The 41959-nt window shown below is 39.8% G+C and carries 39 protein-coding genes; 18 read left to right on the top strand and 21 right to left on the bottom strand.

The features are described 5' to 3' along the window. Positions 1-156 precede the first annotated feature (156 nt). The gene (locus tag ACH0BF_RS22520; protein ID WP_406910337.1) at positions 157-861 is read left to right on the top strand and encodes a DUF421 domain-containing protein; all 705 of its coding nucleotides are present in this window, start codon (positions 157-159) and stop codon (positions 859-861) included. Between the two features lie 154 nt (positions 862-1015). Here ACH0BF_RS22520 and ACH0BF_RS22515 read toward each other — a convergent pair whose 3' ends face one another. Beyond that, positions 1016-1297 (bottom strand): hypothetical protein, encoded by a 282-nt coding sequence (locus ACH0BF_RS22515; protein WP_340853039.1) that lies wholly within the window; start codon positions 1295-1297, stop codon positions 1016-1018. 159 nt (positions 1298-1456) lie between these two features. On the opposite strand from ACH0BF_RS22515, the gene ACH0BF_RS22510 reads away from it, so the two are divergent. Both ACH0BF_RS22510 and ACH0BF_RS22505 read left to right on the top strand, forming a co-directional pair. After that, the gene (locus ACH0BF_RS22510; RefSeq protein WP_340853038.1) at positions 1457-1687 is read left to right on the top strand and encodes a hypothetical protein; all 231 of its coding nucleotides are present in this window, start codon (positions 1457-1459) and stop codon (positions 1685-1687) included. Next, a complete protein-coding gene (locus tag ACH0BF_RS22505; protein WP_340853037.1) occupies positions 1645-2223 on the top strand; it encodes an STAS domain-containing protein in 579 nt (192 codons plus the stop codon). Before ACH0BF_RS22510 ends, ACH0BF_RS22505 begins: the two co-directional genes overlap by 43 nt. Positions 2224-2487: 264 nt before the next feature. Here the strand turns inward: ACH0BF_RS22505 and ACH0BF_RS22500 are convergent, their stop codons facing one another. Then, a complete protein-coding gene (locus ACH0BF_RS22500) occupies positions 2488-2631 on the bottom strand; it encodes a hypothetical protein (RefSeq protein ID WP_406910336.1) in 144 nt (47 codons plus the stop codon). A gap of 565 nt (positions 2632-3196) precedes the next feature. On the opposite strand from ACH0BF_RS22500, the gene ACH0BF_RS22495 reads away from it, so the two are divergent. The 3 genes from ACH0BF_RS22495 (at position 3197) to ACH0BF_RS22485 (ending at position 6031) form a co-directional block, all read left to right on the top strand. Continuing rightward, entirely contained in the window at positions 3197-3748 is a 552-nt protein-coding gene (locus ACH0BF_RS22495; protein WP_340853036.1) for a hypothetical protein, read from the top strand. A 144-nt stretch (positions 3749-3892) separates the two neighbouring features. Continuing rightward, positions 3893-5269, top strand: coding sequence for a DUF2642 domain-containing protein (locus tag ACH0BF_RS22490; RefSeq protein WP_406910335.1), 1377 nt, complete (start codon positions 3893-3895; stop codon positions 5267-5269). A gap of 90 nt (positions 5270-5359) precedes the next feature. Then, complete coding sequence (locus tag ACH0BF_RS22485; protein WP_406910334.1) at positions 5360-6031, top strand: DUF2642 domain-containing protein; 672 nt, start codon at positions 5360-5362, stop codon at positions 6029-6031. A 132-nt stretch (positions 6032-6163) separates the two neighbouring features. Here ACH0BF_RS22485 and ACH0BF_RS22480 read toward each other — a convergent pair whose 3' ends face one another. The 5 genes from ACH0BF_RS22480 to ACH0BF_RS22460 all read right to left on the bottom strand — a co-directional run bounded on the left by ACH0BF_RS22480 (position 6164) and on the right by ACH0BF_RS22460 (position 9929). Next, positions 6164-7519, bottom strand: coding sequence for an arsenic transporter (locus ACH0BF_RS22480; RefSeq protein ID WP_340853032.1), 1356 nt, complete (start codon positions 7517-7519; stop codon positions 6164-6166). A gap of 252 nt (positions 7520-7771) precedes the next feature. Further along, positions 7772-8050 carry a hypothetical protein gene (locus ACH0BF_RS22475; protein WP_340853031.1) on the bottom strand — a complete coding sequence of 93 codons (279 nt, stop codon included), beginning with the start codon at positions 8048-8050 and terminating at the stop codon, positions 7772-7774. 259 nt (positions 8051-8309) lie between these two features. Next, positions 8310-8618, bottom strand: a complete 309-nt coding sequence (locus ACH0BF_RS22470) for a hypothetical protein (protein ID WP_340853030.1) — start codon at positions 8616-8618, stop codon at positions 8310-8312. A gap of 12 nt (positions 8619-8630) precedes the next feature. Beyond that, on the bottom strand, positions 8631-9185 hold the full coding sequence (locus ACH0BF_RS22465; protein ID WP_340853029.1) for a hypothetical protein: 555 nt from the start codon (positions 9183-9185) through the stop codon (positions 8631-8633). A 72-nt stretch (positions 9186-9257) separates the two neighbouring features. After that, complete coding sequence (locus tag ACH0BF_RS22460) at positions 9258-9929, bottom strand: BMQ_0737 family morphogenetic spore coat protein (RefSeq protein ID WP_120033592.1); 672 nt, start codon at positions 9927-9929, stop codon at positions 9258-9260. Between the two features lie 209 nt (positions 9930-10138). Here ACH0BF_RS22460 and ACH0BF_RS22455 point away from each other — a divergent pair, with 209 nt between their 5' ends. From ACH0BF_RS22455 to ACH0BF_RS22445, 3 genes are all read left to right on the top strand, one after another. After that, positions 10139-13174 (top strand): coiled-coil domain-containing protein, encoded by a 3036-nt coding sequence (locus tag ACH0BF_RS22455; protein ID WP_340853027.1) that lies wholly within the window; start codon positions 10139-10141, stop codon positions 13172-13174. After that, positions 13171-13578: a M67 family metallopeptidase gene (locus ACH0BF_RS22450; protein WP_340853026.1), complete on the top strand. Its 408-nt coding sequence runs from the start codon at positions 13171-13173 to the stop codon at positions 13576-13578. Before ACH0BF_RS22455 ends, ACH0BF_RS22450 begins: the two co-directional genes overlap by 4 nt. Positions 13579-13757: 179 nt before the next feature. Next, positions 13758-14555 (top strand): hypothetical protein, encoded by a 798-nt coding sequence (locus ACH0BF_RS22445; protein ID WP_340853024.1) that lies wholly within the window; start codon positions 13758-13760, stop codon positions 14553-14555. 179 nt (positions 14556-14734) lie between these two features. Here ACH0BF_RS22445 and ACH0BF_RS22440 read toward each other — a convergent pair whose 3' ends face one another. Both ACH0BF_RS22440 and ACH0BF_RS22435 read right to left on the bottom strand, forming a co-directional pair. Further along, on the bottom strand, positions 14735-14884 hold the full coding sequence (locus tag ACH0BF_RS22440) for a hypothetical protein (RefSeq protein ID WP_182916990.1): 150 nt from the start codon (positions 14882-14884) through the stop codon (positions 14735-14737). Between the two features lie 72 nt (positions 14885-14956). Beyond that, the gene (locus tag ACH0BF_RS22435) at positions 14957-15523 is read right to left on the bottom strand and encodes a GNAT family N-acetyltransferase (protein ID WP_406910333.1); all 567 of its coding nucleotides are present in this window, start codon (positions 15521-15523) and stop codon (positions 14957-14959) included. 377 nt (positions 15524-15900) lie between these two features. Here ACH0BF_RS22435 and ACH0BF_RS22430 point away from each other — a divergent pair, with 377 nt between their 5' ends. From ACH0BF_RS22430 to ACH0BF_RS22420, 3 genes are read left to right on the top strand one after another with little or no spacing between them, the layout of a single operon-like run. Continuing rightward, complete coding sequence (locus ACH0BF_RS22430) at positions 15901-16467, top strand: IMEF encapsulin system ferritin-like cargo protein (protein WP_340853021.1); 567 nt, start codon at positions 15901-15903, stop codon at positions 16465-16467. A gap of 27 nt (positions 16468-16494) precedes the next feature. Next, positions 16495-17343, top strand: a complete 849-nt coding sequence (locus ACH0BF_RS22425; protein ID WP_340853019.1) for a family 1 encapsulin nanocompartment shell protein — start codon at positions 16495-16497, stop codon at positions 17341-17343. Between the two features lie 14 nt (positions 17344-17357). Continuing rightward, entirely contained in the window at positions 17358-17717 is a 360-nt protein-coding gene (locus tag ACH0BF_RS22420) for a 2Fe-2S iron-sulfur cluster-binding protein (protein ID WP_340853016.1), read from the top strand. Positions 17718-17758: 41 nt separating this feature from the next. On the opposite strand, the gene ACH0BF_RS22415 is transcribed toward ACH0BF_RS22420, so the two are convergent. The 6 genes from ACH0BF_RS22415 to ACH0BF_RS22390 all read right to left on the bottom strand — a co-directional run bounded on the left by ACH0BF_RS22415 (position 17759) and on the right by ACH0BF_RS22390 (position 23032). Beyond that, positions 17759-18238 (bottom strand): hypothetical protein, encoded by a 480-nt coding sequence (locus tag ACH0BF_RS22415; RefSeq protein ID WP_120033608.1) that lies wholly within the window; start codon positions 18236-18238, stop codon positions 17759-17761. 164 nt (positions 18239-18402) lie between these two features. Then, positions 18403-19491, bottom strand: coding sequence for an acetyl-CoA C-acyltransferase (locus ACH0BF_RS22410; RefSeq protein ID WP_340853012.1), 1089 nt, complete (start codon positions 19489-19491; stop codon positions 18403-18405). A gap of 4 nt (positions 19492-19495) precedes the next feature. Beyond that, complete coding sequence (locus ACH0BF_RS22405; RefSeq protein ID WP_406910332.1) at positions 19496-20959, bottom strand: AMP-binding protein; 1464 nt, start codon at positions 20957-20959, stop codon at positions 19496-19498. A 32-nt stretch (positions 20960-20991) separates the two neighbouring features. Further along, positions 20992-21546 carry a biotin transporter BioY gene (locus ACH0BF_RS22400; protein WP_340853009.1) on the bottom strand — a complete coding sequence of 185 codons (555 nt, stop codon included), beginning with the start codon at positions 21544-21546 and terminating at the stop codon, positions 20992-20994. An 83-nt stretch (positions 21547-21629) separates the two neighbouring features. Further along, positions 21630-21773: a hypothetical protein gene (locus ACH0BF_RS22395; protein ID WP_182916991.1), complete on the bottom strand. Its 144-nt coding sequence runs from the start codon at positions 21771-21773 to the stop codon at positions 21630-21632. A gap of 47 nt (positions 21774-21820) precedes the next feature. Then, positions 21821-23032, bottom strand: coding sequence for an ATP-grasp domain-containing protein (locus ACH0BF_RS22390; protein ID WP_120033615.1), 1212 nt, complete (start codon positions 23030-23032; stop codon positions 21821-21823). Positions 23033-23188: 156 nt separating this feature from the next. On the opposite strand from ACH0BF_RS22390, the gene ACH0BF_RS22385 reads away from it, so the two are divergent. Then, the gene (locus tag ACH0BF_RS22385) at positions 23189-24214 is read left to right on the top strand and encodes a YheC/YheD family endospore coat-associated protein (protein ID WP_120033617.1); all 1026 of its coding nucleotides are present in this window, start codon (positions 23189-23191) and stop codon (positions 24212-24214) included. A gap of 78 nt (positions 24215-24292) precedes the next feature. Here ACH0BF_RS22385 and ACH0BF_RS22380 read toward each other — a convergent pair whose 3' ends face one another. Further along, a complete protein-coding gene (locus ACH0BF_RS22380) occupies positions 24293-24733 on the bottom strand; it encodes a CotY/CotZ family spore coat protein (RefSeq protein WP_340853003.1) in 441 nt (146 codons plus the stop codon). 30 nt (positions 24734-24763) lie between these two features. Further along, positions 24764-25981, bottom strand: coding sequence for an ATP-grasp domain-containing protein (locus ACH0BF_RS22375; RefSeq protein WP_340853001.1), 1218 nt, complete (start codon positions 25979-25981; stop codon positions 24764-24766). Positions 25982-26238: 257 nt separating this feature from the next. On the opposite strand from ACH0BF_RS22375, the gene ACH0BF_RS22370 reads away from it, so the two are divergent. The 3 genes from ACH0BF_RS22370 (at position 26239) to ACH0BF_RS22360 (ending at position 29976) form a co-directional block, all read left to right on the top strand. Beyond that, on the top strand, positions 26239-27621 hold the full coding sequence (locus ACH0BF_RS22370) for a Mur ligase family protein (protein ID WP_406910331.1): 1383 nt from the start codon (positions 26239-26241) through the stop codon (positions 27619-27621). Between the two features lie 229 nt (positions 27622-27850). Next, complete coding sequence (locus tag ACH0BF_RS22365; protein WP_182916993.1) at positions 27851-28711, top strand: TetR/AcrR family transcriptional regulator; 861 nt, start codon at positions 27851-27853, stop codon at positions 28709-28711. A 47-nt stretch (positions 28712-28758) separates the two neighbouring features. Continuing rightward, a complete protein-coding gene (locus ACH0BF_RS22360) occupies positions 28759-29976 on the top strand; it encodes an MFS transporter (protein ID WP_120033627.1) in 1218 nt (405 codons plus the stop codon). Positions 29977-30015: 39 nt separating this feature from the next. Here the strand turns inward: ACH0BF_RS22360 and ACH0BF_RS22355 are convergent, their stop codons facing one another. The 4 genes from ACH0BF_RS22355 to ACH0BF_RS22340 all read right to left on the bottom strand — a co-directional run bounded on the left by ACH0BF_RS22355 (position 30016) and on the right by ACH0BF_RS22340 (position 38781). Continuing rightward, positions 30016-32091, bottom strand: coding sequence for a PAS domain S-box protein (locus tag ACH0BF_RS22355; RefSeq protein ID WP_340852996.1), 2076 nt, complete (start codon positions 32089-32091; stop codon positions 30016-30018). Beyond that, the gene (locus ACH0BF_RS22350; protein WP_340852994.1) at positions 32063-32926 is read right to left on the bottom strand and encodes a CheR family methyltransferase; all 864 of its coding nucleotides are present in this window, start codon (positions 32924-32926) and stop codon (positions 32063-32065) included. The genes ACH0BF_RS22355 and ACH0BF_RS22350 overlap by 29 nt, the downstream gene beginning before the upstream one ends. A gap of 14 nt (positions 32927-32940) precedes the next feature. Next, positions 32941-35673, bottom strand: a complete 2733-nt coding sequence (locus ACH0BF_RS22345; RefSeq protein ID WP_340852992.1) for a response regulator — start codon at positions 35671-35673, stop codon at positions 32941-32943. Between the two features lie 276 nt (positions 35674-35949). After that, a complete protein-coding gene (locus ACH0BF_RS22340) occupies positions 35950-38781 on the bottom strand; it encodes an AfsR/SARP family transcriptional regulator (RefSeq protein WP_340852989.1) in 2832 nt (943 codons plus the stop codon). Positions 38782-38941: 160 nt separating this feature from the next. Here ACH0BF_RS22340 and ACH0BF_RS22335 point away from each other — a divergent pair, with 160 nt between their 5' ends. Both ACH0BF_RS22335 and ACH0BF_RS22330 read left to right on the top strand, forming a co-directional pair. After that, positions 38942-40327: an aminotransferase family protein gene (locus tag ACH0BF_RS22335; RefSeq protein ID WP_340852987.1), complete on the top strand. Its 1386-nt coding sequence runs from the start codon at positions 38942-38944 to the stop codon at positions 40325-40327. Between the two features lie 141 nt (positions 40328-40468). After that, a complete protein-coding gene (locus ACH0BF_RS22330; protein WP_340852986.1) occupies positions 40469-41851 on the top strand; it encodes an APC family permease in 1383 nt (460 codons plus the stop codon). The last annotated feature ends 108 nt before the right edge of the window (positions 41852-41959 follow it).

Below are 41959 nucleotides of genomic sequence, written 5' to 3'. Positions count from 1 at the left end.
AGCCCCCATTCACAAGCAAAATAAAAAGGACTGTAGACAAACTCTAGAATTTCATTGAGTTTGTCTACAGTCTGAAGTGATCCAAAATTATTTTGGGTCACTTCTTTCATATGACAAGCAAATGAATCTTCTTTTTACGAAGGATGTGAGTATATAATGGACTTCTTTCATTCCCAGGAATCCTTAACATCTGTTCAATGGATACTACGGGCAGTGGTTGCTTTTTTCTTTTTATTACTTGTTGCTAAACTGATGGGGCGACACTCCATTGCCCAATTAAGAATGCTTGATTTTATTATGGCTTTATTGCTCGGCAACATTATTGCCCACCCTCTTTCTGATGAACATTTAGGGATGAAAGGTTCAATGATTACGATTAGCGTTTTAGTCATTCTGTATACAGTCGGTGTCTTCTTAACTTTAAAATGGCATAAGCTAAGAAATTGGCTTGATCCGGCTCCTTTTGCTCTTATTAATAATGGGAAGATTATTTATAATAATTTATCTAAATCAAAAATATCCTTGGATTTTTTACTATCCCAGTTACGAAAGGAAAAGATTACCGATATACAAAAGGTAGCACTTGCCTTATGGGAGCCAGATGGCAATATTTCTGTATTTTTAGATCCAAAGTACCAACCGGTCACCCGATCAGACATGCAGTTGCATCCATTACCTTTTTCTTTTCCTCATGCCGTTGTTAAAGATGGGAAAATTGATCACTCGGAGCTGAAAAAAATAGGGAAAGATTCGACCTGGCTTGAGACGAAGCTAAAAAAAGACCAGTGTGTAGCAGTCAATGAGGTGCTATTAGCCACAATTGATCAAAACGAGCAGTTAAAGGTCCTGCTGTATAAGTAGCCATTCTAAGCATAGAAGTTTGTTCACTTCCTTTATGTAAGAAGCCCCGTCCCCTCTAACAGCCAATTGGCATCTATAAGCCGAGGGACCATTATATAAAACCTTGTTGTATGGAGAAAAGCTGCCTAAGTAATATGGCAGCTTCTTCTAAAATTTATTGATCCCATCCTCCTGAATAGTACGGGTATGGCTGTGGATAATACGGATAATAACTCATCGGTCTTGGACGTGGACGAGGTCTTGGATATGGATAATATGGGTATTGATACGCATAAGGATACGGTTGTGGATAATATGGATACGGCTGATACGATGGGTATGGCGGATACGGCTGCATATGATATGATTGCTGTCTTTCTTCCTCCAGTTCCATATCGGTCAATTCCTCTTGTTCAATAAACGGTTCATCTTCAAAATTGTAGTTTTGGAAATGCACAATCATGTCCCCCTTTATTTGCTTCTGCCCTTTACCTTATGCTGCCCATCCGTGAGATGTGTCCGTCCTTTTTAAAAATAGGGTCATCTGCTCATACACTCTTGAAATAAATGGGATATGCTATAATAAGGCAACAACTTGCAGGAAAGGTGGATACTTATGAATGCAATTGGTCAAATACCGATAAATATTTCCCTTCTTCACGCTTTGGATAGTTTGGGAGAAAACCTCATCATCGCTGACACCGATTACACAATATGCTGGATGAATAAGAAAGCAGCTAGTCTGCTATCCACCATAGCGCCTTTGTATGGTTTATCAGATGCGGAAAAGATGATCGGAAAAAAATGGATGTATTTCACACCCGTCCAGAAACTCAACGGGAAATGATGGAAAAGATGACAGAAAGCCATAGAGCCCGTATTACCATTCGCGACCGCTATGTTGCGGACATTATCATTACTGCTATTAAAAATGATACTGACGAAATAACCGGATATGTGGTTATCCTTATGGATGTAACAACGAAGGCGGAAGAAGAAGAAAGAAACGAAAAGCTGATCCAAGCACTATCTGTTCCCATTTTAAAAATATGGGAAAAAACCATTGCTCTCCCTCTTATCGGGGAAATTGATGCTGTCCGGGCAGACTGGCTTCTCAATTCTGTCCTAAAGGAATGCGCCGCTCACGATATCCAATTTGCTTTAATTGATTTAAGTGGTTTGTATAGTCACGGAGAGGAAATCAGGGAACACATACAAAAATTAAACGATTGTCTAAACTTAATTGGAACGCAGTGTATTATCGTTGGCATTACCCCTGAGTTAGCTATGTCCATTGGTGAGCTGCATATCCATATCCCCATTTTCAATACAGCACACGCTGGTTTGAACTATGTATTAACCCGGCAGCAATCGGGCATCTAGACTGCCGGGAAACCCTCGGCAACCTTCTTCCTCCCTACCAGGAACCGTTTTAAATGCTTATTGCCGCTTGCCGTCCGGGTCGTACATATGAGCATAGAGACCATACACTCATGAATGCTATGTATTTATAAAAAGTTAGATTTTGGGGATCATGAGCACACTGAACAAAATGAATAATAAGATAATACAGAATGCTCTAATTAATCCCCATAAAAGTCTGACTAGCTTAAGAGAAGATTATATAGCTGTTACACTCATTCATAATTATTTTTTCGGATAAGCTTTTATTACTTTCTTTCCTTTTTGATTTTTAGATGTGGCATTTTTGGGTGAATAATTATTCCAACCGCAGCCACAGCCTGATTTTTTAGCCTTTCGGGCATATCCATGAAAGTTTCCATATGACATAATCCTCACCTCTTTCAATAGAAGGTATCTTATATATATGTTTCTTTGTGTAAGCCGGATTGGATGAATACCAATGAAATTTAAATAAATTTGCTCTATACTTTCGCTTTCATCGTTTACGTATCTCTCGATTCATTATCTTGTTATATTTTCCCCACCCTCTACTATCCACTCAGCATTTATATTTCATTGTACTTTCCTCCTTGCAGTTACACAGGTTTTCATCTTTTTCAAAATCACAACAGATCCTGCACACTTTTAAACGGTCCTTTCAGCAACTTTTTACCTGCTTAAATACTAATGTTCAATTATTAGAAAGCATCGGACCGGAGTCTGCCATCTTTATCGCTTTAGAAATTTAAATACCAAGCTAAACGAAGAGAGAAACGGGTCATCTCAAACGAACGAAAAAGCAATGATTGTTTATTTTTGTCGTAAGATATTTTGTGCATGTTCTTTTAGTTTCTAAGAAGAACTGCTGTAAAAGGTAAATGCTGCCGCACCTTCTATTCTTGCAAAACATATATATAAAGAGAACTTTTCAAATAGGAGGAGAAGAGCAGAAATGAACAGAGAAATATTAAGTTCTTTAGTGGGGAAAGCTGTGAAAGTAAACCGCGGCGGCCATGATTCCAGAATTGGCATGCTGATGGCAGTAGAAGAAGATTACTTTGTATTACTTACAAAAGAAGACGGCGTTCTTTATTATAAAGGCCATCATGTGAAGAGTTTGACGGACAACACTAGAAAAGGCATAGATGTAGATTTTGTTATTCCTGAAGATTTTTCTTATATACAAGGCAAAAATTTTAAAGATATATTGCAAGGCTTAAAATATCACTGGGTAACGATTAACCGTGGAGGACATGAGAAATATCAAGGGGTATTGGATGATATTAATGACGATTACATCACTGTCGTCTTTCATGAAGAAGTTATTCGTGTAGCTATGTTTCATATCCGCAATATTAGTTATGATCTAAGAATAGAAGAACCGGGCAAAGAAAATAAAGAAAAAGAAAAAGAGAAAGAAAATAAAGAGAAAAACAAAAACGAAGATAAAAATAAAAATGAAGATCAAAATAAGGATAAACAATCACAGGAGCAAAGCGAGTAGTCCTCCTTAATGATTTTCAAGCTTAACTGCAAAGGAACCACTTTTGAATAAGTGTAGGTGGACATGGATTTTTTACAAGCTTCCATTCATTCAAAGTGGTCCTTGCTATTGAAAAAAGTTAATAACCTGCGAGGAGGGTTAGAAATGTCGAGCCCTTATTTTTCCGATACACTTAAATCACTTATAGGCTATTCTATAGGGATTTTTTCTAGTGACGGGACGTTAGTTAAAGGAAGCTTGGTGAATGTAAAAAAAGATTACCTTGTGCTACAAAACAAAAAAGGAGAATATTTTTATTACCATCTTGATCAGATTAAATCTATTTCAAAAAACACAAAACACTTGGATAAAAAACCGATACAGGACGATTATTTAAACGCGGAAAAGCTACAAGAAATTTTAGAGCATTGTAAGTATAAATGGATCACCATTAACTGCCATAACGATCAACTTATCAGAGGATACTTAAGTAAAGTCTTTGAAGATCACATCATTTTGATTAGCTCTGAAGAAAAGATTATTATGCAAACTTCTTACATTTCCAATATTTTTCCGGGCTTCTACGAAGATTCCGATTCAACCGCCGCTAATGATTTAAATGAGAAGGAAGCAGCCTCCCCAAACCAAACCGAGTATGTAAATAATATTCAGCAGGCATTTCACGAAGAGAAACCATATGAAAATCAACTGACGAATTCCGAGACACATTCTAGTCCTTCCCTGCCTAATGAAAGTGGAACACAGCCACAATTCTATGAAGAAAAAACAATTGAAAATCAACTGACGAATCCCGAGACACATTCTAGTCCTTCCCTGCCTAATGAAAGTGGAACACAGCCACAATTCCATGAAGAAAAAACAATTGAAAATCAACTGGCGGATTCCGAGACACATTCTAATCTCTCGTTGCCTAGCGAGAGTGACACACAACTACAACTTCACGAAGATGCGGAGTTTCTATTAATAAGCCGACAAGATATACAACAAGCAAAAAATAAAGAAAGACCTGTTGAAAAACAGATGACTTACAATGAAAATAATTCTTTAGAAAAAACACAACAAAATGATCATCCAATCGTTGAAAAGACAGCCGAACCGATAGACTACAATCTTTTTGATCAGAAACGCCAATCACGTCCATCCACTGGCAGCGGATCTTTATCTGCCTCTCATGAATACGAAGAGAAAAATGAGCCGACTGAAAATAATAAAATACTTAATAACGATTCAACGATGTCTTCTCATTCAAAGAAACGTTTCTTCAGAAAAAAAGGAAGCAAGAAAAAGTTAAAAATAAATAGAAGAGAAATGAAATCATCACCTACAGAAGAACAACAAATAGGCAAGCAAACAACATTATTGCCTGCTGGAAAGGAGAGTCGCGTTCATATAAAGCCTATCCTAACCCCCGAAGAAAGAGACAAGGTACTCGAATCTCAATATTACTCACTCATGAAGCAGGCTGAAAAAAATTATATGAATTTGAAAAAGAAACGGTTAGCACGAGAAAACCTAAGATAAAATGAAAATTTTCCTGGAAAAGAGATTTATTGGCTGACTCTTTATACCTTTAGGAATGTATAGCTTTTAAGCACTTGAGGAGGGCTTTGTATGGAGAAATTCATCAAACACTATGTTGGAGAGCCAATTACTTTGGAGCTTCTTGGGAAAACGGAATTGTCAGGCACGCTTGTTGATTGGGGCGCTGATGTGCTTGTTCTCTTTAAACAAGATGAGTTTTTTTATATTCCTTTTTTTCACATTCGTGAAATAGAGCTCTTGTCAAACAAAGAAGCAAGTACATTGGCACAGCCTGATGCAATACCAACACTTGCAGTTACTGAAATGCTGTCATTAGAAAAAATCTTATTGGCAGCAAAAGGGACGTTTGTTGAAATAGATGTAACAGCGGCTCAGCCGCTTCATGGCCATATTACCAATACACTGGATGACTATATCGTATTTTCCTCTCCCATTTATCAAACCATGCTCATTCCATTTCAACACATCAAACGACTTACTCCTTATCCAGCGGCCTCTCGTCCTTACGGGTTTAACAGCTCCATATCTCCGCTGGCTTCTACTGCTAAACCTTTTGCCACAACCTTTGATAACCAGCTAGAAGATATGATAGGTACATTTGCTACTTGCAATATTGGAGACAAAAAAAGCATCAGCGGCAAACTCCTTCATAAGGAAGATCACTTTATCAGTTTGCTAACAGTAAAAGAAAAACAGATTCACGTAAATATCCATCATATTAAAACAATAACCTGCACATAAGGGATTTCGCTGCTTTCGATTAAAGGTGGAAAGAGATTGAGCTTTCTGCTTTTTTCTCTTGGTCTTAGAAACGATGAATCACACCCCTTTAAAGCCGATTGTCATATAAACAAACTAAAGAATGAAGGGCTACTAAAAGAAGACTATATGCACCCAGTAAAATAATAAAAACAAGGTGACGATCGTTGTTAACGGGATAACGATTAGTGAGACACTCAGATAATCCTTCCATTGAATTTTAATTTTATTTTCTTTTAAGAGATGCATCCAAATAAGAGAAGCGAGAGTTCCGATAGGCAATAATAATGATCCTATGTCACTTCCAATTATGTTAGCGAGATAAATGGTTTTTAAAGTAATTGGGTCGAGCCCCATTTCTGTTAAAGTAATGGTTCCGATCATCAAAGCAGGATGGTTATTAAAGAGGTTAGATAAAATGGATACGATCCCTCCCATAATGAAAGTCGAATAAAACAGGCCTTCATTGACAATAGGCTCACAGATTTTCACAAGCATCGCTGTTAAACCAGCGTTGTGCAATCCATATATAATTACATACATCGAGAAAGCAAATATCAGAATATGCCATGGAGTTTTCTTCAAGATATCGAACGGTGTCGTACGCAAGTGATACCATCTCCACAACAACAGGATGACTGAACCGAGTACGGCAACTATTTCAATCGGAATGGAAAAATAAGAGGCGGCGAATAAGAGACAGCGAATGATAAAGACAAACAACAACAATTTCATCATAAATTTTGTACGTTTATGTTTGGTTTCAAATGAAAGAGTGGTTTTTAAAGGGTGAAAATTTTTTTCAAAAAAGACTTCTTCTATATCATACAAAGAATCCGGTAATTTTTTTGGGAGCTTTTTCCTGAGCAATATAAACATCAGCCAAGACATAAACAATAATCCTAAAGTAGCTGGAACAAACATCATAGCTGTATGCATATAAAGTGACATATCTACAATTTTCAAAGCTATTAAATTCACAATATTGCTTACGCCGATCGGTGCACTTGAAGCTGTGGCAATAAGCGCTCCGCTCAATAGATAAGGAATCTGCTGATGAGGTTTTAAACGAAGATTTTTTAAGAGCAATATTAAAATTGGAGTGGTAATCAAAATACTTCCATCGTTGTTAAATAAAAGGGTCATTAAAAAACATAGAAGCTGAATATACCAGTATAACCGATAACCTGAGCCTTTAGCTAAACTTGCAAGTTTTGCAGCTGCCCAGTGAAAGAAGCCGAAGCTTTCTAATATTACAGCCATAACAATTGTAGCAATAATGGCGATAGAGGCGCCGCCAATCTTGTGAATGATGTCTGTGACATCTCCCCGGGACACCGTCCCCGTCAGTAAAATGATCACCGCACCAATGGAAGCTGGCCATGCTTCATTCATCCCTCCAGGCCTCCAAAATATAACTAACATCGTTATGAAAAAGACAAACACCGGAATTGCTATTTCCAAACTCATCATTAATTCTTCCTTTTCATTAAAATAAATTCGCCTACAAAGCCCCTCCTTTTTCTCTTACTTTTATCTATATTCCGTTCTATAAAATACGAGCTAGGCAGTGAACCAGCTTTTTAAATTATGTGTTTGTCTCTATGTTATAAATGCACAAAGTCATTGCTAAATAAAATGGCAAAAAAGCAGCTGGGGGAATTCCCCCGCTGCTTACTATTGATTCATCATCCTAAATGAATGTACTTCGTTAAACAATTATTACTTGCACTTGTTGATAAGGCGGTCCACCTCATTTTCAAGCCGGTCAATTTGTCTTTGCTGGCGAGCATTTTCTCTTTCTAACTGCTCAATTTCTCTTTGTAAACGCTCTACCTGCCTCTGGAGGTCCCTAATAGCATCTTCTAAATCCTCCAGTCTGTTTCTTCCTCGGTCTCGGTCTCGACCTCGGTCTTGATCTCCTTTTCTGTCATGCTGCCGATCGTGTTTTTGTTCCTTTTCTTCTTGATTCTTATTTTCTTTGTCATGATCTTTTGGCACATTCCTCTCCCCTTTCTTTATTAAGCTATGAGAGAGAGGAGAAAAACATTAAACAATTATCCTAGTACTAAAAATCCGTTTTCTGTTAGAGTATGGTAGGTCGAAAGTCTACTATAGATGATGACAAGAAGGAATAAACTCTTGCTTCAAGTATTACCTATTTCTATTCAAAGATATAAAAAATTATTATTCTACTTTTCATCGCAGAATAAAATGCAGTGCATTGCTGTAACTAGCTATGTTAAATGGTTGGCTTTTGTCAATTAATTAAATTATTATTTAAAGTGTCCAGTATTTCCTCGTAAATTTTTTTATTGTGCTTCCTTATGTTTTCCACTTGTTTGATTAATTTTTCCACCTCAGTGTCTGCTACACTATAGCTATCATTGTCTTTTGAAAGAATCATATATAAGATAACAAATAGCAAACTACTGTTATCTACATTTACAATTGTATCAGCTTTATTGTCTGTTGAATCCTCTTCTCTTTTTTTCAGATGCTCTTCCAACTTTTTTGTCACAAGCTTCTCAATCAACTCGTTTATATCCTTATTTTTAGATGAAATCATTTGGTATCTCCTTCAGCAATTAATATTAATAGTATTTAAAGATGACACACCAGATGTTTGCTCTGCACAATAAACGAAGCCTTCTATTAAGATATTATTGGGTTTTAAAAGAGAAAAGCCGATTTGAAAGTTTTTAAAAGCAAGCACTTCTCCAGGAAGAATTTTGTCTGTATAGATCGGTTTTAACCAATAGCTTGTTTCTCCGTCCTCTTCCTCCTCCCTTTCTATCCGTTCCCAACCAAACTTCTGATGCTTCTCCATCTGCTTAGCACGCGTAAATTTCCCTGAAAAATCGATTGCCTGGTCACTTTTCACCTTAATTAAAACAATAGGAGACGTGATCACATGACGACTGTTATTTTTCACTGAAAAACTGCCTATCATTATTTGGTTATCCTTGAGATCTTTATTCAGAAGAAAAGAATGAGTAAAAAAGCAACTTACCTTATCCGGCAGTTTGCTTTTCTCCGAAGTTATACTTGTATTTATTTCTTCCAAAAATCCCTTCGCTTCTGACTCCAGTTGGCTGATCGACTGAGCCAGCTCTGCTAGCAATTTATTTGTCATTGATATCACCCGCTTAAAGTATTAAAGAGAGGAATTGTATCCTCTCTTTAATACTATGCGGCAGCATTCATTCTATTCGCCTGCAAGACCTGGAAATAAAACCGGGCATTGAGGCGGAATAACCGGCGCAGGGCATTGTTCAACGAGGATATCGCGCGGTTCACAGAAGTCTGCTTCTATCTCTAAAGTCACATCCGCAACTGTTTGAATGCTTTGGCAAAGGCTTAATGCAATATCGATGCTATCAAATTCAGTGCCTGTGCAGTTGACTCTCACGTTGCACTCTACATCTGTGAGACGGACAACGAGCCGTGTTCCTTCAGGTGCACATAAGAAGATGGATTCTGGTACATCAATTGAAATAGGATCAGAGAGTCCTACAAAAGGAGATGTCCCTGCCACACCGCTAATCTCCACTCTTATGCATAACGGCTTTACAAATGTTACTCTTTGCAGTGTAACAAGTGCCCCATCGATTACGAAAGTTCTGTCTTCTCTTTCACCAATTTCCTCCACTGGGACCTCTGCATTTACCGGAAGAGGATCGCCATTCTCATCCACTAAAAAGCATCTTGTAGTCAAGTTAGTCACCGTAGGATCACATGGATTAAATCCTGGCGGCAAACCAAGAGCTCCGGCAGCTACAGTTTGATTTACTGTATTCTGAAGTATGACCCAATCGTATACTTTTTCTGCGTTAATACATAAAAGCTCTTGAGCCCCCTGTAAATTTTGGCTTTGCATTTCATCTACTCCTTTTTATGGATTTTCTAACACAATAATAAGATATGTAAAAAGTCTAACTATGCTACAGGTTAATCTTATCGTTTACTTTCAATGAGGCTCTTGCCTATAAAAACAGGCTGTTGTTACAGCTATTGCTATACAGGCACAAGTACATCCGCCCTTTCATAAGATAACCTATATTTATGCTTGCAGGAGGTGGACGCTGTATGTCTGATAATGTATATGAAGATTATATCCAGCACTTACATCATCAAATTAATACGTATAAAAAAATGATTCAAAGCTACAAAGAGAATGATTTAGAGCAGGAATACATTGATTTAATGGATAAATACCAAAAGTTAGAGGAGAAAAACGTCGAGAAGGAAGAACTGCTGGCACAAGAGACAGAAAGAAGCGAACAGCTTTCTCTTCAATTAAGCAGCGCATATAATGAAGCAAGTTTGTTAAATGAGCAGATTCAAAAATGGCAGACCGATTTCGCTCAAAAAGAGGAACAATATAGGGACATGTGCAAAGAGAAAGAACGGCTCGCGGTCGAGCTGCAGCATATACGCGAAGAATATGTTCCTTATGAAAAACTGACAGACACCCTAAACTCTCTTGATCAGACAAAGCAAGAGAAAGAAGCCCTGTTAGCTGAAAATAAGCGGATGACTCATCAGCTAGCTGAACAAGACAAGGAAACCAAAACATACAAAGAGCAGATGGAGAGGCTTTCTTTCAAGCTGAAGGCACAAGAAGAAAAAGAAGAACTATATGATGAAATGCGTAAAGAGAAAGAGAATCTGGAATTAGAACTAGAATATATGCGTGAGAAATACATCCCCTACGAAGAGCTGGAGGGTATTTCAAACGCTCTTGATAAAGCCAATCAAGAAAAAGAAGAACTGTTAATTGAGAATCAACGGATCACCAATCAGCTGGCTAAACAAAGTATAGAGGCAAAAACGTATAAAGAGCAGTTGGAGATGATTTCTTCCCAGCTGAAAACGCAGGAAGCGAGAGAAAAGAAGTTACTAGCAGAGGAAAGACAGCAAAATGAACAGCTTTCCCTTCAATTACACAATACATCTCATAAAGCCAATTTATTAAGCGAACAAATTCAAAAATGGCAGAGCGATTTTACCGAGAAGGAAAAACTATATGAAGAAATTCTAAATGAAAAAGAACAGCTGGAGATAGAATTACAGCATATACGGGAAAATTATATTCCTTATGAAAAATTAGAAAAAACTTTAAACACCCTTAACAAGGTAAAACAGGAAAAAATGAATTTGCTGACAGATAACGAGCAGATGGCCAGCCAGCTATCTAAGCAAAACAGGAAAGCTGAAGCTTTGAAAAATGAACTGGAGGATCTTTCTTCTAAATTAACTAAAGAAAAAGCTCAGCATGCTTTCTTGCGAGAAGAGCACGCAGAAATCAAGCGGATGAAAGACGAGATAGAAAAAACAAAAGAAAAATTAGAAAAAGAACGTTCCGAACTTAAAGAATCCTTTCTCAAACTCGAAAAGGAGTATGAAGAAGCCCTCGGCAATCCTGAAGCCAAAGAAAAACAGGAGCTGATAAACAGCGAGAATACAGATAAAAAGGAGAATGATCAGTCAGACCCTTCCCTGCTGACAAAACAGAAATCGAAGGGACACATCGATCTCGGAGGCAATCCGTACGCTTTTCTCTTTGAAACTTATCTTAAAGATTATTTATTCTTCAACAAACACTTATTAGAAAATACCCTCATGCAGGAGCAAATTTTGAGAGAAGCGGCTATGCATGAGAAAGATTCACAAAAAAAGGAGGAACCAATAGTACACATGAATGAAGTAAATCAAAATATAGAGATGCTTAAACAAAGCGGGAACATTGAGCAGCCAGCGATTTCATCCTATGCACAGCAAACAAGCGAAAAACCCGCCCAGGCCCAGGATGTTACCCAAGAAAGTTTCATCCAAGTTTTATTGGAACAAAAAGAATTAATATTGAATTTACAAGAACAAATAAAAGAGTTGAAAACGAGTATACCAGAAAAACAAAAAGGTGGTTTCCTGGAGGAAGATCATTCTAACAATTCGTCATCTAAATCCGTCACCTTCCGAGATTTACAAGGAGCCTCCGTTATGCAACCTGTCATAGGAAATAAAGCAAATAAATACCGCGGCGAGGTGGAACAATTTCAAAGAAATCTAATGAATGTTAACAAACTAGGGCTAGATTCTAAAAAGAGTGGAAGCACTCATGAAAATCAATTATACAACAAGGAAACCAACCATTGGAGCGGCAAGGGACCTTATGTTATTAACCTCCCTCCTATTCAAGCAAACTCATCCGCTCCTTTGCCAAAAGTCAAAAGCAGCGAGAAATCTGAAAGTGATTCTGATGACATCAGCACGCCTGCGCCATCAAATGAAAGAACACCTACTAATAACAAGCGAACCATCCAAAAACCAAATCCTTCCCCAGTTCCTACAGCCGACACACCTGACTTCGCTACCGTTAAAAGCGAACCATTAGGCCCATCTAAAAGTAGTTCTCATTTAGAGCTTCAGGCTGACTTTTCCGCCGGAAAAGAGATAACAGCTAAGAAAAAGCTTGAGAGCTCTGAACAAAACAAGAAAGAAACACAGCCCTTAGATGCCAAATATAATGAAGCCAGCTCAGCTGCTTTAGAGCATTTAGATTCAGAGCGGCCTTCCAGAACCTATCGAATCGTTTCAACCTATGAAAGAAAGGCCTCTACACTGGATAAGGAACCCTCTTTGGATCCGATCGCTGGGAAGGCAACAGAAAACCAAGAGATAAGCAAGCAAACAAGCAAATCGCAACAGGCAGAAAACAATGAAGCAACCAAACAAATAATCAAGCTGAAACAGGAAGAAGACTCTAAAGCGAATAAACCAACGATCAAAGCGGAACAAATGGAAGCCACTAAAGTGAGTAAACCAACGGCCAAAGCAGAACAAACAGACGCCACTAAAGCGAGTAAATCAACGGCCAAAGCAGAGCAAACAGACGCCAGCAAAGCGAATAAACAGATGCTCAAAGCGGAGCAAACAGAGGCCAGCAAAGCAAATAAACAGATGCTCAAAGCGGAGCAAATGGAAGCCAGTAAAACGAATAAGCAAATAATGAAAGCGGAACAGGCAGAGGCCGGTCCGTCAACTGTGAGACACAAACAGGAAGACCCGAGTAAGACAAGAAGAAAATCTCTATTTCAACTTGTATGGGATAAAATCACATGAAAACCGATGCATTACACATCCCTCTCTCTGTCTATAACGAGATGGTGCAGCATGGGCTTGAAGAACTCCCTTATGAAGCGTGTGGAATTCTATCCGGCCGGGAAAAACAGGTCAGCACCTTATGGAAGCTTCAAAATGAAAAAAGAGCGAGGAACAGCTATTTTGTTAGTGCCCAAACGGTATCTGCTGTATTAGATGAAATAAATGGCAATGGTGAAAAGCCCATTGCCATTTACCATACCCATCCCACTGCAAAAGCTGTGCCTTCTCAAATAGATATTGACTGCCACCCTCATTCAAGCATCTATATGATTATTATTTCTTACCAGAAGAAGATTCCTGTCGCCCGCTGCTTTTTCATCTTAGAAAAAAGTTTCCAGGAACTCTTATTGAAAATTGAGTAAGAAAAAACGGTTCACCTATCTTTTATGAAGATGTGCAATTGTCCAAACCATTATTTCCCTCTTCTCATAGGATATCATGTAAGCAGATTCACAATACACCTTCCACGGTCTTAAATGCTTTATTGATCTCATCTGAATTTGCCTACAAAAATAAAATTATAGGAAAGGATTGTATTCGTATGGCATTTGGTAACCAATGGGGCTCTTCTGGTAAACGTTGTAAGCCTGTTGTTAAACAAGACGATTGGAGGGGATGTGATCGTAAGCACGATGACTGGAATGACTCAGGTTCTTCCTGCGATTCCTGTGGACATAAGCATTCGCATTGCAACTGTCATTTCAAGTCGATTAATAAACCCGTCCACTTAAACAGCGACTGTGTATTGGTTAACTCAGTGGTGTGCACGAAGACTGTACAAAAAGTAGCTGAAGTCGTACTTCCTATTACTGTGTTTGCTGGTTTAGGTGCTCTTGAAGATCTTGTTGCTGTAGATGTTGTGCCTAATTTAGCTGGCGTGACAATGAACGCGAGCGTCATTAGAGACAAAGTTGTTAACATTGGGGTTATCCCTGCAACTATTACGGTAACGATTGCAGGAGTTGCTCTTCCTGTTACTCTTACAACTTCTCTCCCATTCCAAGAGCATACAGATTGTCCTGGTGCTTGTCCTGGAGATACATTGACAGAAACTCCACTTGAAGTAGAAGGCATCTTCGTTCAACCAGGCGTACCAGTCGTTGGAATTACTGGTGTAACTCTTGTAGAAGGTATTTTATTCAAGATCATTCTGCGTACAACACTCACTGTTACTCGCCCGCTTATCGCAAAATCAAACAATCTTAACTTTGACTGCTTGCAAGATGTAAATCCGCATCGCTGTGAAACAACAACTACTCCTACAACAATTCAATTTCCAACCCCTCCTGGCGGAGGTCTTCTAGGCGGTGGCGGTGGCGGCGGATTGCCAACACCATAAAATCCAATTACTCTTTCTTTAGCATCTAGGGAAGACTATTCACTCTGCTCAAATCAAACACAAAATAAAAACAGCCGTTTAGTTTATCTAACGGCTGTTTTTTTCTTTATTCACAAGTTTCAAAACCATTTTATCCTTTAAAGGAAATTGAACCGTCAAAAAGAAGAATATTTTTTCTGTTATTTATTTTCCTGTCCCTCTTCCTCGTCATAAGCAATCAATACAATATTCTCTCCAATTTCCTGCCTTAATTCCTTTTCCAGCGACTGCACTTTTTGCAAATGGTTTTCGTTCAGGTCCGCAACAGGAAAACGTTCGTATACACTCATTTTCACGGGCTCCTTTCGTTTATGCTGCTCTTTATTTTGCCCGCCTGCCTGAGCATTATGCAGTCCCGCTGCTCATTTGATTTTTGAATAAATACACGTGTTCCTCAGTTCTTTCCCGTCGACCGATACATCGTCATGACGCAAAGTGCCTTCTAAATGAAAGCCAAGCTTTTCAGGGATCGCCCGGCTCTTGCTATTTTTTTCATCGCAGCGAATCTCCACCCGGCGTGCCTGTAACACGTCAAGGGCAAAATCCGTGAGCGCGTCAACCGCTTCCGCGATATAGCCGTTACCGCTTTGGCGTGTATCAATCCAATAACCGATTTCAAATTTTGGCACGCTCCAGTTCATGCGATGCAAGCCTGTTGAGCCGATAAATTCTCCCGTTTCTTTATTAAAAATGTGAAAGCGCAAATCCTTACGTGTTAAAAATTCAGCATGAGCCTCTCTTACATTAGCCTCCGTTTCATCTAAGCTTTGTTTGTGCCTAGCAAACGGCAGCCAGGCTTGCAGCTCCTCCCTCGAAGCGTTTATTGCTTCATGCACCACTTTTCCATCTCCCGGCTTTGGCATTCTAATGAAGAGCCGTTTGGAATAAAGCTCACTTGGAAAATCCAGCAAAATCGGTTTCACTTGCATCCCCCCATAATATCCCATCCCTCACAGCACTCTGCTTGAAACGGCATCTATTTCAAAATTATTACATTAATCTGTCTTCTTATCAACAAATAAAAGAAAAACAACTCCACGCATAGAAACTCATTCCATAAAATTAGTTACTTTTGGGGAATAATATGGAGAAACAGTCGAATACTGGTGGTTTTCGCTATTCTCTTTGTCTGAAAATACGCTATAATGAACACAGAATTGAGTTTCACAAGAACGGCTACTTTTATTGGATCATAGGGCAAGCGATATATGAAACGGCCAGCTCTTTCAAGCAGCTAGAAGCTCCGTAGTAAACCAAAAATAACCTGTCTATTCTGTAAATTATTCTATAACCGGAGGTGCCAATCGTGAAGGAAGAATTAGCCTCGTTTTACCAAATTTTCACGACGACGAAAGAAGCCATCGAGCGCTTTATGGATATGCTTGATCCAGTCATTGAACATGCTAAGGATGACCATGAACGTTTGTATTATCACCATATTTACGAAGAGGAAGAGCAGCGGCTGTCCCGGCTTGATGTACTGATTCCACTCATCAGCAGATTTCAGACTGAACAAAATGGCAATGCTTTTTCTCCTAGTAACAACACATTTAATCGCTTGCTGCAGGAATTAAATCTTGAAAAATTCGGCTTACACAATTTTATTGAGCACGTCGATCTTGCCCTCTTTGCCTTCACAGATGAAGAACGACAGACCTTATTAAAGCAGCTCAGAGTGGATGCTTACGAAGGGTATCAATACGTGAAAGAAAAATTAGCCGAAATTAACAAGCGGTTTGACCATGATTATGAAGACCCGCATGCTCACCATGACGAGAAGCATGATCACTTAGCTGCTGTTCCTGATGCTTCGACTCAAAAACCACAAGCCAAAAAACGAAAAGGTTTTACTGTTGGCAGCTTAATCCAATAGGCCCCGCTAAAAAGAGGAGGAAAAAACATGAATAAATCGCAACTATACCCGGATTCTCCGTTAACAGATCAAGACTTTGCCCAGCTCGATCAAACGGTCATCGAAGCTGCACGCAGACAGCTTGTCGGCCGCCGCTTTATTGAACTGTATGGACCGCTGGGAAGAGGCATTCAAAGCGTCTTTAATGATATTTTTGTTGAGAATCATGAAGCAAAAATGGACTTCCAGGGCTCTTTCGATACGGATATTGAGTCTAGCAAGCGCGTCAACTATACGATTCCGATGCTATATAAAGATTTTGTCTTGTACTGGCGTGATTTAGAACAAGCAAAAGTTTTAGACATTCCGATTGACTTTTCAGCTGCTGCTAATGCTGCCCGCGATGTTGCTATCTTAGAAGACCAAATGATTTTTCATGGTTCCAAAGAATTTGATATCCCCGGCTTAATGAATGTAAAAGGCCGGCTGACACATTTAATGGGGAACTGGTATGAGTCCGGGAGTGCCTTCCAAGATATCGTCGACGCTCGAAATAAGCTTTTGGAAATGAATCATAATGGTCCGTACGCACTCGTGTTATCACCTGAATTATATTCTCTTTTGCACCGTGTACATAAAGACACGAATGTGCTGGAGATTGAACATGTTCGCGAACTGATTACGGACGGTGTATTCCAATCCCCTGTGTTAAAAGGCAAAACAGGCGTTCTTGTTAATACAGGCCGCAACAATTTGGATTTGGCTGTATCCGAAGACTTTGAAACGGCTTATTTAGGAGAAGAAGGAATGAATCATCCATTCCGCGTATATGAAACCGTCGTACTGCGCATTAAACGGCCGGCTGCAATTTGCACATTAGTCGATCCGAAAGAATAAAGGGCTGCGTAACGATGAATAACCGGAAATTTACTGTCGGCTCCCTTATTCCAAATCAGCAGACTGCCGAACCGGCCGCGGTCGCATGGCAAACGCAGCAGCCTCCGGAAAAACAATTAAAAACCAGCATTCGTCTGCTGCAAAATGGACAAACCTTTCAGGTGAAGCGTTTCAAAGGCAATTTGTTAGAAGCAGCATTGAAGCAAAATCAGGCTCTTCAATTTAAATGCCGAAAAGGTACGTGCGGCGTCTGCACAGTGAAAGTGATAGAAGGGGCCTCCTTGCTGTCACTGCCAAATGAACAGGAACAAAAGAAGCTAAAGCAGTCTTTAACAGAAGGATATCGGTTAGCCTGCCAAGCAGTCATCTATTAAAAAAGCTGTCCCGCGCCTATGGCCGGGACAGCTTCTTGTTATTAAGCATGTAGTCTGTCATTTAAATGGACAAGTTTGTCTTCCACAGAAAATGGCAAGCAGACATCGTGTTTTTTCAGTTCTTTGACGCTAATATCGCGAACAAGCTGCAATGCTTCTTTTTTAAATGTATGCGTGACAAATCCCTCGTTAATTTCACATAGCTTGCGTAAATATTGTACCGTATCCTGCAGCAGCATTTGCTTTACGTAGCTATTTTCCATCTGACAAATCAGCTTATGCTGCAACCCTTTGATCACCGCTATTTGATCAACATGCGTCATAATGTTCATGCCATCTTCATCGATAAAACAGAGGGAAACGTACTGCCCTTTTGAAAGATCAACATTCGTGAATACTGGATGAACGTACACTTCTCCCGACACCAACTGAATCATACTCGCTTCTGCCACTCCGCCAATTTTACGCTTGTTCGAAATCACTGTATGAATGTCTTTTAGTCCATGCAGCATGTTCATCATTTGTTTATTCGCTCCGTTCTTCAAAATGATACTTTCATTTTAAAGAAAATGATAATCATTGTCAATTAGTTTTTCGTCGGGTCAATTGGTGCGCTCTTTTATCCGCCACTATATTTTATTAGCCCATTCTGAATGTTATTCTCCAGATTCTTCTATTGACTAGCCTAACACTCCACTTTTTCAAACAAAACAGCGGTTCCCACACCGCCGCCGCTCCCTAAAGCGGCGAGTGCATAACGCGCTTCAGGTCTTCTTTGCATTTCATAAAACAGCCGCGTGACTAAAATAGCGCCGGAAGCTGCATACGGGTGTCCTAGAGCAAGAGCTCCTCCTCGGACATTCAATTTGTCGGCAGGGATATCGAGTTCTCGAGCACAGGCTGCTATTTTAACAGCAAAGGCCTCATTAATTTCAACTAAATCGATATCATCCATCCTTAAATGATTACGAGCAAGCAATTGCCGAATAGCTGGTACGGGCGCGATGCCAGGGTGATGAGGATGAACAGCGGCTACCTCGCTGTCAACAAACCGCAGCACCGGCCGGAATTGCCGGACAAGTGCCTCTTGCTCTTCCATAATGAGCACCACGCTGGCTCCATCGTGGATGCCACAGCTATTTACAGCCGTCACTGTGCCGTCTTCTCTTTGAAAGACTGCCTTTGCTCTTTTGGCAAGCTTCGCAATATCCCGCTTTTTGCAAAATTCCTCATCAGCTTTCAAGGAACTAGCTGGGATTATCTCCTCTGTGTAAATCCCCTGTTCAAAAGCTGTCCAGCTTCGCTCATAGCTAATTTTTGTCCATTCATCTTGTTCTTCTCGAGAAATAACATAATCCTGAGCTACATATTCAGCAGCTACTCCCATGTCAGGATCGCCTATATGGTCAGGTGCAAAACGGGCACGGGATGGAAACGGAGTGGTGCTTGTACTTTCTGTTCCACCGGCTAAATAGATCTTTCCTGCTCCACCTTGGATGAAATAGGCGGCCATCCGGATAGCTTCAAGCCCGGCACTGCATTGACGGTCAATCGTCAGGCCCGGCACAGAAAGCGGCAGACCAGCCTGCAGACCAGCCAAACGGGCAATATTTCCACCCGGCCCCACGATGTTTCCTAAAATCACATCGTTTACCTCAGCTTCTATTCCTCTTCCAAGATATTGAAGCAGAGGTGCGGCCAGTTCATGAGGCTGCCATGATTGAAATATTCCATTCTTTTTTCCAACCGGTGTGCGTTTAGCATTTACGATCACTGCTTTATAAATGGGAAGACACTCCTTTTTCCAATTCTTCCTTTAACTTTGCCCGGGCAATTTTTCCGCCTGCTGTCATTGGTATATCCTCCATAAAAAACCATTTCCGCGGGATCTTATAAGAAGCTAACTGTTCCTTGCAAAGTCTTTTTAATGGCTGCTTAGTCGCACGGCCTTTAATCACGGCAGCAACGACTTCTCCCCAATAAGGATCCTTCAGCCCGACAACAGCTGCTAGTTCAACTTCCGGATGCAAAGATAACACCGCTTCAATCTCCTCGGGAAACACATTAATGCCTCCATAGAGTATCATGTTTTTCTCCCGTCCTTTTATGTAAAGAAACCCTTCCTCATCACAGTAGCCCATATCATCGACGGTGCTCCAGCCTTGTGAGTCCTGCAATCGCTGCACTCCGGTTGTAGTTACATACCCGTCGCAAACCAGCTCGCTTTTCACGTATATCTTCCCGGTTTCATAAGAAGCAGCTACTTCCCCGCTTTCTTTGCGAATTTGAATAGCCACGCTATAACAGGGCTTGCCAACCGAATCAGGCCTCTCGCTATTTTCCTCATTGGATAAGACGGTCACAAAGCTTAACTCGCCAGCCCCGTAAAATTCGAACATCTTCAGTTGCGGAAACATCCTCCGTATTTTGCTTTTAGAATCTTTTTCCCATTTAGCACCAGACGAAATAAAAGTCAGCGGCTGCCTCACAATCTGGTCCTGTCTTAACAGGGCCTCGATCATTGTAGGTACAAGATAAACAGCCGTAATCCGATAATTTTGAATGACCTGCAAGGTAGCAGACGGCGAAAACTTTTCTAATAAATAAACGGTGCCGCCTAGAAATAACGTACTGATCGCTCCGTAAAGAAAATGGGAATGGATCAGGGCACCTGGCACGAGCGTGTATTCATTTTCTTTCAATCCAAAATCGTGCCTGTTGCATTTAAAACTGGCAAGCCAGGATTGCTGCGAACGAACAAACGCTTTTGGTGCTCCTGTAGAACCGGAAGTAAACCCCATATAAAAAGGAGTATGACCAGCTATCTCTCTCTGAGATCGTTCCTGTATTTGTTCAATTTCATTTGAAATGCTCTCCCAACTGAAAATGGCGGTATCAATAAAATCAATCTTTTTAGATAAACTCTCTGTTGTCACAATCAAAGACGGAGAACAAACACGAAGCCGCTTGTCCAGTTCATCTCTGCTCCATTTCGGATCTAACGGGACAGCTGTCCATCCTGCTGCCGCCGATCCGGCAAATAATTGTAAAAACGGCAGTCCGTTACTCATAAAAATGCCCACCGTCTTGTTTTCCTGCTCTTTTGAATGGAGCCAGCCGGCTGTTTGAAGAACGAGCTGATGCCATTCCCTCCAGCTCACCTCCCGATCCGGTGTTTTCACCGCCAGTTGATCAGGATGGCGATGAACATGCTCGGAATAAATAGAAGTAATAGATGCCATAATGATTCTTCCTTTCTAAATCAAAAAGCGGCTTATCCTGCTTTAGCAAACTGTTTGGCAACTGCTGTCGACTTTCTTAGCTTATAGACTAAATAAGAAGCGGCTGTAGCTTTGATTAAATCTCCCGGGATATAAACGAGACTAATTTTAATCGTGTGAATAAGCGACAAATCCATAACGAAAGCTTGAACAGGTATACCAAATAAATAAAGGGTAAACACACCGATAGTTAAATTGATGAGCAAAATCTTTCGTAACGTCCATGCTTGAAAGCGAGAAAGTAAAAAACCAAGCAAAGCTGCTACAATTGGATAGCTGAATAAGTAACCGGCGCTTGGCCCGATGAATACTCCAATGCCCCCGCGTCCACCGGATAAAAGCGGCAAGCCGGCAGCTACAAGCAATAGGAAAGTAACCTGACTCATAAACCCAAGTCGAGCGCCTAATACTCCCCCAGCGAGAATAACGCCTAATGTTTGCAATACGATTGGTACGGGAGTAAACGATAGCATAATGGGCGGAACCATTCCAAGTACCGCCATTACGGCTACAAATAAGGCTACATAGGTTATTTCTCGGGTCTTCATGTAAATTCCTCCTTATTCTCCTTATCTAGTAAACTAAAAACACTGTCAGTTTATTAGATAGAAAAATAAAAGTCAACCTAAAATTAATAAGGTTTACATATATATTTTTTACGGGCGATAGCTGACAAATCTCCTTTCAAGCTCTCCATCATCCAGCCGCTGCTCACAGAAAGGGATATAAATGTCAGCAAAAAAGCCGTGCCATTCGTTTGATTTTCAAACGGCACAGCTGATTTCTCTCTCTATAAAATAAAATGACCGGTGCGAGATCGATTTATTTAAGATGGAACCTTATTTCCTTGGCAGCCTCCTCGGCTATTCTTATGGCTTCCTCTTTTGTATCTGAAGAGGTGATCACATACCCATAACGGTCTCCCATTGATAAAGGAGGCTGCAGCATCTTCCCTTTTTTAGGCTTGATAAACACTTCTTCTACCCCCGGAACTCGCAAGCAACGCTTCTTTCCCGTTACTTTTAACAATTCTCCTTTAGAATCAACAGTTAGATAATGAGTATAAACAAATTGGGCATGTTTTCTCTCCAAATCCGGTTCCTGTCCTACAAATAATTTAATCGTTTCTTCAACCAGGTTAATCCCGTAAGCTACCTCAATCATCCGGTTCATGGCCCCGCCTGATATTCGAGGGTTAATCTCAATTAATTTCCATTCGTTTTTGACTAACCTCATTTCTAGATGACAGGCCCCATTCTTCATCCCAAGACTGTCCAAAACGGAGCTTACTGTTCTAAACACATGATTGTAAAATGACTCTTCCATGTCAGCTAACACGCAGTAGCCAGTAACAATAAACCGTTTAAAATAAGTAATCTCTTGTTCAATCACAGCCACAATATGCAATTTTCCATCATGCACTAGAGCTTCAATTAAATATTGAGGACCCTCTAAATATTCTTCTACTAAAATTTCCTCGTTGCCTTTTTTTATTAATTTTTTAATAGACTCTCTTAATTGTTTCTTATTCCTTGCCAATAAAACGTCTTTTGACCCTGTGGATGTAGGTGATTTCACAATAAGGGGGAACGGTTTCTGTTGTTCATTGAGAAAATCGCTTAAGTATTGATCGGTTGTATACCGCGCAAAATACGGGGATACGGGATGGTCTTTAAGAAGTTCCCGGGTTAGGACTTTATCTTCCATCATTCGAATTGGTTCAGAAGAAACAACGCTCGTGCAAAACTCTTCTGTCAAAGCCGCTGCCACCTGAACAAAAGGGTCGATAAAGCTTAAAATAGCTACTATTTGTTTTCCTTGATTTTGTATTTCTTTAATGTTCTCTACTAATTGATCGTGATCGTCCAACTTTGTTAAGATCATCCGATGAACATCTGGAAATTCAAGCCTTTGCTGCAAAAACTGTTCCCTGTCCGTTAATAATACATTAAAAAATCCCAATCTCTCTGCAGCTTTAATGGCTTCTCTGCTTGATCCGGACTTATTGCTTCCAATAAAAATAAGAGTTCTCATTTGTTATATTCCTCTTCCCGCTATCATAGGTTTTCATTAAGGCTTCATTTTTGTGCTTATATAAACAGGATATAAAAAATAGGAAAATTGGTTCTGCATCACTGACAAAATAGGCAATTTTTTGGTGAGTTGATAGGAGGGGGGATGAAATGAAAAATGGTCTTAGTCGGAATGCTTCATCATCGGAAAGATCCTGAAAAGGTCAGGAGAGCCTATGCTTATGCCGTTGTGGCTAAAGCGGAAGGCATTGATTTTTTTTACTTTACTCCCGGAAAAGTAGATGTAGAGAGAAAGAGAATACAAGGAAAAGTCTATAAGAATGGCCATTGGGTTGATAAGGAATTTCCTTATCCGGATGTAGTGATTAATTCGAGCTCTCCTATGAACGATAAGGCTGCGAGGGTAGTTGATGAGTTATCTTACACTATTCCATTTACAAGCCTCTCCATTGGAAATAAATGGTCTGTGCATAAGCGACTTGAGCGAGGAAAAGACTTTGCCTCTTTTCTTATTCCTACTTATCATTTAACGACTGATATTAGATGGATGGACATGATTGAGCAATATTCAAAGATCATTATTAAACCAGTGTCTGGCCATCAGGGCAACGGAATTATCTTTATTGAGGTTCATGGAAAAGACCGTTATAGAGTGAATAACCAAGGTCATATTGTCATGAATACTAAAGAAGAACTGATGAAGCTTGTCCACTCGAAAATACAGGAGCAAGTCTATATCATCCAGCCATTTATTTCTTGCCAAATAAAGACCGGCCATGTATACGATTTCAGATTGCATGTACAAAAGAATGGAGAAGGAAAATGGGTGATTACCTCCATCTATCCACGGATAGGCAAATTGGGAACCATTACGTCAAATATGGGCAGTGGCGGCTATACCGCTTTTTTAGATGATTTTCTAAAGGCCGAGTTTAATGATTCCTGGTATGATATTAAGCGGGAGCTGGAATGGTTCGCCGTAAATTTCCCTGTCCACTTCGATTCTTTATATGACCACAGTTCTTTTGATGAATTAGGGATTGATGTCGGCATTGATGAAAAAAGAAAATTGTGGCTGTTTGAAGTGAATTGGCGTCCCGGTCCCCCAGTCATTTTTAATTTAGAATTGGATGTAGCCCGAAACGCTATCCATTATGCCGCTTATTTAGCAAAGAATGTGTAGTAGAATAAGAACACCGCCATACGGATAACCAAAATGGCGGTGTTTCTCTTGATTTATAGATAATCTTTCGGAGAGCGTCTATTTGCATTTTGACTCGATGTCTGGTAAAGGACGCTCTATTAATTGAGAAGGCAGGAATTGAATCGCACAGAAACAGGTCAAGTCCACAGTTAAGCAAAAATTAGTCTCCAGTAACGAAAATACTTCTGAAAATGACGCCACTCTGCATCCATCGATACCTATCGGTTCCAAAACAGATAAAGTTGCACAAGCGCCGTCGGCATGTAAAGTCTTTAAGGTAAAGAAGGAAGAAAGCAGCCAATCGCCCTCTCCCTCCTCCATGCCCTTTCCTACAAACAGGTTTCCCCGGTTCATATATAATAAAAAAGGAAGGCTACTTTTTTCTTTATCCAAGGTAAAGAAAGAGCTCTCATCTTCAAGCCACTCTTCCTCTTTTAATAAGGTGGCCATTAATTCATATATACAACTTTTTGAGACAGAAGAATTGTAGTTACTCAACGTTTTTCCTCCTTTCCATAATGTTTGCCATTATATAGGTTTAAGATGAAAGTGAATATGGCTGGCAGCCTTTAACGCAATTTCCTTTGCCTCGCTCTCCGTCCTGCCCTTCGCTAACACATAACCGTACCGATGCCCCATCGACAAAGGAGGGGTTAATGTTTGGCCATTTTTAGGTTTTATATAAATTTCAATGACACCTGGTTCTTTCCTAGCCTCATTTCTTCCGGTTACTTTTAAAAGTGTGCCGACTAGATGAACCGTCATGTAATGGGCATATACATGATTTTTATGCTTCCGCACTAATAAGGGCTCATTCCCTAAATAAATTTTCAATATTTGTTCCACGTAGCTAAACCCGTATGCTTCTTCCACGAGCTTATTCATTATTCCTCCGGAAATACGTGGATTGATCTCAATTAGCTTCCACTCCCCCTCTACCCACCTCAATTCTAAATGACAATTTCCATTTTCTACATCCAACTCACTAATAATTTCCCGTGAGGTTTCAATCAAGCGGTTATACATTTCTTTATTACGATTCAAGACCACGCTATATCCTGTCACAATAAATCTTTTTCTCCTTGTAATCTCCTGTTCGACTACAGCCGCAATGTGAATAGTGCCCTCAAAAACAATCGCTTCAACAATGAACTGCGGTCCTTCAAGATACTCCTCAATAAGAATCTCTTCCCCCGGATACCTCTTACGCAAATATTTGATGCGATTTCTCAGCTCATACTCATTTTCAATAAAAAAAACATCCTTTGATCCAGCGGAGTTAGGCATCTTGACCACAAGAGGGTATCTTCCTTTAAGAAGGCAAGTAACTGGATGAATCGATTCATTTTCTTGAACAATTAAATAATAGGGGGAATACTTTTTTTCTTTTAAACAGGCTCTCATTCGTGCTTTGTTTTCCATTATTTTTATGCTTTCTACAGATAAATTTGTGTGACAGAGATGATTTGAAAGCTCTGCTGCAATGTGAACATAAGGATCAATAAAGCTTATAATGCCAACCACCTGATAGGTAGATCGAATGTTCATTATCGCTTCTTCAATGCTTTCCTTCTGTTTTAAGTTCACAGCATGCATTTCATCCACTTCCGTAAATTCCTTGTTTTTCTCAAGAATGCTCGCCCGATTCGTTAACAGATGGGTAAAAAACCCCATCTCTTTTGCTGCTTTGATCCCCTCGCGGCTCGATCCTGACTGATTCGTATCTAAAAAAATAATCGCTTTCATTTTTCCAACGTGCCTCCATGTAAAGTCCGAATAAATACGTATATTGTACACTTGTCTATGATGCATCTTATTCAATTTACTTTTAAAATGAATAGTCATAAATACTATAAATAGAGATTATTGCTCATCGATAATTAAAAAGGAATATTTTTCATATACAGATAGACAAAGTTACGCACAGATGTCCAAGCAATCAGCTCGAATAGTCATACTATATAATGTACGATCACTAAAAATTAAAGAAAGGAGTAACCCGTTTGAAACCTCTAGCCTTAGAGGCGATATTAACTTCAATGGGAATCAAGCCGGACAAGGCCCATCAAGGCGTGTCTATCTCCAACGTTACCCATAACAAGTTTTATCCAGGAAACCACACGTTATATTTTCGGAGAAGCGGAAGGATATTTCTGGATGGGGAAAAGTTTAAGAAGTTTACAAGTTTTTATATAGTAACCGATTCATCTTTCTCCAACATGGACAAATTAAGACCCGAACAAATTATAATGGTGGACGATGTAATGAAGGCCTTCTTTACATTCACTTCTTACTACCGTCATTTATTTGATATTCCTGTTGTGGCTATCACCGGCACTTGTGGAAAAACAACAACGAAAGAAATGCTTAAACATATTTTACAAAAAGACTACAAGGTCCAAGCAACCGTTTCCAATAAAAACGCCGGCTGTTACAACCTTCCTTATTTGATGGGTATCGATGAAGAAACGGATGCCGCTATTATAGAAGCAGCCGTCGCCGAACCCGGTCATATGATGGAAACCTGTAAATATTTCTTTCCAACAATAGGTGTCATGACCATGATTGATGTTGATCATACAGATCACTTCCGCTCATTTAGAGAGTATGTAAGAGAAAAAGAAAAATTGATAAGGGGGCTCAATAATAAAGGAACGCTTATTATTAATGCCGATGATCCTCACATTCTATCCATGGATTTCTCTAAATATCGAGGCAAATTAATAACTTTTGGAAAAGATAAAAAGGCTGATTGGCGGATAAAAGACATGTATTCTCATAAAAACAAGACCTATTTCAAGGTCAATTATAGGGGGAAATCGTATACGGGATCCGTTCCTGGATTAGGAGAACATAACGTTTACAATGCTGTCGCTTCTATTGCAACAGCCAGAGAAATGGGAATGAAGGTTACCTCCGCTATAAAAAGATTAGCATCCTTTGAGCATTTGAGTTCTCATTTTGAGATTATTGAAGGTCGAAACAAAACCGTTCTTATCGATGATACATGGAAATCGAATCCCGCTTCCTTAAAAAGTGGTTTACTATCTTTAGTAGATATGGCTCATTCTTCACAAAGAACCATTGCTGTTTTAGGAAGAATGGCTGAACTTGGAATCTACGCGGATGAAGAATATAAAAAAATCGGTCAGCTACTGAAAGAGATAGGAATAGATGTGCTCATTACAAAAGGTTTTTTTGCAAAAGATATTGCCAAGTCAGCCATTCGCGCAGGAATGAAAAAAGACAATATTTATCACTTTTCTGAGGAAGAAGAAATGAAAAGCTTTTTGGACACCTTCTTACAACCTAATGACATTGTATATTTTAAAACTGACGATACAGACCATGTGTTTGACCGGATCATTCGACATTTAAAACGTTGAGAAGTATGAATAGACAACAGCTAAAAAAGGATGCCAGCAAACTAAGATTTGCTGGCATCCTTTCTTTGTAACAAGTTCCTTTCATGAGGCAGCGTGAAAGGAAAAGGGCTCTCTCCTAAAAAAGCTTCGCTAATCGAAATTTTTTCGTGTAAATAAAATGAAGATGTGTTAAAATTGATCAATCATGACCAAATGGTCAAATTGGAAACCGAATGGTTGGGAAAAAAAGATGAACGAAAAGAAACGGAAAATACTCATTACTGCCATGAAGCTTTTCTCTCAAAAAAGCTTTCATCAAACATCGATGCAGCAAGTAGCTGATATATGCGGGATATCCAAGGGCAGCCTGTATACTTATTTCAAATCAAAAGAAGAGCTCCTATTAGACATTTTTTCTTATTATTACCAACTTCTAAGCGATCAGCTTGCCGCCTCTTCGAAAGATGGTGACACGCCGCGGGAAGTTTTCATTCATGAAATTGCAATTCGCATTCAACATTATTGGAAGTTCCAGGAGTTTTTCCTTATGCAAATGAATGAGTTAAGTGGATTGGAAGATAAGTCGCTGAATCAATATGTTCGCCAGGAAAACGCCAAAATTTTGCGCAGAACAGAAAAAGGAATCGTTTCTGTATTCGGTGAGGAGATCGTTCCGTATGCAGCTGATTTAACAGCTACCTTAAAAGGAATGTTCACTTCATATATGCGTGGGGTGATGGAAGAGGGGAACGCTTGTGACTTCCATAAGCTCGCTCATTTTTTATTTTTTCAGCTTGAAGCAGCAGCTCAAGCACTGATCGAAAAACGGCCGGAGCCATTTTTCGTAACCCCTCTCTTACAGGAGCTCACAGACAGACAGAAGGAAGAAACGGTACATCCGCTCTATATCTTACGAAAATTAAAAGAAACGGCTGCAGCTCAAGAAGAAGCAATCATTGCAGAATCTATAGAAATAATGGAAAAGGAATTGAGAGAATTAAAGCCAAGACCAGCGCTTTTGACAGGGATGATTCGTAACTTGAAAGAAAATGAAGAACTGGCCCCATTGGCCGGGGAACTTGAGAGAATGATTCGTTTATATCCATCGTAACACCGATTTAGTAAGTAAAGAGAGTAAAAAGAAAGCAGGTTGATCCTATGTCACAAAAAAATGTACAACAATTCCCGCTCCTCATTTTAATGGCCAACATGTTCATTGTTATGACAGGCATTGGGCTTGTGATTCCAATTATGCCCACTATCATACATGATTTTGGAGCCGGGGGGAAAACCTTTGGCCTGTTAATTGCTACGTTTGCCTTTGCACAGTTTATCTTCTCTCCGATCGCAGGAGATTTGTCTGACCGGCTCGGTCGCAAAAAAGCGATTGTGTTCGGTCTTATTCTTTTTTCTTTTTCTCAATTTTTGTTCGCTTTTTCCCAGCAGCTAATATTGCTTTACGCTTCGCGTATCTTTGGGGGCATCGGAGCGGCTTTTATGATTCCTTCTATGATGGCTTTTGTTGCTGATATTACGACAGTAGAAACACGGGCAAAAGGAATGGGACGGCTCGGAGCCTCCATGTCACTTGGCTTTGTTGTCGGGCCCGGGATCGGTGGCTTTCTTTCCACACTAGGCTTGCGGGCTCCGTTTTTTATCGCAGGGGCTGCCGCCGCTTTAGCTGTTATTCTCTCTATCTTATTTTTAAAAGAGCCTGAACGTGCGGCGATGCCAATGACATCTAAAAAACGTGATCCTTTATTTAAACAGCTCGCTCTTTCTGCAAAAAAGCCCTACTTTATTCTTTTAATGATGATGTTTACCCTATCATTCGGTCTTGCCAATTATCAAGCAACGATTAGCTTATACACAAATGTCAAATTCGGTTTTAGCCCTTCCGATATTTCTATGCTTATGGTCGTTGGCGGCTTGATTGGTGTCATTGTGCAAGCCTTTGTCTTAGATAGAGTGCTGCGAGTATTTGGAGAAGTCCGTATTATGAACATCATGCTTGTAGTCGCAGCTGCTTCTATGATTGGCTTGTTGTTTGCTACTGGATTCGCTTCTGTTCTTACAGTATCTGCCTTCTTCTTTACTGCCGCTTCCTTGCTTCGCCCAGCTATCAATACAACGGTTTCAAAAATGGCAGGAAGTGAACAAGGCTTTGCGGCCGGAATGAATAACGCCTATATGAGTATCGGCAATATGGTGGGTCCCGCGCTTGCCGGCGCTTTATTTGATATCAATATGGCTCTTCCTTATATATTTGGAGCAGTGATCATTATAATCACGCTTATCATTTGTATGAAATGGGCACAGAGCTTAAAGAGAAAACGCCGTTTACGGACATCTTACCAGCCCCCTTCCGCTCAATAGCAGGCCACCAAAGCGAGGCAATCCCAAAGTGTCTATCACTTATGGAGTTGCCTCGCTTTGGTTTCCTCCGGTGATGGCAAACCGGATAAAAAAAGTGGTTCCTTGCTCACTCGTTTTTAGATCAATAACCGCATGATGCCGTTCAGCTACACTATAGCAAATAGCGAGCCCTAGTCCTGTACCTGTATCTTTCGTTGTAAAGAAAGGAGTGCCAATCGTTTCAAGAAACTCCGGCTTGATGCCGCCGCCTTCGTCCTTTACCTCTAAAACGACCGTATTCTTTTCTGTATATGTTTTCAGCGTAAGTTTCCCTCCAGGGTCCATCGCCTCTAGTCCGTTTAAAGACAAATTTAAAATTAATTGACTAATTTCCTTTTCATCCAAATAAAGTTCGGGACAGTCGCTTAGCTGAAGAGAAACGAACTTGTCGTTCATTAATGCTTCTGCTTGTATTAATGGGTGTAATCCTTCAATCACCGGATTAAGAGGCTGTAGCTTCTTGTCGCTCACCTTATTCTTGGCTAAATTAAGAAACTCAGTGATGATTGAATTAGCCCTATCTAATTCTCCGAGCATTAAATCAACATACTTCACCATTAAATGCTCTGGATCACTCTTTGACAGCTCTAAAAATCCTCTGACGGTTGTCATTGGGTTTCTAATTTCGTGAGCAATGCCAGCGGCCATTTCCCCCACTAAATATAGGCGGTCCAACCGCGCTACCTCGCTTTCCAACCGCACGCGCTCCGTAATATCGGTAATAGCACTTAACACACATTGTTCTCCCTGGATCTCAAGGATCTCTGTCGACAACAGCCCATGCCTGATCATCCCTGCTTTTGTTTGATATTGAATTTCTGCATTGCGAACACATTCACCATTTTTCAAGTCATCTCTTCCTGTGAGATTTAAAACAGGAACGGTTTGATTAAGTATTTCTTCATATGAATAACCAGTATGGTTCAACCAGCTCGCATTTACATCAATATACTTTCCGTCCCTTAACGTACGAAGCTCGATTAAACAAGGACTTGATTGAAAAATTTTATAAAAATGTTCTTTGGATAGTCGCAAAGCTTCGGCCATTTTTTTACGTTCTTCGATTTCTTTTCGCAGTTGTTCATTTGCCTGTGATAATTCCTGTGTTCTTTCCTTCACTAGCTTTTCTAAAAGGGCATATTGCCGTTTTCGTTCTTTTTCCATCTTCTTTCTTTCTGCAATATTACGAATGGAGCAGACAAAAAGATATTCATCTCCTATCTGAGCCTCGCCAATTTGGATTTCGACTGGTATGTCTTTCCCCTCTTTATTTTTGACAACAGCCTCAAGCAGCTGGCCAGTCATTTCTCTGACATAATCCATCAGCTGAGGAGAAAAGCCGGGCAAAAGATTAACCATATGCTTTCCAGGAAGATCATCCATTGAATAGCCAAACATGCGTGTAATAGCCGGGTTAACCGATAAAATACACCCTTGTTCATCAAACGTAATAATCGTATCAAGCAATGTTTCACCAATGACTCTCGCCAATTCTTCATTTTTGCGCAAATCAAATGTCGTGCGTTTTAATTTTTCATTTACTTTTTTCAGCTCATTTTGACGCCGCAATTCACTTTCGTGTTTCAGTTTTTTATGATTTTGATAGATTTTAACAAACTGTTCGACCTTTAGCTTTAAAGTTTCTGGATGAAATGGCTTGAATATATAATCTACTGCACCGAGTCCGTATCCTTGAAGTACATTTTCCATCGTTTGATTGATCGCCGTAATAAAAATAATGGGAATATACTTAGATCGTTCTCTTGCTTTAATAAGATTAGCCGTTTCAAATCCATTTAATCCCGGCATTTGCACATCGAGCAAAATAACAGCAAAGTCCTGTTTGAGTACATACTTTAAAGCTTCTTCACCTGAATTTGCACATACAAGATGGTAGTCCGGCGAAGCGAGGACAGCTTTTAGCACGAGTAAATTTTCAGGATGATCATCAACCATGAGAATATTCACCTTTTGTTGGTGGGCTTCTTCTTCAATTGTCCACTCTTTTTCCTCACTGCTTGCCGGCATTACCTGGGTAGATAAAGAACTATTGGATCTTTCTGTATATTTTTTCAAACGGATCCACTTCCTCATAAAAATTTGTAATGCTCGTAAATTTAATTCCTTCTTTACTGCCAAGTCCGAGAATGCCTGATTGGACTAAACTTTCATGAAAAAGATTATAAACACGATTTTGAAGCAATTTATTAAAATAGATCATGACATTGCGGCAAATAATAATATGAAATTCATTAAATGAACGATCGGCCGCCAAATTGTGCTCGGCAAAAATAATGTTTTTTGCTAAAAATGGATGAAAAGCTGCTTTTTTTTGTTTAGCCGTATAGTACTCTGAAAAAGCACTCGTTCCTCCCGCTGCTAAATAATTTTTTGTATATAATTGCATTTTCTGCAACGGAAATTCTCCATTTTGAGCATAGGTTAGTACAGTTCTGTTCATATCCGTCGCATAAATTCTTGTTTTCTCATATAGGCCTTCTTCATACAAAAGAATAGCCATAGAATATACTTCCTCTCCGGTTGAACAGCCTGCATGCCAAATCTTGATTGAAGAGCAACTTCTTAAAAACGGAATGACTTTTGTTCGAAACGATAAAAAAAAGCTTGGATCACGAAACATTTCCGTGACATTAATTGAAAAGTCTTCACATAACTTCTCCATCACCGAAGAGTCATGCAATACTCTTTCCTGCAACCCCGAAATACTTGTTACTTTTTCTGTTCGCATCCTATTCCAGATTCTGCGTTTTAAAAAGGGAAGCGCATAGTTTCTAAAATCGAATCCATAATAGCGGTAAATCCCTTCAAGCAATAAATCTACCTCTATACTTTCCAGTTCTTTATGCGGCAGACTATCGTTTTGCTCTTCTTGTTCTATTGCTTTGTTCACCCGTATTCCCCCGCCTATCTGTATAACCATACTTGAATAATAGAAAAGAGCTGTTCTAGATCGATTGGCTTGCTGATGTAATCTGAGGCCCCTGCATCAATACATTGCTTTCGATCATCTTTCATCGCTTTTGCTGTAAGAGCGATGATCGGCAGATGCTTAAACTCTGGTATTCTTCTTATCGACTGGATTGCCTCAAAACCATTCATTTCAGGCATCATAATGTCCATAAAGATTAAATCAACATCTGGATTTTCTTGTAAAATCCCAATCCCTTCTCTACCGTTTTCTGCAAACATTACTTCCACTTGATAGTTTTCGAGAGCTGCTGTTAACGCAAAGATATTTCTCATGTCATCATCTACGATAAGTATCTTTTTGCCTTTGAGCAGCACCTGTCTTTCAAGATCTTCTTTTCTCTCCCCTTCACTCACGGGCACTGAAAAAGCAGGCTCAGAGGGAAATACACTTTCTTCCTTCTCACTCTTCCCAGCCGCCGCCTCCATTGCATAAATAGAGGTCTCTAAATGTTTTGCTTCCTGATAATTGGGTAAATATAATGTAAATACGCTTCCCTTATGTTCTATGCTTTCTACCTCAATAAAGCCGCCTAACAAATGGGCAATTTCTCTACTGATGGAAAGACCTAAGCCCGTTCCTCCATATTTGCGGCTAATTGTGCCATCCGCTTGTTTAAATGCCTCAAAAATAAACTCTAAATTTTCCTCTGAGATTCCAATGCCAGTATCCTTAACCACAAAACATATCTCCATATTAGAATGGTTATCCTTCATGCTTTGAATCGTTAGGGACACAGTTCCTTGCTTAGTGAATTTGAAGGCATTCGATAGCAGATTTTTTAAAATCTGTTGTAACCGCTGCTTATCCGTACGAATAACCTCGGGAAGACCAGCAGCGAGTTCAACATAAAATTGAATATTCTTCTTGCGGGCCACAGGTGTAAATTGCGCATTTACAAAATCTTTAATGTCGCTTAGCTTTACATTTTCGAAAATAATTTCCATTTTTCCTGCTTCAACTTTTGCTATGTCCAATATGTCATTAATTAAATTCAACAGGTCCTTTCCTGAAGAAAAAATAGTCTTTGCATACTCTATTTGTTCAGCTGTCAGATTATTTTCGGCGTTATCAGCTAGCATCTGAGCTAAAATAAGCAGGCTGTTTAGAGGTGTGCGAAGCTCGTGGGACATATTGGCAAGAAACTCTGATTTATATTGAGAGCTAATAGTCAACTGCTGGGCTTTTTCCTCTAGTTTTTTTCTTATTTTTTCTAGCTCCCTCGTTTTTTGTTCAGATTGTTCATATTGCTCTTCAAGCTGTTCATTCACCGTCCGCAGCTCTTCCTGTTGCAGCTGAAGTTCTTCTGATTGGCTTTGCAATTCCTCGTTTAATGCTTGAAATTCTTCAAGCAGCTTTTCTACTTTCGTATGATTTAACGTTCTGTTGATGTTCATGCCCACATTTCCGATCACTTCCTGGAGAAACAGCTGTTCAAGCCGGCTGAATGTGTTGAAAGAAGCAAGTTCAATGACAGCCAATACTTCACCCTTAAATTCAGCCGGCATAGCTATCACATGAGCCGGGGCTGCCGAACCAAGGCCCGATTTAATTTTTATATAATTTTCAGGTACCTGATCAAGGGAGATTGTGCGATTTTCTGCGGCACACTGCCCAATAATACCTTCGCCCAAGTAAAAGCTTTCTCCTTCTATTACGGAATGAGGATCTGCATAAGCAGCAATCTTCCGTAATTTTTCTAGGCCTCCCTCATACTCCTTTATGTAAAAAACACCATAATTAGCTCCCGAAATGGCGGCAACCTTATTGATGAACCATTGAGCTAATGTTTCCAAATTATCTATTCCAGGATACATATGGGCAACTTCGGCAATTTTTGTGCTTAACCAGCTTCTTTCCTCTGCTTCGTTTTTTAATTGTTTTTCCTGCCGAGCATGAATTTCAAGAGATTGGGCCATTTCGTTAAAGGCAAGAGCAATTTCCCCGATTTCATCTTTTGTCGTTACTTCTATACGCGGAAGTTGATCTGAACGATTAAAAGCTACTTCAGTCATAACAGAAGTCACCTTTTGCAGACTTCCCGTTATGCTTCGTAAAATCCAAGTCATGATAGTTAAGCCGACAAGGAAAACAGCCACCACATAGATGAAAATGATTTGGTTTGTCCGTTTGTACGTTTCAACAGACTTTTTCAGTTCTGCATCGATTGTTTTCTTCTGAATGTTTTGCAGTTTTTCAGCAATGTTACTCATCTCTTCTCTAATTTTTCGGCTATCATACCAAAATATTTTTAGAAGCTCTTTATCCTCTCCAATGTTTGTGGACGCGTCTGTTTTTTTCTCTAAAGCACTATATTGTTTGCCCAGTCTGTTTAAGTCTTGGATTAAGTGTTGGGACTGTTCTCGTTTATCCAATTTTTCGAGAGAAGTAATCGCTGCATGCACATTCACCATCGCTTGATCTCTGTTTTTTTCTAGTTCTTTTACTAATTCTTCCGGTGGATTGGATATAAGCCCTCTTGACTCCCTGCTGAACACATTTAATTCATCTTGAATCGTATTAGCCAAATCAAGCATCTCATAATTTTTAACAGCGACATTTGTATTTAGGCTAAGTTGATTCATCATAAACATAAGAATAAAATACGAAAGGATGAATAGCCCAAAAAGAAAACCAAATCCGATATAGAGCTTTGTTTTAAGTTTCATTGCTTTCCCTTTCCCCTATCAGCCATTTAGCCTACATATCGCAATAAAGAAAAAACAGACGATTCCTAAGGCTATTTTAGCAGGAGTGATTAATTATATGATAAGTCCATCAGTTACAATTTTCAAACAGACTTTCCAATTATCAACTGTTATTTTGTTATAAGCAAACAAAAAATAAAAATAATAACAGGTAGATTTTGTCGATAAGCAACAAAACAAGTTCTTTCATTTCCATGCTTTAAAATGACCCATTATTCATCGGATTGCCTTACACGCCTAAAAAACCGGAACTCGGTTAAATGTCGAAAATAATCGATGCATACGACCTCGTATATCGATTCCCATTTCTTCCTCTACATGAATGACTAGCTGGCGAGCAAGACGATTTGCTTCCGTGGTCATATTCTGTCTTAAGAGCAATTTTATATAGTCAAAATAGACCTCTTCCTGATAAGGATCTTTTTTAATGAGCTTTTCAAAATAGGTAAAACACTTCTCGTATTCTTCTTGCTGTTCATAATACTGAGCAAGCGTGCGGCATATTTTCATAAATAGAGACCGCATATTCTCTCGTTCCGCTTCTACATAATGCTCATACGGATACTCTTCAAGATAGTCTCCTCTATACAATGCTTCTGCTGCAAGCAATTTCTTTATATTCACTGGAGAATTCGCTTCCCTTCCTGCAGAAGCTAATTGACAAAAACGTTCAATATCCAAATCTATTTCTGTCGTATGGAATAGATAATGATTATCCGAACGACTAATAAATCGGGAATGGCCTCCTTTTTTTAGCGGGGGCTCAAGCGCCTTTCTTAAAGTTGATACAGTTACATGCAATTGGTTTTGAACAGACTCTAATGATCCATTCGGAAAAAGAGCATCAAGCAGAATATCTTTTTCTATTTTCTTATTTCGGTTGGTAACAAGGAATTGAAGCAAACGGAGGCTGGATTTTCTCTTAATGATAACCGGCTGTCCTTTATAAAAGATTTTCAGTGGACCAAGTGTTTGAATTTCAAGCGGAACCTTCTGTTTCTCTTTAATGATTACTCCCTCAACTGCTTTTATCCCAGCTTCTTCCCAATAAAAGTTATGCTCTTTGCATAGTTGTACAAACTCTGTGATCTTTTGTTTTTCTCGCACCCTGTCATTCTTTTGACGATACAATTCAATCTGTGATTTGATGACTGTACAACGATAATAGGCGAACAATTCAAATGCACGAGAAGCCTCCATCAAACAATTCTCAGCCTGTTGCCATTGCTTCCCCTCTATGTAGCTAAGACCCAACTCTCTATTTGACCAGCCAATATCAAAATTAATATTGTATTCTTCGGAAATGTCCACTGCTTTCTTTCCCCATTTAATCGCCCCATTGAGGTCTCCTCTCATGCGAAGCATCCGCCCCATCGTTGTATAAATAAAAAATAATGAAGAGCGATCGTACTTCTTAGCAATTGTTAACGCTTGCTGAATGTGGAGGTCTGCTTCATCCAATTTTCCCTCATCCAGGCAAATAGTAGCGATCGTATCGAGCGCATGAAGCTGGGTATGTTTATGACCATATTTTTCTGAAATAAAAAGGGATCTTCTCACATTTTGCAATGCCTCTTTATACTCTCCAAAATATCGTTGAATTTCAGCGAGCAGATTTAAATTCAAAGCTGTCATTGGCCTATCTTGAAAACGCTCGGATTCCTGCAAGGATTCTAAAAACAGCTGTTTCGCTTTCATCAGGTCACCGTGCATAAGAAAAATAGTCGCCAGCCGATGCTGAAGACTGCATAACCATAATTTATTGTTTTTCTCTTTTAAGAGCGCCATGTTCTTTTCAAATTGAGCAATCAGTTGTTGAATGATGGACAGTGGTACACAGCGAATGAGAAACAGCGTATTGTTGGCAATGTTTTTCTCTAGTGTCATTTCCTCCAGCCAGCCGTCAAGAAAAACCATTGATTCAATCGGATTATAGCGATGGCTAATTAATTCCATCAGCCGGGCAGCCGCTGGATAATCCTTGCCGATTACCGAATAAACGAAAGCATAAACAAATTGGTATCTTGATTCATAAATAGCTGCCAGCTTCAGCTGCTGTTCCTGAAGGGTGATGGAAGAAGCACGTTCTTTATATTTTTGATAGAGAAATTCGCGAAACAGCCCATGATATCTAGTCGTTCCCTCGCTCTCACTGGCAATGAATAGATGCTCACGCTGCAATTGCTGCAAAATATGCTTAGAATCTTTTCTCCCTAACAGCTCATCAATTATTTCTGGGTTGAGTTCAGGCAACAAGCTCGTCTCACATAAGAATTCTTTTATTTCTTCAGACTGAGCTTCAAACACCTCTGAGGAAAGGTAGTCATAAATGTCTTGAACGTGCGGAAATTGTGTCCAGAATTGGGCTCGTTCTTTGGCAGCCATTTTACTGATAATACCTAATATGAGCTGATAGCTTGCAATCCAACCTTCTGTTTTCTTGTATATCAATTCTAATTCATGGGGCTCTAACTTTAATTGATGGGCCGAATGAAAGAATTCCTCCGTTTCAGCAAGAGTAAACGCAATATCATCGGTTGTTAACTCTTTATATTTGCCTTCAGTTTTCAACCTGGAGATAGACAAATTAGGACGAACTCGACTAATGATAATAAATCGAATAAAGGGAGAACAGTGCGCTAACAACTCTTTCATAACCGCCTTAATTTCCGGACTCTGATTGACCGATTGGTAATCATCAAGAACAATGCATAGCGGCTCTTTCTGGGCGGTTAAAAGTAAAAGCAACTCTTCAAACTCGGCTTCTGTACTTTCGGGAGAAGTGTTGGCTGTCGGTCTCTTTTTATGCAGCTTTTCCATAATTCCTGCCTTTAAATAGCTTATAAATACATGCTTATAACGGTCAGAGACTGTAAGGTTATACCAGACAGCAGGAATCTTTTTTTCATGGATGTAACTAGCTACAAGTGTGGTCTTCCCATACCCACTATCTCCAATAATTGAAATCAGAGATGCTGGTTTCAGGCACTCCAGCTCGGAGAATAAGCGGCCGCGCTGAACAACCGGAGAGTATACAGGCATTCTTAATTTTGTCTCTATCCATTTCATTCTACTATCTCTCCTTTAAGACAGAATTGTAACCGTTTTAATTTTTATCATTGTAAGAAAGAGGAGTTTATTTGTAAGAACGCAGTAAGAAAGATATTTTAATATTCAGTCTATAGTATTTTTTTTATATTTACAATCTACTTTACAGGAGGAAATGAAGATGTCAATTCAAACAGAAAAAGCCAAAACAATTGCTGAAAATTTAGTTGAATGGGATAAAAAACATTACTTCCATCCAACCACTCCACTGAAAGATCAACAAGCGAATGGACCTGCGCACATTTTTACAAAAGGCCATGGCATTCATGTAACCGATGTTCACGGCAATCAATTTATTGATGGGGTTTCATCATTATGGAACGTAAACATTGGCTATGGGCGCAAGGAACTTGCTGATGCAGCCAGTGAGCAAATGATGACTCTCGCCTATGGATCATCATTCTTCAATAATTCTCATGATGTCGTTATCCGTTTGTCTAAAAAACTAGCAAGTTTGGCACCTGGAAACTTGAATGTCAGCTTTTTTACCTCAGGCGGTTCGGAATCAAATGAAAGCGCCATCAAAATTGTCCGACATTATTGGAAGATGAAAGGACAGCCGGAGCGCAAGAAAATTATCGCACTAGAAAGAAGTTATCACGGGGTCACGATGGGAGCAACAAGTGCAACGGGTGTGCCAGAATTTAAAAATATGATTACCGCCATCGCGCCGGACTTTCTGCATGCACTGCCTTATCAAACGGAATGCGAACGCGGTGATAAATCAGCCCCAGGCTATGAACGCAGTATTAGAGGATTGATTGAAAAAGAAGGACCTGAAACAATTGCAGGAGTTATCCTTGAACCTGTCCAAGGTGTCGGCGGTATACAAATCCCGCCTGAAGGCTATTTGAAAGCTGTGCGCCGGCTATGTGACGAGTATGGTATTTTAATGATGACAGATGAAGTCATTACAGGCTTTGGCAGAACCGGTAAAATGTTTGGCGTCGAACACTGGGATGTCGTCCCTGATTTAATGTCGGTTGCTAAAGGAATTACAAGCGGCTATATCCAGCTCGGGGCTGTGATGATGACCGAACAGCTGCGAGATGAATTAGCTGAACTGTCTGATAACGTTTTCTTCCATGGTTTTACTTACAGCGGCCACCCGACTGCCTGTGCTGTCGCTTTAAAAAATATTGAGATTATTGAAAATGAAGGCCTTGTTGACAATGCTAAACAAATGGAAAAAGAATTGCTTAACGGATTACATTATCTGCAGGACACTCATAAAATTGCAGCTAAGCCCCGAGCTCTTGGCTTAATGGGAGGAATTGAGCTTCTTGCTGATCCAGACAGCGACACAGCGTTTGATCCGTCTGTATTTGCAGCGCCAGCGGTGGTAGAAGAGTGTGCCAAACGAAATCTCATCTTGCGCCCGCTCATTTTCGGAGGATTGAACGTAGTAGCCATTGCTCCGCCTCTCATCGTGAACAAGCAAGACATTGAGACGATCATTCATACGCTGTCTGATTCAATCAAAGCATTTGAACAAAAAGTTTTATAAGCTATTTAACTAGTAAAATAGCTGATCAAGACATTATCGCAATAAAAAAGCTCGTTTATCTTTCCAATTGGTCAGTAAATGTCTCGTTTAGATTAGTCAACGAGCGTTACTGGCCAATATTTTCCAGAGAGGAGAAGCATAATGAATGAATATAATTATTCAGCAACTGAAACGAATGGAATCCAAGACGAGGCATCAGCCCATTCATTAAAAAAAGTTTTAAAAACGCGTGATTTAGTTATTTTTGGCATGGTATTCATGGCACCTGTTTCAGCCCAGACACTCTTTGGAGAACTGACCCAGCTATCCAAAGGACATGCGGTACTCTCCTATGTAGTAGGATTAGTGGCTATGATTTTCACCGCTTTTTGTTATGGAAAAATGGCTGGCGCTTTTCCAAAGGCTGGTTCCACTTACAGTTATACTTCCCAAGCCATTCATCCGCAACTAGGCTTTATGGCTGGATGGGCGATTTTACTCGATTACTTACTAATTCCGATGCTGCTTTATAAATTAAGTGCTGTCTTTCTGATGGAGCTCATTCCCTCTGTCCCCTTGTGGATAGTTCTATTGATTTTCGTCGTTCCAGTCACATTAAGTAACTACTTTGGCGCCCGCGTTACCTCGCGTGTGAATATGTATATGATGCTGCTCATGTTCTTCAGCCTCGCATTATTTATCGGCTTTGCTGTCAAAAGCCTCATTTCTTCAGGCGGAATCAGCAGTCTTTTTTCTTTACAGGGGATCTATAATCGGGATACTTTCTCAATGAATTCACTGGTTACAGGCGCCTCAATTGCTGTCCTTTCCTATTTGGGATTTGACGCCGTAACAACTATGTCTGAAGATTCTAAAGTTACAGGAAAGATGGTCGGCCGCGCCGCTATTCTTTCTTTGTTAATCAGTTCCTTCTTTTATATATGTCAAGTATATTTTGCTACACTTGCAGCGCCAGACTTCACTTCATTTGCCTCTCAGGAAACAGCTTTTTTTGAAATTGCTACCGCTGTCGGCGGCAGCCCCCTTGCCACCATTTGTACGTTGATTATTGCCGTGTCGGGAATATCAACTGCTTTGGCCGGACAGGCATCCGCTTCTCGAATCTTATTCAGTATGGGTAGTGACAAAATGCTGCCGGATTTTTTTGCCCGGCTGCATCCGAAATATCAAACGCCCGTCAACAGTATTGCCTCATTAGCAATAGTCGGCTATATTGGTGCTGTTTTCATTCCTTTATCCGTTCTTTTCCAGCTGATTGTCATAGGAGCCCTCTTTGGTTTTGTTTGTGTTAACCTTTCAGTCGTCAAAGAGTTCTACTTTCGTCGGAAAGAAAGGCAGGGATGGCAATTCATCACCAATTTGCTATTTCCGCTGCTCGGTCTCTCTGTCTGCGTTTACATTTTCTTTGGTATTAGCCCGATTGGAAAAACGATTGGTTTCATCTGGTTGTCCGCTGGTTTTTGCCTGTTAATGTACACCTTGAAATTTCTAAAAAGAGAGATTTCTATCTTTGAAAACCTGTAAATATAAAAAGCTATCTCTGAAAAGAGATAGCTCAGTTTGTCGACAAAAGGGGTTCGGAATAGTCTTATTCCGAACCCCTTTTGATTTTTCGGTAGTTTTAAAGCCATT

Origin of the sequence: Pseudobacillus sp. 179-B 2D1 NHS, assembly GCF_045370945.1 — a bacterium.
Classification (GTDB): domain Bacteria; phylum Bacillota; class Bacilli; order Bacillales; family Domibacillaceae; genus Pseudobacillus.
The sequence above is the reverse complement of the archived record's forward strand: the minus strand, read 5'-3'. Positions and strand labels throughout refer to the sequence as shown.

Excerpts from the sequence above, each read along its gene's own strand:
- ACH0BF_RS22520 (WP_406910337.1), top strand. The coding sequence starts at position 157 with ATGGACTTCTTTCATTCCCAGGAATCCTTAACATCTGTTCAATGGATA.
- ACH0BF_RS22510 (WP_340853038.1), top strand. The coding sequence starts at position 1,457 with ATGAATGCAATTGGTCAAATACCGATAAATATTTCCCTTCTTCACGCT.
- ACH0BF_RS22505 (WP_340853037.1), top strand. The coding sequence starts at position 1,645 with ATGGATGTATTTCACACCCGTCCAGAAACTCAACGGGAAATGATGGAA.
- ACH0BF_RS22500 (WP_406910336.1), bottom strand. The coding sequence starts at position 2,631 with ATGTCATATGGAAACTTTCATGGATATGCCCGAAAGGCTAAAAAATCA.
- ACH0BF_RS22495 (WP_340853036.1), top strand. The coding sequence starts at position 3,197 with ATGAACAGAGAAATATTAAGTTCTTTAGTGGGGAAAGCTGTGAAAGTA.
- ACH0BF_RS22490 (WP_406910335.1), top strand. The coding sequence starts at position 3,893 with ATGTCGAGCCCTTATTTTTCCGATACACTTAAATCACTTATAGGCTAT.
- ACH0BF_RS22485 (WP_406910334.1), top strand. The coding sequence starts at position 5,360 with ATGGAGAAATTCATCAAACACTATGTTGGAGAGCCAATTACTTTGGAG.
- ACH0BF_RS22480 (WP_340853032.1), bottom strand. The coding sequence starts at position 7,519 with ATGAGTTTGGAAATAGCAATTCCGGTGTTTGTCTTTTTCATAACGATG.
- ACH0BF_RS22470 (WP_340853030.1), bottom strand. The coding sequence starts at position 8,618 with ATGATTTCATCTAAAAATAAGGATATAAACGAGTTGATTGAGAAGCTT.
- ACH0BF_RS22465 (WP_340853029.1), bottom strand. The coding sequence starts at position 9,185 with ATGACAAATAAATTGCTAGCAGAGCTGGCTCAGTCGATCAGCCAACTG.
- ACH0BF_RS22460 (WP_120033592.1), bottom strand. The coding sequence starts at position 9,929 with ATGCAAAGCCAAAATTTACAGGGGGCTCAAGAGCTTTTATGTATTAAC.
- ACH0BF_RS22455 (WP_340853027.1), top strand. The coding sequence starts at position 10,139 with ATGTCTGATAATGTATATGAAGATTATATCCAGCACTTACATCATCAA.
- ACH0BF_RS22450 (WP_340853026.1), top strand. The coding sequence starts at position 13,171 with ATGAAAACCGATGCATTACACATCCCTCTCTCTGTCTATAACGAGATG.
- ACH0BF_RS22445 (WP_340853024.1), top strand. The coding sequence starts at position 13,758 with ATGGCATTTGGTAACCAATGGGGCTCTTCTGGTAAACGTTGTAAGCCT.
- ACH0BF_RS22440 (WP_182916990.1), bottom strand. The coding sequence starts at position 14,884 with ATGAGTGTATACGAACGTTTTCCTGTTGCGGACCTGAACGAAAACCAT.
- ACH0BF_RS22435 (WP_406910333.1), bottom strand. The coding sequence starts at position 15,523 with ATGCAAGTGAAACCGATTTTGCTGGATTTTCCAAGTGAGCTTTATTCC.
- ACH0BF_RS22425 (WP_340853019.1), top strand. The coding sequence starts at position 16,495 with ATGAATAAATCGCAACTATACCCGGATTCTCCGTTAACAGATCAAGAC.
- ACH0BF_RS22420 (WP_340853016.1), top strand. The coding sequence starts at position 17,358 with ATGAATAACCGGAAATTTACTGTCGGCTCCCTTATTCCAAATCAGCAG.
- ACH0BF_RS22415 (WP_120033608.1), bottom strand. The coding sequence starts at position 18,238 with ATGATGAACATGCTGCATGGACTAAAAGACATTCATACAGTGATTTCG.
- ACH0BF_RS22405 (WP_406910332.1), bottom strand. The coding sequence starts at position 20,959 with ATGGCATCTATTACTTCTATTTATTCCGAGCATGTTCATCGCCATCCT.
- ACH0BF_RS22400 (WP_340853009.1), bottom strand. The coding sequence starts at position 21,546 with ATGAAGACCCGAGAAATAACCTATGTAGCCTTATTTGTAGCCGTAATG.
- ACH0BF_RS22390 (WP_120033615.1), bottom strand. The coding sequence starts at position 23,032 with ATGAGAACTCTTATTTTTATTGGAAGCAATAAGTCCGGATCAAGCAGA.
- ACH0BF_RS22385 (WP_120033617.1), top strand. The coding sequence starts at position 23,189 with ATGGTCTTAGTCGGAATGCTTCATCATCGGAAAGATCCTGAAAAGGTC.
- ACH0BF_RS22375 (WP_340853001.1), bottom strand. The coding sequence starts at position 25,981 with ATGAAAGCGATTATTTTTTTAGATACGAATCAGTCAGGATCGAGCCGC.
- ACH0BF_RS22365 (WP_182916993.1), top strand. The coding sequence starts at position 27,851 with ATGAACGAAAAGAAACGGAAAATACTCATTACTGCCATGAAGCTTTTC.
- ACH0BF_RS22360 (WP_120033627.1), top strand. The coding sequence starts at position 28,759 with ATGTCACAAAAAAATGTACAACAATTCCCGCTCCTCATTTTAATGGCC.
- ACH0BF_RS22345 (WP_340852992.1), bottom strand. The coding sequence starts at position 35,673 with ATGAAACTTAAAACAAAGCTCTATATCGGATTTGGTTTTCTTTTTGGG.
- ACH0BF_RS22340 (WP_340852989.1), bottom strand. The coding sequence starts at position 38,781 with ATGAAATGGATAGAGACAAAATTAAGAATGCCTGTATACTCTCCGGTT.
- ACH0BF_RS22335 (WP_340852987.1), top strand. The coding sequence starts at position 38,942 with ATGTCAATTCAAACAGAAAAAGCCAAAACAATTGCTGAAAATTTAGTT.
- ACH0BF_RS22330 (WP_340852986.1), top strand. The coding sequence starts at position 40,469 with ATGAATGAATATAATTATTCAGCAACTGAAACGAATGGAATCCAAGAC.